This is a genomic window from Streptomyces sp. NPDC006739, from assembly GCF_042869815.1.
Classification (GTDB): Bacteria; Actinomycetota; Actinomycetes; order Streptomycetales; family Streptomycetaceae; genus Streptomyces.
The window spans coordinates 56429-112053 of record NZ_JBIAGM010000026.1 but is presented as its reverse complement, the minus strand read 5'-3'; the positions used below and the strand labels follow the sequence as shown (position 1 = coordinate 112053).

Annotated in this window: 51 protein-coding genes, 1 pseudogene and 1 riboswitch (1 of these 53 cut by a window edge); of the genes and pseudogenes, 18 read left to right on the top strand and 34 right to left on the bottom strand. The window is 70.7% G+C overall.

Annotated features, from left to right (window positions below):
- The 4 genes and pseudogenes from ACFYMM_RS35995 to ACFYMM_RS35980 form a co-directional block, all read left to right on the top strand.
- Window positions 1–138: pseudogene (locus ACFYMM_RS35995) on the top strand (2-oxoacid:ferredoxin oxidoreductase subunit beta); the annotation flags it as partial.
- A 199-nt stretch (window positions 139–337) separates the two neighbouring features.
- Window positions 338–1192, top strand: coding sequence for an SDR family oxidoreductase (locus ACFYMM_RS35990; RefSeq protein ID WP_388394755.1), 855 nt, complete (start codon window positions 338–340; stop codon window positions 1190–1192).
- 138 nt (window positions 1193–1330) lie between these two features.
- Window positions 1331–2320: an EamA family transporter RarD gene (rarD, locus tag ACFYMM_RS35985; RefSeq protein WP_388394752.1), complete on the top strand. Its 990-nt coding sequence runs from the start codon at window positions 1331–1333 to the stop codon at window positions 2318–2320.
- Between the two features lie 29 nt (window positions 2321–2349).
- Complete coding sequence (locus ACFYMM_RS35980; RefSeq protein ID WP_388394749.1) at window positions 2350–2826, top strand: VOC family protein; 477 nt, start codon at window positions 2350–2352, stop codon at window positions 2824–2826.
- Between the two features lie 18 nt (window positions 2827–2844).
- Here the strand turns inward: ACFYMM_RS35980 and ACFYMM_RS35975 are convergent, their stop codons facing one another.
- Window positions 2845–4032, bottom strand: a complete 1188-nt coding sequence (locus ACFYMM_RS35975; protein WP_388394748.1) for a tetratricopeptide repeat protein — start codon at window positions 4030–4032, stop codon at window positions 2845–2847.
- A 180-nt stretch (window positions 4033–4212) separates the two neighbouring features.
- Between ACFYMM_RS35975 and ACFYMM_RS35970 the strand changes: the two genes are divergently transcribed.
- Window positions 4213–4800 carry a flavodoxin family protein gene (locus ACFYMM_RS35970; RefSeq protein WP_388394746.1) on the top strand — a complete coding sequence of 196 codons (588 nt, stop codon included), beginning with the start codon at window positions 4213–4215 and terminating at the stop codon, window positions 4798–4800.
- An 11-nt stretch (window positions 4801–4811) separates the two neighbouring features.
- Here the strand turns inward: ACFYMM_RS35970 and ACFYMM_RS35965 are convergent, their stop codons facing one another.
- The 4 genes from ACFYMM_RS35965 to ACFYMM_RS35950 all read right to left on the bottom strand — a co-directional run bounded on the left by ACFYMM_RS35965 (window position 4812) and on the right by ACFYMM_RS35950 (window position 9279).
- Complete coding sequence (locus ACFYMM_RS35965; RefSeq protein WP_388394744.1) at window positions 4812–5720, bottom strand: ABC transporter permease; 909 nt, start codon at window positions 5718–5720, stop codon at window positions 4812–4814.
- Window positions 5707–6687 (bottom strand): ABC transporter ATP-binding protein, encoded by a 981-nt coding sequence (locus ACFYMM_RS35960; RefSeq protein WP_388394741.1) that lies wholly within the window; start codon window positions 6685–6687, stop codon window positions 5707–5709. Before ACFYMM_RS35960 ends, ACFYMM_RS35965 begins: the two co-directional genes overlap by 14 nt.
- A 64-nt stretch (window positions 6688–6751) precedes the next feature.
- Window positions 6752–7984 (bottom strand): outer membrane lipoprotein carrier protein LolA, encoded by a 1233-nt coding sequence (locus ACFYMM_RS35955; protein WP_388394738.1) that lies wholly within the window; start codon window positions 7982–7984, stop codon window positions 6752–6754.
- Between the two features lie 284 nt (window positions 7985–8268).
- Window positions 8269–9279: a polyprenyl synthetase family protein gene (locus tag ACFYMM_RS35950; protein ID WP_388394736.1), complete on the bottom strand. Its 1011-nt coding sequence runs from the start codon at window positions 9277–9279 to the stop codon at window positions 8269–8271.
- Between the two features lie 588 nt (window positions 9280–9867).
- A riboswitch (cyclic di-AMP (ydaO/yuaA leader) is annotated at window positions 9868–10048 on the top strand.
- Between the two features lie 5 nt (window positions 10049–10053).
- Between ACFYMM_RS35950 and ACFYMM_RS35945 the strand changes: the two genes are divergently transcribed.
- Window positions 10054–10542 carry a transglycosylase SLT domain-containing protein gene (locus ACFYMM_RS35945; protein WP_388394733.1) on the top strand — a complete coding sequence of 163 codons (489 nt, stop codon included), beginning with the start codon at window positions 10054–10056 and terminating at the stop codon, window positions 10540–10542.
- 8 nt (window positions 10543–10550) lie between these two features.
- On the opposite strand, the gene ACFYMM_RS35940 is transcribed toward ACFYMM_RS35945, so the two are convergent.
- The 3 genes from ACFYMM_RS35940 to ACFYMM_RS35930 all read right to left on the bottom strand — a co-directional run bounded on the left by ACFYMM_RS35940 (window position 10551) and on the right by ACFYMM_RS35930 (window position 14110).
- Window positions 10551–11381 (bottom strand): HAD family hydrolase, encoded by an 831-nt coding sequence (locus ACFYMM_RS35940; protein ID WP_388394730.1) that lies wholly within the window; start codon window positions 11379–11381, stop codon window positions 10551–10553.
- 230 nt (window positions 11382–11611) lie between these two features.
- The gene (locus ACFYMM_RS35935; protein ID WP_388394728.1) at window positions 11612–12814 is read right to left on the bottom strand and encodes an FAD-dependent oxidoreductase; all 1203 of its coding nucleotides are present in this window, start codon (window positions 12812–12814) and stop codon (window positions 11612–11614) included.
- A 45-nt stretch (window positions 12815–12859) separates the two neighbouring features.
- Window positions 12860–14110, bottom strand: coding sequence for an ATP-grasp domain-containing protein (locus tag ACFYMM_RS35930; RefSeq protein WP_388394765.1), 1251 nt, complete (start codon window positions 14108–14110; stop codon window positions 12860–12862).
- Window positions 14111–14381: 271 nt separating this feature from the next.
- Here ACFYMM_RS35930 and fahA point away from each other — a divergent pair, with 271 nt between their 5' ends.
- From fahA to ACFYMM_RS35890, 8 genes are all read left to right on the top strand, one after another.
- Window positions 14382–15602, top strand: a complete 1221-nt coding sequence (fahA, locus tag ACFYMM_RS35925; RefSeq protein ID WP_388394726.1) for a fumarylacetoacetase — start codon at window positions 14382–14384, stop codon at window positions 15600–15602.
- Window positions 15603–15818: 216 nt separating this feature from the next.
- Entirely contained in the window at window positions 15819–16757 is a 939-nt protein-coding gene (locus ACFYMM_RS35920) for a M56 family metallopeptidase (RefSeq protein WP_388394723.1), read from the top strand.
- Between the two features lie 190 nt (window positions 16758–16947).
- On the top strand, window positions 16948–17739 hold the full coding sequence (locus ACFYMM_RS35915) for a GntR family transcriptional regulator (RefSeq protein ID WP_388394721.1): 792 nt from the start codon (window positions 16948–16950) through the stop codon (window positions 17737–17739).
- A 68-nt stretch (window positions 17740–17807) separates the two neighbouring features.
- Window positions 17808–18035, top strand: coding sequence for a ferredoxin family protein (locus ACFYMM_RS35910; protein ID WP_352354375.1), 228 nt, complete (start codon window positions 17808–17810; stop codon window positions 18033–18035).
- Between the two features lie 36 nt (window positions 18036–18071).
- Entirely contained in the window at window positions 18072–19415 is a 1344-nt protein-coding gene (locus ACFYMM_RS35905; protein WP_388394718.1) for an ABC transporter substrate-binding protein, read from the top strand.
- Window positions 19412–20302: an ABC transporter permease gene (locus ACFYMM_RS35900; protein ID WP_388394715.1), complete on the top strand. Its 891-nt coding sequence runs from the start codon at window positions 19412–19414 to the stop codon at window positions 20300–20302. The genes ACFYMM_RS35905 and ACFYMM_RS35900 overlap by 4 nt, the downstream gene beginning before the upstream one ends.
- Window positions 20286–21074: an ABC transporter ATP-binding protein gene (locus ACFYMM_RS35895; RefSeq protein WP_388394712.1), complete on the top strand. Its 789-nt coding sequence runs from the start codon at window positions 20286–20288 to the stop codon at window positions 21072–21074. The genes ACFYMM_RS35900 and ACFYMM_RS35895 overlap by 17 nt, the downstream gene beginning before the upstream one ends.
- An 11-nt stretch (window positions 21075–21085) precedes the next feature.
- Window positions 21086–23860 (top strand): fumarate reductase/succinate dehydrogenase flavoprotein subunit, encoded by a 2775-nt coding sequence (locus ACFYMM_RS35890; RefSeq protein WP_388394710.1) that lies wholly within the window; start codon window positions 21086–21088, stop codon window positions 23858–23860.
- 79 nt (window positions 23861–23939) lie between these two features.
- Here ACFYMM_RS35890 and recQ read toward each other — a convergent pair whose 3' ends face one another.
- The 15 genes from recQ to ACFYMM_RS35815 form a co-directional block, all read right to left on the bottom strand.
- Complete coding sequence (recQ, locus tag ACFYMM_RS35885; RefSeq protein ID WP_388394762.1) at window positions 23940–25916, bottom strand: DNA helicase RecQ; 1977 nt, start codon at window positions 25914–25916, stop codon at window positions 23940–23942.
- Between the two features lie 186 nt (window positions 25917–26102).
- Window positions 26103–27752: an NADH-quinone oxidoreductase subunit NuoN gene (nuoN, locus tag ACFYMM_RS35880; RefSeq protein ID WP_388394707.1), complete on the bottom strand. Its 1650-nt coding sequence runs from the start codon at window positions 27750–27752 to the stop codon at window positions 26103–26105.
- Window positions 27749–29320: an NADH-quinone oxidoreductase subunit M gene (locus ACFYMM_RS35875; protein ID WP_388394704.1), complete on the bottom strand. Its 1572-nt coding sequence runs from the start codon at window positions 29318–29320 to the stop codon at window positions 27749–27751. The genes nuoN and ACFYMM_RS35875 overlap by 4 nt, the downstream gene beginning before the upstream one ends.
- Before the next feature lie 5 nt (window positions 29321–29325).
- The gene (gene nuoL, locus ACFYMM_RS35870) at window positions 29326–31272 is read right to left on the bottom strand and encodes an NADH-quinone oxidoreductase subunit L (protein WP_388394701.1); all 1947 of its coding nucleotides are present in this window, start codon (window positions 31270–31272) and stop codon (window positions 29326–29328) included.
- 15 nt (window positions 31273–31287) lie between these two features.
- Window positions 31288–31587 carry an NADH-quinone oxidoreductase subunit NuoK gene (gene nuoK / locus ACFYMM_RS35865; RefSeq protein ID WP_073901863.1) on the bottom strand — a complete coding sequence of 100 codons (300 nt, stop codon included), beginning with the start codon at window positions 31585–31587 and terminating at the stop codon, window positions 31288–31290.
- Complete coding sequence (locus ACFYMM_RS35860; RefSeq protein ID WP_388394698.1) at window positions 31584–32426, bottom strand: NADH-quinone oxidoreductase subunit J; 843 nt, start codon at window positions 32424–32426, stop codon at window positions 31584–31586. The genes nuoK and ACFYMM_RS35860 overlap by 4 nt, the downstream gene beginning before the upstream one ends.
- Window positions 32423–33073: an NADH-quinone oxidoreductase subunit NuoI gene (gene nuoI, locus ACFYMM_RS35855; RefSeq protein ID WP_388394696.1), complete on the bottom strand. Its 651-nt coding sequence runs from the start codon at window positions 33071–33073 to the stop codon at window positions 32423–32425. Before nuoI ends, ACFYMM_RS35860 begins: the two co-directional genes overlap by 4 nt.
- Window positions 33066–34430, bottom strand: coding sequence for an NADH-quinone oxidoreductase subunit NuoH (nuoH, locus tag ACFYMM_RS35850; RefSeq protein ID WP_388394694.1), 1365 nt, complete (start codon window positions 34428–34430; stop codon window positions 33066–33068). The genes nuoI and nuoH overlap by 8 nt, the downstream gene beginning before the upstream one ends.
- A complete protein-coding gene (locus ACFYMM_RS35845; protein ID WP_388394692.1) occupies window positions 34427–36931 on the bottom strand; it encodes an NADH-quinone oxidoreductase subunit G in 2505 nt (834 codons plus the stop codon). Before ACFYMM_RS35845 ends, nuoH begins: the two co-directional genes overlap by 4 nt.
- On the bottom strand, window positions 36928–38277 hold the full coding sequence (gene nuoF, locus ACFYMM_RS35840; RefSeq protein WP_388394689.1) for an NADH-quinone oxidoreductase subunit NuoF: 1350 nt from the start codon (window positions 38275–38277) through the stop codon (window positions 36928–36930). Before nuoF ends, ACFYMM_RS35845 begins: the two co-directional genes overlap by 4 nt.
- Window positions 38274–39143: an NADH-quinone oxidoreductase subunit NuoE gene (gene nuoE / locus ACFYMM_RS35835; RefSeq protein WP_388394687.1), complete on the bottom strand. Its 870-nt coding sequence runs from the start codon at window positions 39141–39143 to the stop codon at window positions 38274–38276. Before nuoE ends, nuoF begins: the two co-directional genes overlap by 4 nt.
- The gene (locus ACFYMM_RS35830; RefSeq protein ID WP_388394685.1) at window positions 39140–40480 is read right to left on the bottom strand and encodes an NADH-quinone oxidoreductase subunit D; all 1341 of its coding nucleotides are present in this window, start codon (window positions 40478–40480) and stop codon (window positions 39140–39142) included. Before ACFYMM_RS35830 ends, nuoE begins: the two co-directional genes overlap by 4 nt.
- On the bottom strand, window positions 40477–41259 hold the full coding sequence (locus tag ACFYMM_RS35825; RefSeq protein WP_388394683.1) for an NADH-quinone oxidoreductase subunit C: 783 nt from the start codon (window positions 41257–41259) through the stop codon (window positions 40477–40479). Before ACFYMM_RS35825 ends, ACFYMM_RS35830 begins: the two co-directional genes overlap by 4 nt.
- Window positions 41256–41810, bottom strand: coding sequence for a NuoB/complex I 20 kDa subunit family protein (locus tag ACFYMM_RS35820; RefSeq protein WP_388394680.1), 555 nt, complete (start codon window positions 41808–41810; stop codon window positions 41256–41258). Before ACFYMM_RS35820 ends, ACFYMM_RS35825 begins: the two co-directional genes overlap by 4 nt.
- Window positions 41811–41823: 13 nt before the next feature.
- On the bottom strand, window positions 41824–42183 hold the full coding sequence (locus tag ACFYMM_RS35815) for an NADH-quinone oxidoreductase subunit A (RefSeq protein WP_007383963.1): 360 nt from the start codon (window positions 42181–42183) through the stop codon (window positions 41824–41826).
- A gap of 731 nt (window positions 42184–42914) precedes the next feature.
- Between ACFYMM_RS35815 and ACFYMM_RS35810 the strand changes: the two genes are divergently transcribed.
- Window positions 42915–43721, top strand: a complete 807-nt coding sequence (locus ACFYMM_RS35810; RefSeq protein ID WP_388394678.1) for a C40 family peptidase — start codon at window positions 42915–42917, stop codon at window positions 43719–43721.
- Between the two features lie 127 nt (window positions 43722–43848).
- Window positions 43849–44484 carry a peptide deformylase gene (def, locus tag ACFYMM_RS35805; RefSeq protein WP_388394675.1) on the top strand — a complete coding sequence of 212 codons (636 nt, stop codon included), beginning with the start codon at window positions 43849–43851 and terminating at the stop codon, window positions 44482–44484.
- A 75-nt stretch (window positions 44485–44559) separates the two neighbouring features.
- Here def and ACFYMM_RS35800 read toward each other — a convergent pair whose 3' ends face one another.
- Complete coding sequence (locus ACFYMM_RS35800; protein ID WP_388394673.1) at window positions 44560–45843, bottom strand: geranylgeranyl reductase family protein; 1284 nt, start codon at window positions 45841–45843, stop codon at window positions 44560–44562.
- Between the two features lie 100 nt (window positions 45844–45943).
- Here ACFYMM_RS35800 and ACFYMM_RS35795 point away from each other — a divergent pair, with 100 nt between their 5' ends.
- Both ACFYMM_RS35795 and ACFYMM_RS35790 read left to right on the top strand, forming a co-directional pair.
- Window positions 45944–46480 carry a GNAT family N-acetyltransferase gene (locus ACFYMM_RS35795; RefSeq protein WP_388394670.1) on the top strand — a complete coding sequence of 179 codons (537 nt, stop codon included), beginning with the start codon at window positions 45944–45946 and terminating at the stop codon, window positions 46478–46480.
- A 157-nt stretch (window positions 46481–46637) separates the two neighbouring features.
- Window positions 46638–46955 carry a PASTA domain-containing protein gene (locus tag ACFYMM_RS35790; RefSeq protein WP_388394667.1) on the top strand — a complete coding sequence of 106 codons (318 nt, stop codon included), beginning with the start codon at window positions 46638–46640 and terminating at the stop codon, window positions 46953–46955.
- On the opposite strand, the gene ACFYMM_RS35785 is transcribed toward ACFYMM_RS35790, so the two are convergent.
- The 10 genes from ACFYMM_RS35785 to ACFYMM_RS35740 form a co-directional block, all read right to left on the bottom strand.
- Window positions 46942–47637 carry a demethylmenaquinone methyltransferase gene (locus tag ACFYMM_RS35785; protein ID WP_388394665.1) on the bottom strand — a complete coding sequence of 232 codons (696 nt, stop codon included), beginning with the start codon at window positions 47635–47637 and terminating at the stop codon, window positions 46942–46944. The two genes, ACFYMM_RS35790 and ACFYMM_RS35785, sit on opposite strands and share 14 nt — an antisense overlap.
- Window positions 47638–47697: 60 nt before the next feature.
- Complete coding sequence (locus ACFYMM_RS35780; protein ID WP_388394663.1) at window positions 47698–48303, bottom strand: hypothetical protein; 606 nt, start codon at window positions 48301–48303, stop codon at window positions 47698–47700.
- A gap of 26 nt (window positions 48304–48329) precedes the next feature.
- Complete coding sequence (gene mqnC / locus ACFYMM_RS35775; protein ID WP_388394661.1) at window positions 48330–49544, bottom strand: cyclic dehypoxanthinyl futalosine synthase; 1215 nt, start codon at window positions 49542–49544, stop codon at window positions 48330–48332.
- A gap of 72 nt (window positions 49545–49616) precedes the next feature.
- On the bottom strand, window positions 49617–50474 hold the full coding sequence (locus ACFYMM_RS35770) for a prepilin peptidase (RefSeq protein ID WP_388394659.1): 858 nt from the start codon (window positions 50472–50474) through the stop codon (window positions 49617–49619).
- The gene (locus tag ACFYMM_RS35765) at window positions 50471–53416 is read right to left on the bottom strand and encodes a BTAD domain-containing putative transcriptional regulator (RefSeq protein WP_388394657.1); all 2946 of its coding nucleotides are present in this window, start codon (window positions 53414–53416) and stop codon (window positions 50471–50473) included. The genes ACFYMM_RS35770 and ACFYMM_RS35765 overlap by 4 nt, the downstream gene beginning before the upstream one ends.
- A 111-nt stretch (window positions 53417–53527) precedes the next feature.
- Window positions 53528–54004, bottom strand: a complete 477-nt coding sequence (locus tag ACFYMM_RS35760) for a TadE/TadG family type IV pilus assembly protein (protein WP_388394655.1) — start codon at window positions 54002–54004, stop codon at window positions 53528–53530.
- Window positions 54001–54438, bottom strand: coding sequence for a TadE/TadG family type IV pilus assembly protein (locus ACFYMM_RS35755; RefSeq protein WP_388394652.1), 438 nt, complete (start codon window positions 54436–54438; stop codon window positions 54001–54003). The genes ACFYMM_RS35760 and ACFYMM_RS35755 overlap by 4 nt, the downstream gene beginning before the upstream one ends.
- Entirely contained in the window at window positions 54439–54879 is a 441-nt protein-coding gene (locus ACFYMM_RS35750; RefSeq protein ID WP_388394760.1) for a TadE family protein, read from the bottom strand.
- 46 nt (window positions 54880–54925) lie between these two features.
- A complete protein-coding gene (locus ACFYMM_RS35745; RefSeq protein ID WP_388394649.1) occupies window positions 54926–55177 on the bottom strand; it encodes a hypothetical protein in 252 nt (83 codons plus the stop codon).
- A 68-nt stretch (window positions 55178–55245) separates the two neighbouring features.
- A protein-coding gene (locus tag ACFYMM_RS35740; protein WP_388394647.1) for a type II secretion system F family protein crosses the window boundary here: on the bottom strand, window positions 55246–55625 show its 3' end. Its footprint extends 544 nt past the window's final position; the window shows 380 of its 924 coding nt (coding positions 545–924); the start codon falls outside the window, past its right edge; its stop codon occupies window positions 55246–55248.

Below are 55625 nucleotides of genomic sequence, written 5' to 3'. Positions count from 1 at the left end.
GGTGTCCTGCGCTCCGTCGACCGGCCCGTCTACGACACCCTGATGGCCGACCAGCTCGACACCGCCGTCGAACAGCGCGGCAAGGGCGACCTCGCCGCCCTCCTCGCCGGCGGGGACACCTGGACGGTCGTCGGCTGAGACCGGCTCGATGATGACGAGGCCCGGGACGGAACGTCGTCCCGGGCCTCGTCATATGTCCGGCCGGGACGTGCCCACGTGCCCACGTGCCCCCTACTTACTCCTACCTCAGTAACTTACTTAGAAGTGGGTACTTTCGTTTGGTTAGCGCTGCTCCTATGGTTAGTGGCAGACGCACCCCACAAGGAGATCCCACACCATGAGCATCGTCGTCACCGGAGCCACTGGACACCTCGGCCGCCACGTCGTGGAGCAGCTGCTGGAGAAGGTCCCCGCCGAGCAGATCACCGCCATAGTCCGCGACGAGGCCAAGGCGGCCGACTTCGCGGCCCGCGGCGTCAAGCTCGCCGTCGCGGACTACAACGCGCCCGAGACCTTCGACGGCCTGTTCGCCGCCGGGGACAAGGTGCTGCTCATCTCGGGCAACGAGTTCGACAAGGGGCGCCCCCAGCAGCACCAGGTCGTCATCGACGCGGCCAAGGCGGCGGGTGTGGCGCTGCTCGCGTACACCAGCGCCCCCGGCACCCTGAAGGCTGCCCTCGCCGACGACCACCGCACCACCGAGCAGGCGCTGCTGGCCTCCGGTCTGCCCTACGCTCTGCTGCGCAACGGCTGGTACCACGAGAACTACACGGAGAACCTCGCCCCGGTCCTGGAGCACGACGCCGTCGTCGGGGCGGCCGGTGAGGGCCGGGTCTCCTCCGCCTCCCGTGCCGACTACGCGGCCGCCGCAGTCGCGGTCCTGACCGGCGAGGGCCACGAGAACAAGACGTACGAGCTGGGCGGCGACGAGGCCTGGAGCTTCGCCGAGTACGCGGCCGAGCTGAGCAAGCAGACCGGCAAGGAGATCGCCTACAACCCCGTCTCCGCCGAGGCTTACACCGGCATCCTGACCGGCGCCGGGCTGCCCGAGCCGCTGGCCGCCATCTTCGCGGAGGTGGACTCCTCCATCGCCAAGGGCGAGCTGGTCGTCTCCACCGGTGACCTCTCCCGGCTGGCCGGCCGCCCGACCACCCCGCTCGCCGAGGCCATCACCGCCGCGCTCAAGAGCTGAATCACCCCCTTCCGGGCTTCCGGGGCACCCCACCCCCGTGTGTCATGACCGTATGCCAATACGGGTATGACACACGGCGGTGCTCGGCGTTACCTTCGTGCAGGCGCGCAGGACGCCGAGAACGAGCAGGAGGGGCCCGTGGCCAACGACTCGAAGGGTGAGCGGCGGACAGGTCTGGTGAACGGCTTCGCGGCCTACGGCATGTGGGGTCTGGTGCCGCTGTTCTGGCCCCTGCTGAAGCCCGCCGGCGCCATGGAGATCCTCGCCCACCGCATGGTGTGGTCCCTCGCCTTCGTCGCGACCGCGCTGCTCGTCGTGCGGCGCTGGGCCTGGGCCGGCGAACTGCTGCGGCAGCCCCGGCGGCTGGCGCTCGTGACGGTGGCCGCCGCCGTCATCACCGTGAACTGGGGCGTCTACATCTGGGCCGTGAACTCCGGTCACGTCGTCGAGGCCTCGCTCGGCTACTTCATCAACCCGCTGGTCACCATCGCGATGGGCGTCCTGCTCCTGAAGGAACGGCTGCGTCCCGCGCAGTGGCTGGCGGTCGGCGTCGGCTTCGCGGCCGTGGTCGTCCTCACCGTCGGCTACGGCCGTCCGCCGTGGATCTCCCTGTGCCTCGCGTTCTCCTTCGCCACCTACGGGCTGGTGAAGAAGAAGGTCAACCTCGGTGGCATCGAGTCGCTGGCCGCCGAGACCGCGATCCAGTTCCTGCCCGCGCTCGGGTATCTGCTGTGGCTGGGCGCGCACGGCGAGTCGACCTTCACGAGCGGCGGCACCGGGCACGCCGCCCTGCTCGCCTCCACCGGTATCGTCACCGCGCTCCCGCTGGTCTGCTTCGGCGCGGCGGCGATACGCGTGCCGCTGTCCACGCTGGGTCTGCTCCAGTACCTGGCGCCGGTCTTCCAGTTCCTGCTCGGCATCCTCTACTTCCACGAGGCCATGCCGCCCGAGCGCTGGGCCGGGTTCGCGCTGGTCTGGCTGGCGCTGACCCTGCTCACCTGGGACGCGCTGCGCACCGCGCGCCGGGCGGCGCGGGAACTGGCGGCGGCCAGGACCACCGCCGTCCCCGACCCGGTACGGCGGCCCGAGGACGTGGCATCGGGCACGGAGCCCGAACCCGCCTCCTGACGGCCCGCGTTCGGCTACAACTGGTCGGCATGACCGAGACGCCCGCATCGGCACCCGCCCCGCTGCACTGGAAGCTCGTCATCGACGCCGCCGACCCGCACGCCCAGGCCGACTTCTGGGCCGCGGCCCTGCACTACGAGCCCGAGGACAACAGCGCCTTCGTCGAACGGCTGCTGGAGCTGGGGGCGCTGCCGGGCGAGGCCACCGTCGAGTACCACGGCCGCGCCGCCTTCCGTGACCTGATCGCCGTACGGCACCCGGACGACCCGTACGACAAGGAGCGCGGCACCGGACTCGGGCGGCGGCTGCTGTTCCAGCGCGTGCCGGAGACGAAGACCGTCAAGAACCGGCTCCATCTCGACCTGCACCCCGGTGAGGGGCGGCGCGAGGCGGAGGTGGCCCGGCTGGAGGCACTGGGCGCGCTGGTGGTGCGACGGGTGCGGGAGCCCGCCGGGGAGTGGGTGCTGATGGCGGATCCCGAGGGGAACGAGTTCTGCGTGCAGTAGCCGGGGGCCACGGCTGACCTACGCGCCGCGCAGGGCGCGGGCGCGTTCCGTCAGCCTGCCCATGCGGGCGTGGGCCGAGTCCAGTTGCTCGATGTCCTCGGCCGCAGGGCCGTCCTCGGCGATGAGGTCCGTCCACAGCGCGATCAGGTCGTGGCCGAGGCTGAGGCCCTGCTCGGGGTCGCGCACCGCGCGCCAGGCGGTGGCCGCGCTCTGCACGTTCCCGTAGGCCGCCTCGGCGTCCCGGGCCTCACGGCGACGCCGGGCGAGGTCGATCGAGAGACGGAAGGCGCGCACCGGGTCGCCGGCCAGGTAGGCGATGTAGGCGGTCAGTTCGCGCAGGTGGAGCACCTCCGGGTGGTCGGTGCCCAGTACCGCCGACGCCTCGGCGACCGTCCGCTGCGCCAGCTCCCCCGCCGTCTCGATGCGCCCTGCCCGCACGGCCTCGTTGATCTGCGTCATCGGCTCGGTGAGCAACGCGGCACCCTCCACCGTCGCGGTCACGGGCCCGTCCCCGAGCACCTTTTCGGCAACGGCGTCGAAGCCTCGGGCGGGGGTGGGGGTCTGGGTCGGGGCGGGGGCTGGGGCCGAGGCCGGGACGGATACGGCTGCCGGGGCCGGTGGCGTGGGGGCAGGTGCGGGCGCGCGGCGCTCCGGTGCGACGGCAGGGGCCGCTACGACCACAGGGGCCGGTGCGATGACGGGGGCCGGAACGGGAGCAGGTACCGCAGCGGGCATCGGCCCGGTCGCGGCCGGAATCGGCCCGGTCGCGGCCGGAATGGATCCGGTGGCGGCCAGGGACGGTGCCTCGGTCATGACCGGGGGCGGGCCGAACACTCCCGTGGGGGCCTGCACCGTGCCCGGCGCCGCCGTTTCCTCCGGCTGTGCCGGGGGAGTCATCCGGAGCGGCTCCCCCGTGGTCAGGCTGGAGCCGTCCACATTCACCCGGAGCGGCACGACATAGCCGACGCGGGCGTCGTGGATGTTCGCGAGGACGGGGTGGCCGACGCTCAGGGCGAGGCGGTGAAGGTGGTTCAGAACCGCCTGCTGGACCTCCTGGCCGGGGCCGGGCACCACAGGCACACCCTCCACCGAGGCCTCGGTGGCGCCGGAGACGCGCACGTCGACCGGCATGCGGAGGCTCACGGGCGCCGCCGACTGCCCGGTGTACTGCTGTTGCCGCTTCTCCTCGCGGCTGAGTCGAGACATCGGCCCTCATTTCCCCCGGCGTCGCGATCCGGTCGTGCCCGTGCGTACTTCGAGTCTCTCCGCTCGGGGCGGTTCCCACGTCACTGCCGCGTCACAGACTCGCACCAGTGGACAGTTTCTTGCGCTTGCATATAATGCATAAGTCTTTATCGCTCGCACGCCGATCATCCTGGGGGACCCGTGAACCGCCGCTTCCTGTTCGTCCTGGGCAGCGCCCGCACCGACGGCAACACCGAACTGCTGGCGCGCACCGCCGCCGAACAACTGCCCGCTGACGTCGAGCAGCAGTGGATCAGTCTGGCCGAGCACCCGCTGCCCGACTTCGTCGACATGCGTCACGACAGCGACCACGTTCGACCGCCCGCCGACTCCCACACCGGAGAGCTGCTGGAGGCGACCCTCGCCGCCACGGACATCGTCATAGCCTCCCCGCTGTACTGGTACTCGGTCTCCGGTCTCACCAAGCGCTACCTGGATTACTGGTCCGGCTGGCTGCGCACCCCGGAACTGGACTTCAAGGCGACCATGGCCGGACGCACCCTCTGGGGCGTCGCCGCACTCGCGGACAGGGAGCCGTCGGTGGCCGACCCGCTCGTCGGCACGCTCAACAATTCGGCCGCCTATCTGCGGATGCGCTTCGGCGGGGTACTGCTGGGCAACGGCAGCGCGCGCGGAGACATACGCAAGGACACGGAGGCACTGGCCCGCGCGAAGACGTTCTTCGCGCACGAGGCACCGCTCGCCCGCTTGCCGTACGAAGTCTCCTGACGGTCCGCGCCCTACACCGTGATGTCCTTCGTCGTGAACCGGGCCCAGGCCGCCGAACCGAACACGGCCGCGTACAGCGCCTGCAGACCGAGGTTCTTCACCAGGTCGTCCCAGTAGACCGGGTCGCGCATCAGGTCGGCGAAGGACAGCCAGTAGTGCGAGAAGAAGTAGGGCTGCAGCGCGTGCAGTTGGGGTATCTGGTCGAGGATCTGGACGGTTATCACCAGGCCGACCGTGGTGGCCATCGCCGCGATCCCGCTGTTGGTCAGCGTCGACACGAACAGGCCGAGCGCGGCGACTCCGAGCAGGGACGCGGCGACGACCAGGGCGATCAGCAGGGCCCGGCCGAGACCGTCGGCGAAGCTTATGCGTGTGCCGGAGATGGTGGTCAGGTCGCCGAGCGGGAACAGCAGCGCGCCGACGATCAGGGCGGACACCGCGACCACCAGGGTGGCCAGCAGACAGAAGGCCATGATGGTCGTGTACTTGGTGACCAGCAGACGGGTCCGCCCGGCCGGGGCGACCAGCAGGTAGCGCAGGGTGCCCGCGTTGGCCTCGCCCGCTATCGAGTCGCCCGCGACGACACCGACCGCCATCGGCAGGAAGAACGGCAGCGTCGCCGCCAGCGCCGTGAACACCAGGAACAGGCCGTTGTTGGTGATCTGCGCGATGAACGCGGGCCCCTGGCCGCCTCCCCGGCCCCCCGACGAACCGTCTCTCGTCTCCAGCTTGACCGCGACCCCGACCAGGATCGGCACCGCGGCCAGCACCCCCAGCAACGCCAGGGTGCGCCAGCGCCGCAAGGTGGTGACCAGCTCGCTGCGCAGCAGCCCGAAGGTCCACAGGGGACTCGGCCGGCCCGGACGGCGTGCCACCGCTGTGGCATCCCCGGTCCCGGCCACCGCCTCAGCCCGCGACATCGAAGCCCTCCCCCGTCAGCGCCACGAACGCGTCCTCCAGCGAGGCCCGTTCCAGAGCGAAGCCCCGGACCCGGACACCGGCGGTGACCAGCGCCGCGTTCACCTCGGCGAGGTCCCGCTCGGGCGGCTCACCGGTCACCCGGTCGCCGGCGACGACAACGTCCCCGACACCCTGTTCCTTCAGTACCCGGGCCGCCTCGCCGGGGTCCGGGGTGACCACCACCAGCCGGCCGCGCGCCTCCGCGGCCAGATCGGCCACCGCCCCCTGGATGATCAGACGGCCCCGCGCCATCACCGCCGCATGGGTGCACACCTGCTCGATCTCGTCGAGAAGGTGCGAGGAGAGGAACACGGTGGTGCCGTCGGCGGCCAGCTCCCGGACGAGGCCGCGGATCTCCCGCATGCCCTGGGGGTCCAGTCCGTTGGTGGGCTCGTCCAGGACGAGCAGCCGGCGCGGCTGCAGCAGCGCGGCGGCGAGGCCCAGCCGCTGCTTCATGCCCAGCGAGTAGGCCTTGGCCTTCTTGGCCGCCGCGGCCGTCAGGCCCACCCGGTCCAGGGCCGCAGAGACGCGTACACGCCGGGTGCGCGGATCGGCGGTCGGGTCGGCGGCGTCGTACCGCAGAAGGTTGTCCCGGCCGGAGAGGAAGCCGTACAGGGCGGGGCCCTCGATGAGCGCGCCGACCTGAGGGAGTACGGCGCGTGTGGCGCGGGGCATGGGGTGGCCCAGGACGCGGGCGGTGCCCGAGGTCGGCTCGATCAGGCCCATCAGCATGCGGATGGTGGTGGTCTTGCCGGAGCCGTTCGGGCCGAGGAAGCCGAAGACGCTGCCCGCCGGGACGGTCAGGTCGAGACCGTCGACGGCGAGCTGTCCGCCGCGGTAGCGCTTGGTCAGACCGCGGGTGTCGATGACGCCGACCGCGTCCTTCGACTCTCCCGACTGCCGCTCCGCGGCGGACGGTTCGCCCATCGCTCCCCCGATCGCAATGCCCGTTTCCGTACCTGTACCGCCCCTGCCGCCCGGACCGCTTGGGCTACTTGGCCGCGTTCGCCGCCTTGACCAGGGCGCTCTTGTCCACCGCGCCGACGTAGACCTTGCCGTTGTCGGTGAACAGGGCGTTGACCAGGCGCGTGGAGAACACCGTGCCCTTGCCGAACTTGCCGCTCACCTGGTCGCCGAGCGAGCCGAGGAAGCCGCCCAGGTCGCCACCGCCGGATCCGGAGGCGGACGGCAGGCCGCCCTTGCTGCCGGTGTCGAAGGTGGCTATCGAGTTCCACCCCTTGCCGAGGACCTCGAAGCCACGCCCGGCCTTGTCGCCAGGCTTCGGGGCGCCCTTGCCGAAGCCCTTGTCGAAGCCCCTCGGGGAGCCCTTGCCGGCCGCCTTGGAGGGAGTCTTGTCGTCCTCGGTGACCTTCGCGCCCTTGGGCGGGGTGAAGTTGAAGGTCGAGGCGGACGGCTTGGCGAAGGAGACCTGGGTGAAGCCGGCGTCCACCACCGCCGCGCCGCCGCTGGACGGGGTGAGCGTGAACTTCAGCGGCAGGCCGGTCTTGGCGTCCACGGCGATGCTGATCGCGCCGACCGTCGTGCCGGACTGCCTGGGCTTGATGAGCAGCTTGTAGGCGTCACGGCCGGCGACCTGCACGGTGCCGTCGACGGTCACGGACGTGGTGTCGTCGACCGACTTCAGGGCCTGGTCGGCGAAGTCCTTCGGCGTGGCCGACACCTTCCGGTCCTGGCCGTGGTCGGCGGCGGTGCCGTGGTAGACCGCGTTGGACTGGCTGTCGTAGCCCCACACGTTCTTGCCGTCGTGGATGAGGCTGTACTCGGCGCCGCTCTCCAGCAGCGAGAGCTTCTGCCGGTCCGGGCCGTCGGCGGCGACGCGCAGGGTGTGCGTGCCGGCGGCCAGTTCGGTGAGCTTGGATGTGGGGTCGGCGGACGAACCGTGGCCGCCGCCCTTGGCCATACCGGACGCGAGGCTGCTCTCCAGACCGCCGAGGTTGGGCAGTCCGAGGTCCGTGTTGACCCGCACCGTGCCGGACAACTGCTGGACGTCCGACTTGGCGATCTTCTGTATGAGCTGCTCCGCGGTGATCTTCGGCAGGTCGGGGTCGCCGGAGGCGGCGAGCGCCGGGACCAGCCCGATCGTGGCCGCCGCCACCCCCACCACCGCGACCGGGACGACGTACCGGGCGGCCTTGCGCCGCCCGTCGCGCAGGTCCTCGACCTCCGCGGCGCCCGTGGTGTCGTCGGATTCGTTCGGTGCCATGTGTGCCTTACCTCCGTCGTCGGCGGCGGCTGTCCTCACACTCGTCCCACCCTTGAGCCGCCATTCTCACCCGAATCGGTGAGGAGTGGTGATTTCGCTGGTCTCCATCTCACCAAATCAGCCGTGAGGAAGCGTCAGACCCGGGAGCCAACTCCATGTACGCCTGGGGTATGACACGCCTGCTCGACGCCTCCCCCAACCCGTAGGGGTCCGGTGCCGGGGGAACCGGGGAGAACCGTGCAGAACCGGGTGGGTCCGGCGCGCGGAGGTCTCGCACCACGGGCCTAGCCCGCGCGGTGCACCACCGCGTCGCACAGTTCGACCAGCGCCGTCTTCGCGTCGCACTCCCGCAGCGGGGCCAGCGCGGAGCGGGCCTCCTCGGCGTAGCGGATCGTGTCCCGGCGGGCCTGTTCCAGGGCGGGGTGGGCGCGCAGGGCGGTGAGGGCCTCGGCGTGGCGGGCGTCGTCGGTGAGGTCCGAGTCGAGCAGTTCGCACAGGGCGATGTCCTCGGGCAACCCCAGCCGCGCCGCCCGCTCGCGCAGCCGCAGCACGGGAAGGGTGGGAACGCCCTCGCGCAGGTCCGTACCGGGGGTCTTGCCGGACTCGTGGGAGTCGGAGGCGATGTCCAGCACGTCGTCCGCCAGCTGGAAGGCGACGCCGAGTCGCTCGCCGTACTGCGTGAGCACGTCGACGACCGTCTCCTCGGCCCCGGACATCATCGCGCCGAAGCGGCACGACACCGCCACCAGCGACCCCGTCTTGCCGCCCAGCACGTCCAGGTAGTGATCGACCGGATCCCGGCCGTCCGAGGGGCCCGCGGTCTCCAGGATCTGCCCGGTGACCAGCCTCTCGAACGCGAGGGCCTGCACCCGCACGGCCTCGGGCCCGAGGTCGGCGAGGATCTGCGAGGCGCGCGCGAAAAGGAAGTCTCCGGTGAGGACCGCGACCGAGTTGCCCCAGCGGGTGTTCGCGCTGTCCACTCCCCGGCGCACGGACGCCTCGTCCATCACGTCGTCGTGGTACAGCGTGGCGAGGTGGGTCAGCTCCACGACGACGGCCGACGGGACGACCCCGGGCGCGTACGGGTCGCCGAACTGCGCCGCGAGCATCACGAGCAGCGGCCGGAACCGCTTCCCGCCGGCCCGCACGAGGTGCTGCGCGGCCTCCGTGATGAACGGGACCTCGCTCTTGGTGGCCTCGAGCAAGCCTTCCTCGACAGCCGCCAATCCGGCCTGGACATCGGCTTCCAGAGCCTGGTCCCGCACGCTCAGCCCGAACGGCCCGACGACGGTCACGAGGGGTCTCCTGTCTGCTGGTGTCTGCTGGCGCTTACACGGTTTGTCGATAGGTCGCTGCCATCACTCAAGTCAGCGTATCCGGTCAGGTTTCGATCACCGATAGCGCCCGCCCGTCCAGCCCAGGCGGTATCGGATCGCGACCGGCATATTTTCGATCGGGTGATAAGAACGGACATTTATCGACTTAACGGGATGATATGCACCTTGTCTCGAACCGGGAAGCGAGCCGTGTCGGACATCGGCCCGGCGGCGCGGCCCCACGGCGCCCCCATAGTGGCATGACCATGGTCACGGAAAGCGTTCTACCTCGAATTCCATAAATCCCCCATGTCTATTTTGGCGTACTTTGCTATTCCGTGAGTTGGGTCACGCACCCCCGCACCCCACCTGACCACCCCCTCTCCCCTTCCCGCCTTGCCACGTCAGCGAGTTGACCCTTGGCAACCGCAAAGGATCAAGTACCCCATACGACTCAGACCAAGGTCAAATAGGGCGTTGGGTGAATCCGGTACTTGTTCCGGACATGTGCTCTCGCATAGCTTCCCGGCCTGTCGGGCGGGATCGCCGAATCCTGCCGCCGCCCGGCACCACCCATCGACGAACTCATTCGTACGGCAGGAGCGGGGGACCCAGGTAAGTCGCCGGACCGGACGGCACATGTCGTACCGGAACGGCTTGGGGTGAAGACGTGCTGCCAGCGGCGGCGCGGCCGGGCACCTCCCCGCCCGAACCCGACAGCTCACCTCGCAGGCGACGGAGAGGAAAACCGCCATGTCTGCTGCCGCTCAGCCCCGCCGCACCCGCACCTCCCGGTTCGTCCGCGCCCTCGCCGTCGCCGGCACCGGCGCCGCCGTACTCGCCCTGCCCCTGATCGGCGCGACCGCCGCCTCCGCGGCCCCCACCACGGCCACGAAGGCGTCCACCACCCTCGCCGGCTACCCCAACAACCTCAACGGCTGGATCCGCGAGTCGCTCGCGATCATGCGACAGAAGGGCATCCCGGGCACGTACAACGGCATCTACCGCAACGTCATGCGGGAGTCCTCGGGCAACCCCTACGCGATCAACCTCTGGGACTCCAACGCCGCCAAGGGCACCCCGTCCAAGGGCCTGCTCCAGGTCATCGACCCGACCTTCGCCGCCTACCACGTGGCCGGCACGGCGTTCAACCCCTACGACCCGGTCGCCAACATCACCGCCGCCTGCAACTACGCGGCCAAGGTGTACGGCTCGATCGACAACGTGCACGGCGCCTACTGAGGTACCGGTCAGTCGGTAGCAAACAGTCTTTCGAGGACGACGGCGATGCCGTCGTCCTCGTTCGACAAGGTGATCTCGTCGGCCACCGCCCGTAGTTCGGGATGGGCGTTGGCCATCGCCACCCCCCGGGCGGCCCAGTCGAACATCGGGATGTCGTTGGGCATGTCCCCGAAAGCCAGCGCCTGCCGTGCGCTCAGCCCCAGGTGCCGGGCGGCCAGCGCCAGTCCGGTCGCCTTGGTGATGCCGCACGGCTGCAGCTCCACGGTTCCCGGGCCGGACATGGTGACCGTCGCCAGCGAGCCCACCACCGCGCGCGCCGTCGCCGCCAACTCGTCGTCGGAGAGCGTGTGGTGGCGCAGCAGCACCTTGCTGATCGGCTCGCACCACAGGTCGTCGCGCCGGTCGACCCGTACGGCGGGCAGGGTCGGGTGGGGCATCAGATATCCGGGTTCGATCAGCGTGAGCCCGTGCACCCCGTCCTGGTCGACGGCCGCGTAGACCTGCCCCACCTCGCCCTCGATCTTGCCGATCGCGGTCTCGGCCAGCTCCCGGTCCAGGGTGACCGACCACAGCAGGCGGTCCGCGCCGGCGTCGTACACCTGCGCGCCCTGTCCGCACACCGCGAGCCCCGTGCAGCCGAGGTCGTCGAGCAGCGGCCGTACCCGGGGCGCCGGACGGCCGGTCACCACCAGGTGCTGGGCGCCGGCCCGCGCCACCAGGGCGAGCGCGGCCAGCGACCGGTCGGAGACCGTGTCGTCGCCGCGCAGGAGCGATCCGTCCAGGTCGGTGGCGATCAGTGAATAGGCGGGCGGAAGTGAACGAGCGGGGGGAGCGGCCATGATCAGAGAATACGGACACGGCGCCCCGCCGACTCATCCCGATCTCCGGTGCTCCTCCCCGCTGTTCGGCCCCAGGCGGTGCTCGCGGGTTCCTTCGGAACGGTCGGCGAGCGCGTGATCCGCTCGGCCGGCCGAGGGACGGAGCATGCGGGCGGCCGCGTCGCGAAGCTCTTCGGTCGCCCGCATGCCCGTCGCACGGCCGAGGAGGCCTGGGCCTGCCTCAGGAATCCTCAGCCGTGGGCCGCCGCGAGGTGCTTCGCCAGGCGCGGGGAGGCGAACTCCGTGCCGCAGACGAAGCGCATCACGGGGCCGTAGGAGGCCGCCGCCGGGAGGCCGGTGAAGTACAGGCCGGGGACGGAGGACACGTATCCGGCACCGAGCTTCGGGGTGCCGCGGCTGACCGCCAGCCGGGTGCGCAGTTCGGGGCCGAGGAAGTCCATGGCCGCGATGTTCACGCGGTAGCCGGTGGCGGCGATGACGTGGTCGGCGGCGAGCTGCTGGCTGCGGCCGCCGTGGGTGCGGACGGTGAGGACGGGGCTGCCGTCGGGGGCGTCCGCGCCCGCCACCCGCTCCACCTCCTGGACCTGGACCTTGCCCTCGAAGCGGTCGCGCAGCCACCAGGCGCCGAGTGGGCCGAGGACCCGGCGGACCAGGTAGTGGCGGGCCTCGGCCGGGAGGTAGCGGTAGGGATGGGGGTAGTAGCTCAGGGCCCACAGGGACCAGGCGCGGCCGAACGGGGATTCGGGGCGCAGTCTGGGCTGCCGCCAGGGCGGGGCTCCGAAGGCGACCCGGCCGCGGCCTCGCGAGACGAGCCGGACCTGTGCGCCGGCCTCCGCCGCCAGGGCCGCCGTCTCCAGTGCGGACTGTCCGGCGCCGACGACGATCAGTTCCTGGCCGGCGAATCGGGTCAGGTCGTGGTGCTGGGAGCTGTGCGAGACCGGGCCGGTGGGCGTGGGGCCGTCCGCCGCGGCGGCGGCCAGCTCGGCCGGCAGATGGGCCAGGCCGGACAGGCCGCTGGCGACCACGACCGCGCGGGCGGTGAACAACTCCCCGGAGTCCAGCTTGAGTTCGAAGCCTCCGTTCCGGTGGCGGTCGACCGAGACCACCCGCACCCGCTCCAGGTCGGGCAGCAACCGCTGCTGGAACCACTCGCCGTAACCGATGAAGGTCTCCACCGGGATGATGTCCTCGTCGGTGACCAGCCGGCGGATGCCGGCCGCGTCGCAGTAGTCGGCGAGGGTGTGGCCGTGCTGGGGGCAGTCGATGCTGGAGGCGGCCGGGGTCGACTTCAGGAGCATGCCGGCGGGCATGTGGTCGCGCCAGCTGACCATGGGATCACCGAAGACGCGGACGGGGATGCCGCGTCCCCGTAGATGGGCGGCGGTGGACAGGCCGAACGGCCCGGCCCCGATGACTGCAACCGGTTGAATCACGAAGTCCCTCCCCAGGACGCGGTGCGCCACATCTCGTGGCCTTGCCTACTTCGTGGTGGTGCTGGTGGTGCCGCCGCGGCGGTTGGTCCGCCACAGCTGATAGAGGTGCTTCGCGCCCGGTCGCACGAAGCGGGCGAGCATCGTGAGGAACGGCAGCGGGTCGTCACCCGCGAGCCAGGCCAGCTCCGTCCCGCTCGCCTTCGCCGGGGCGTGCGGCGTCGTGTAGCCGCTGCGGCGGTAGGCGAGAAGGGCGGGCAGGTCGATGTTCTCCACGATGTACCGTCGGCCGGCGCGCTGTTCCCCCTCCGGAACGGGGCGGCCGGTCAGCTCGAGGTGCATGGCGCGGACGACGTCCACCCCCGACTCGTTCTCGAAGAGGCGGAACTGCGCGCCCATGCGGGGGTTGAAGTCGAGGAGCTTGTACTGTCCGTCGCGCCGGTCGAAGCGCAGGTCGAGGTCGATGATTCCGGTGAAGCCGATCTGTTTGATGAAACGTGCGGCGAGGTCGGCGAGTTCCGGGTTGTCGACCACGTACGCGTTGGCGGTCATGCCCGCGTGCGGAGGCCAGGAGCGGACCTTGACGCCCGTGAACATCGCGAGCGGGACCGAGTCCTGGTCGAAGCAGGCGTGCACGATCCAGTCCTCGGCCTCCTCCCTCGGCAGGTACTCCTGCAGGATCACTCCGGGTTCGTCGCCCCAGTCGCGGGCGAGGACGAGCAGGTGTTCGGGGGTGGTGATCCTCGTGGTGCCGTTCACGGCGGGCCTGGTGCGCCGTACGAACGCCTCGCGGTTCTTGGCCACCACCGGGAAGCGGGCCTTCTCGGCGAACGTGACGACGTCGTCGTAGGACTGCGGGAAGGCGGCCGTGGGACTGGGGATGCCGTGTTCCACGCACAGTTCGTGCAGCCCCTGTTTGCTGGCCAGCCGGCGCGGCAGGCCTGGTTCGACACGAGGGAAGAGGAAGCGGCCGGCGAGTGCCTCCTGGTGCTCGGCGATCAGGACGGCGGCCTCTTCGTCCGTCGGGATCAGGACAGTCGGGCGTCCGATCCGGCGGCCGATCCGCAGCAGGCCCTCGACCAGGTGGGCGGGCTCCTCCGCCCCGGTCGTGGGCCAGACGAACGCCCGTTTGAGGTAACGGGAGGAGGCCGACGGTGTGTAGCGGTCCTCGGTGATGGCGTACATGGGAACGCCCAGGCGGCCCAGGCTGCGGATCGCGCCGACACCGCCGTGATGCAGTGGGTAGTCACCGAATTTGACGATCAGACCGGGTACGTCCCGGTCCGCCCGGAAAGGCACGGCATTGCTGGCCACGGGTCCCCCCACGTGTCCCCCCTACGGACCGGACCCACCCCGTCCGCGTCCCCCAAAGGACGCTAAGCCGGAATTAGCCCTTCCGACAAGGCCTATTCGGACATTGCTAGCTCTTTAGACACTGACCAGGACACTCAGCACACCCGTAACGTCTGGCCCGCCACACCCGTAACGTGTGGCTCGACCACATGGAACGGACGGCCGCGCACGGCACAGGTGGCCAGGCACGGCACGGATGAGAGTGAGGCAGCACCCCATGCCCCCCTTCGACGTCCCCGAGGGCGACCCCTTCGGCGCGCACAACCTTCCCTATGGCGTGTTCTCCCCCTCCGGCAGCCAGGAGCGAAGGGTCGGCGTCCGGCTCGGTGACCACGTGCTCGACGCGGGCGCGGCAGCGGTCGCACTCGGCTCGCCGTACGCCCCCCTGCTCGCGCAGCCCACCCTCAACGCGCTGCTGGCCGCCGGGCGCACGGCCTGGTCGGACGTGCGCCGCGCGCTGACGGCGTGGGTGACGGTGCCCGCGCACCGCGCCACGCTCGAACCGCTCTTCCACCCGCTGTCCGAGGTGACCCTGCACCTGCCCTTCGAGGTCGCCGACTACGTCGACTTCTACGCCTCCGAGAACCACGCCCGGAACGTGGGCCGGATCTTCCGCCCGGACGCGGAGGACTCGCTGACCCCCAACTGGAAGCACCTGCCGATCGGCTATCACGGGCGCTCGGGCACGGTGGTGGTCTCGGGGACGCGGGTCCTGCGCCCGTCCGGGCAGCGGAAGGGTCCGGGCGACCCGGTACCGGTGTTCGGTCCGTCGGCCCGGCTGGACATCGAGGCCGAGGTCGGCTTCGTGGTCGGCGTGCCGACCGAGCTGGGCAGGCCGGTGCCGCTGCGCGACTTCCGCGAGCACGTCTTCGGGCTGTGCCTGCTCAACGACTGGTCGGCGCGGGACATCCAGGCCTGGGAGTACGTCCCCCTCGGCCCCTTCCTCGGCAAGTCCTTCGCCACGTCGGTGGCGGCCTGGATCACTCCGCTGGAGGCACTGGAGGCGGCGCGGGTGGCACCGCCTCGGCGGACCCACCCGCTGCTGCCGTACCTGGACGACTCCGCGCCCGACATCGAGCCGGGCGGCTACGACCTGCGGATCTCCGTCGCCATCAACGGTCATGTGGTGGCGGAGCCGCCGTTCTCCACCATGTACTGGACCGCCGCGCAGCAGCTCGCCCAGATGACCGTGAACGGCGCCTCGCTGCGCACCGGTGACCTCTACGGCTCGGGAACGGTGAGCGGCCCGACCGAGCGTGAGCGCGGCTCGCTGCTCGAGCTGACCTGGAACGGCCGGGACCCGCTCGATCTCCCCGACGGCAAGCGCACCTTCCTGGAGGACGGTGACGTCGTGACGTTCTCCGCGTGGGCTCCTGGGGAGGGCGGAGTCCGGGTGGGCCTGGGGGAGGTCACCGGGCGGGTCGCGGCGAGCGCCTGACACAGGTCCGCCCGGGCGGTCTCCTGTGCTCACCGCGGTGCCGGGGCGGTGAGCACAGGCGTGAGCGCGGGAGTGAGTGCACTGCCTGGCGCGTCTGCGGGAACCCGGTTCCCGTTGGACCGCTGACTCCCGCCGCCCGTCGGCGTCATACTGGCCGAAGCCGCACCACACCTGTCACCACCACCCCGTCTCCGACCAGGAAACGGAGCCCCCGGCATGACCGTCTGCCTGCTCCTGCTGTGCGTCGTCGCCCTCACGGCCGCCGTACCGGCACCGCGCGCGCTGACCCGGGCCGGCTGGCCCGAACGGGAACCCGTGGTCGCCCTCTGGGCGTGGCAGTGCCTCGTCGCCACGGTCCTGCTGTGCTGTCTGACCGCGCTGGTCCTTGGCGCCGCGGCCGTCTTCCACACGGTCCGCGACCGGGTGTTCGCGCCGGCGCCGCCCTCCGTCACCGCCGCGTACGACCTCTCCGTCGCCCCGGTCTGGGCCACCGCGCTCACCGTGCTGCTGGCCTGCGGAGCCGCCTGGACGACGGCGATGCTCGCCCGCGAGCTGGCCGAGGCCCGCCGACGCCGCGGCCGGACCAGGGCCCACCTGCGCGAGCGCGCCCCCGACCTGCCGGCCGGGCTGCCGACGACACGCGGGCCCATGCTGGTGCTGGAGGACGAGTACCCGGACGCCTGGTGGATGCCCGGCCACCCGCCCCAGCTGGTCGTCACCACGGGCGCCCTGCACCGCCTCACCGACCACCAGCTGGACGCCGTCCTCACCCACGAGCGCGGCCACGCCCGCGCCCACCACGACTGGCTGCTGCACCTTTCCAGCGCCCTGGCCACCGGCTTCCCGCGGGTTCCTCTCTTCGCCCACTTCTGCGACCAGACCCACCGGCTGGTCGAACTGGCCGCCGACGACACCGCGTCCCGCCGCTGCGGCCACCTGACCACGGCCCTGGCCCTGATCGAACTCAACCAGCACCGCGGCGTCCTGTCCTGCGCCTCCAGCCACCGGCTCCTGGGCGAACGCGTGGACCGTCTCCTGGAACCCCCGCCGAGACTGCTGCGCCGACAGCGTGCCCTGACGACGACGGTGGCCGCGCTGATCCCGCTGCTTCCGCTGCTGATCACGTTCGCGCCGGGGCTGACGGCCCTGGCCTGATCCGGCCCCGCGCAACGGGCCCGCACCCTTGTCCGACCAGATCAAGCCACCGTCCCGGAGCGCCCCGATGGTGGCAGATCTTTCGCACTCCTCCAGAAAACCCCAGCTCAGCCGAGAAACCGGCGGAATCGGTGGTGGCGCAACACTCCCGCAACACAGCTTTCCCCACCACATCGGTATGGTTCAAAACATGCCATCCACCGACCGCATCCGAGACCACGCCGGTCAGGGCGCAGCGACCACCGTCGCCGCCCACCGAGCGCGTCGTCGGCTGCGTGCGGACCAGGCCAGGCAGCTCGCCGATCTCCTGCGCCGGCAGATCCTCACCGGCGCCTTCCCCGGCGGCACGCTCCCGCACGAGTCCACGCTCGCCACCGACTACCGCGCCTCCCGCAACACCGTCCGCCAGGCGCTGGACCTGCTGCGCGCGGAGGGCCTCGTGGACCGGCTGCCCGGCGTGGGCACCGTGGTCGTCGCCCAGAAATACCCGCACGGGCTCGACCGCCTGATGGGCCTCGCGGAAACCCTGCGCGAACACGGCCGCGTCACCAACGAGGTCCGCACCATGGGCCCCGCACCCGCACCCGCCCCGGTCTCCGAACGCCTCGGCGTGCCGGCCGGCACCGACGTCCTCTACATCGAACGCCTGCGGCGTCTGAACGGCCTCCCCCTCTCCCTGGACCTCACCTACATCCCGCTCGACATCGGCACCGCCCTGCTCGGCGCCGATCTGGAGAACACCGATGTCTTCGGGCTCCTGGAGGGCATCACCGGCCAGCGCCTCGGCCACGCCGAGATCACCCTGGAGGCGGTGAACGCGGACGCCCACTCCGCCGCCGTGCTCCAGGCCCCCCGCGGGGCCGCCGTCCTGATGCTGGAACGTCTCACCCATCTCGCCGACGGCCGCCCGGTCGATCTGGAGTTCATCCGCTTCCGCGGCGACCGCATCACCATGAGCGGCCTGCTGCACCGCTCCCTCTGATCCCTCCGACCCGCTCCGCCCCGCACACCTCTCCCCTCTCTCCCAGCCCGACCTTCCTGGAGACAGCCATGCCTCTGGCGCCCCAGCGGACCGACGTGCCCGTGACCATCGACGAGTCGAAGTGCATCGACGGCTGCACGCTCTGTGTGGACATGTGCCCGCTGGACTCCCTCGCCATCGACGAGAGCAACGGCAAGGCGTACATGCACGTCGACGAGTGCTGGTACTGCGGCCCGTGCGCGGCCCGCTGCCCCACCGGAGCCGTCACGGTCAACATGCCCTACCTGCTCCGCTGACTCCTTCGACCCGCTCCGGTGAGAGGCCGAACCACCATGAAACGCACGGCAGTCGCCCTGTCCACCGCCGCTCTCCTCCTTCCGTTGTCCGCCTGCGGGGGCAGCGCCGAGGCGGGCAGCGGCTCCACGGTCACCGTGACCGTCGGCTACCAGTCCAAGACCATCAACACCGTCACGGCCGGGACCCTTCTGCGCTCCCTCGGTTACTTCGAGAAGGAACTCAACTCCCTCCACGACGGGCACACCTACAAGGTCGACTGGCAGGACTACGCCACCGGCGCCCCGATCACCGCCCAGATGACCGCCGGGAAGATCGACATCGGCTCGATGGGCGACTTCCCGCTGCTCCTCAACGCGGCACGCGGCAAGCAGCTCGGCCGCCCCACCCACCTCGTCTCGGTCACCGGCTACAACCTGCGCGGCGGTCTCAACACCGTCGTCACCTCCCCCGACTCCAAACTCACCACCCTGCGGGACCTGAAGGGCAAGAAGGTCTCCACCAGCATCGGCTCCGCCGCCGACGGCACTCTGGTACGCGCCCTGCAGCGCGCCGGCATCGACCCGAACAAGGGAATCTCCAAGCTCAACCAGCAGCCCGCGGTCGGCGCTTCGGCCCTCTCGGCGGGCAGTGTGGACGCGCTGTCCCAGTTCGTCGCCTGGCCGGGCCTGCTCGCCTACCAGGGCAAGGCCAAGGCCCTGTACGACGGTGCCCAGCTGAACCTCCCCACCTTCCACGGCGTCACCGCGCGGGAGGACTTCGCCAAGCGGCGCCCCACCGTCCTGGAGGCCTTCCTGAAGGCCCAGGCGGAGGCCACGGACTACCTGAACGCCCACCCCGTCACCGCCGCCGAGAAGGTCGCCGAGGCCACCGGACTGCCCGCCGAAGTCGTCTACCTCTACAACGGCGCCCACGGCATCGCCACCTTCGACCCCGCCGTCAAACCCCAGCTCGTCTCCGCGCTGAAGCAGGACGTGTCGATCCTGAAGGCGGCCCAGCTGACCGGCGACATCGACGTGAACGCCTTCGTCGACGACCACTACGTGAAGAAGGCCCTCGGCGCCTCCTACGCCCACCGGCTGACCTCCGCCCCCGCACCGGCCGCGAGCGAGGTGTGGGCCAAGGGCGCCGAGACGACGACCGCCTTCAAGTCGCCGAAGGACCTGCTGGCCTACGTCGCCCGGCACCGGGACGGCGTCCGGGCCGCCTATGTCCCGGACGCCACCACCGGCACTCTCTGGTTCGCCGACAAGGCGGTCTGGGTGGCCGACGGCGACCAGCTGCTGCCCTTCGTGGCCCCCGAGACCGCGCAGGCGTACGTGACCGCGCACGGCGGCGCCCGCGTCCTCTCGTACACCGACGCGCTGGGGCGGGCCTCGTGACCCGGCACCGGGTGGCCCGGTATGCGCTCCGGGTGGCGTCCCTGGCCGCCGCCCTCGGTCTCTGGCAGCTGCTGACCAGCCTGAAGGTCGACCTGTGGCTGCGCTTCTCGCAGTTTCCGACGGTCACCAACGTGGCCCGCGCGTTCGCCGACCGGGTCTCCGGCGCCGACTACTGGACCGACCTCGCCGACAGCCTCACCCGCATCCTGACCGGCTTCGCCCTGGCCGCCGTCCTCGGCGTGGCGACGGGCGTGCTCGTGGCCCGCTCGCGCCTCGCCGAGGACCTCCTCGGACCCGTCCTCGAGGTGATCCGCCCGATCCCGGCGATCGCCCTGGTCCCGGTGGCGATCCTGCTGTTCCCCTCCAACGAACAGGGCATCGTCTTCATCACCTGCACCGCGGCCTTCTTCCCCGTGCTGGTCTCCACCCGGCACTCGGTCCGCGCGCTGACCCCCGTCTGGGAGGAGGCGGTGCGCACCATGGGCGGCGGCCGATGGCGGATCCTCGCCTCGGTGGTCCTGCCCGGCGCCCTGCCGGGCATCTTCGGCGGCCTCTCGGTCGGCATCGGTGTCTCGTGGATCTGCGTGATCTCCGCCGAGATGATCTCCGGCCAGTACGGCGTCGGCTACCGCACCTGGCAGGACTACACCGTCGTCAACTACCCGGGCGTCTTCGTCGGCATGGTGACCATAGGCGTCCTCGGCTGGCTCACCTCCACCGCCGTGGAACTCCTCGGCCGCCGCCTGACGCGCTGGCTGCCGCGCACGTCCTACGTGCCCGGCGGCCGCATCCGGGCACCCCGCCCCGGTACCCCGGAGTCCCCCGTTCCCGGTGGCGTACCCCCGAAGACCGAGACCGAGGAGGCACGCGATGAGCACCTCGTCTGAGACCGTCGCCGGTACGGCGGTCAAGGCGCCGGAGGCCGTACGCGGCACCCGGCTCTCCCTGCGCGCGGCCTCTCTCGGCCGCCCCGGCGCACCGGTCCTGCACGACCTCGACCTGGACATCACCCCCGGCGAGATCCTCACCGTGGTCGGCCCCTCCGGCTGCGGCAAGTCGACGCTGCTGCGCACCCTCGCCGGACTGCTGCTCCCGCTGGCCGGGACCGTGGAACAGGACGGCAGCCCGGTGTCCGGCCCCTCAGCCGACCGTGCGCTCGTCTTCCAGGAGGACTCCCTCCTGCCCTGGCGCACACTGCGCGCCAACGTCGAACTCCCGCTCGCCATCCAGGGCGTGCCCCGGCCCGAACGACGCAGCCGGGCCGAGGCCTGGCTCGAGCGCGTCCAGCTGGGCGCGCAGGCGAAGCAGTTGCCGCACCGTGTCTCCGGCGGGCAGCGCCAGCGCGCCCAGCTGGCCCGCGCCCTGGCGGGCAGTCCACGCGCCGTCCTCATGGACGAGCCGTTCGGCGCACTCGACGCCCAGACCCGCGCCGGCATGCAGGACCTGCTGGTGGAGGTGCTCCACGGCACGGGTGCGACGGTCGTCTTCGTCACCCACGACGTGGACGAGGCACTGTTCCTCGGCGACCGGGTGGCCCTGCTCGGCTCCGGCCGCCCGGCCGCCGTACGCGCCGTCCCCCGTCCTCGCGAGCGGGCCGCCCACGACGACCCGGCCCGCGTGGCCCTGCGCCGCGACGTCCTCACCTCGCTCGGCACCTGAAAGGCACCCCGGTGACCACCCCCGCGAACGCCCCCGCGCAGACCCCGCTCGCCATCCCCACCCTCGCCGACGCCGAGGAGCTGACCTGCGACGTTCTCGTCATCGGCGGCGGCACGGCCGGCACCCTGGCCGCGCTGACCGCCGCCGAGCACGGCGCGAACGTGCTGCTGCTGGAGAAGGCCCACGTGCGCCACTCCGGCGCGCTCGCCATGGGCATGGACGGCGTCAACAACGCCGTCATCCCCGGCCGCGCCGAACCCGACGACTACGTCGCCGAGATCACCCGCGCCAACGACGGCATCGTCGACCAGTCCACCGTCCGCCAGACCGCCACCCGGGGCTTCTCCATGGTGCAGCGGCTGGAGTCGTACGGAGTGAAGTTCGAGAAGGACGAGCACGGCGAGTACGCGGTCCGCCAGGTCCACCGCTCCGGCTCCTACGTACTGCCGATGCCGGAGGGCAAGGACGTCAAGAAGGTCCTGTACCGGCAGCTTCGGCGGCGCGAGATGCGCGAGCGGATCCGCATCGAGAACCGGGTGATGCCGGTGCGCGTGCTGACGGCCGAGGGACGGGCCGTGGGGGCGGCGGGCTTCAACACCCGCACCGGACAGTTCGTCACCGTCCGCGCCGGCGCGGTCATCCTCGCCACCGGCGCCTGCGGCCGCCTCGGCCTGCCCGCCTCCGGCTACCTCTACGGCACGTACGAGAACCCGACCAACGCGGGCGACGGCTACGCCATGGCCTACCACGCGGGCGCCGAGCTGACCGGCATCGAGTGCTTCCAGATCAACCCGTTGATCAAGGACTACAACGGCCCTGCCTGCGCCTACGTCGCCAACCCCTTCGGCGGCTACCAGGTGAACCGGCACGGCGAACGCTTCGTCGACTCCGACTACTGGTCCGGTCAGATGATGGCCGAGTTCGCGGCGGAGGTCGCCAGCGACCGGGGGCCGGTCTACCTCAAACTGAGCCACCTCCCGGAGGAGTCGATCTCGGCGCTGGAGTCGATCCTGCACTCCACCGAACGCCCCACCCGCGGTACCTTCCACGCCGGGCGCGGCCACGACTACCGCAGTCACGACGTCGAGATGCACATCTCCGAGATCGGGCTGTGCGGCGGCCACTCGGCCTCCGGCGTCCGCGTCGACGACCACGCCCGCACGACCGTCCCCCGCCTCTACGCCGCCGGGGACCTGGCCTGCGTCCCGCACAACTACATGATCGGCGCGTTCGTCTTCGGTGACCTGGCGGGCGCGGACGCCTCCCAGTACTCGGCGTACGAAGGACAGCTTCCGGCCGACCAGTTGCGCGAGGCGCACGAGCTGATCTACCGGCCGCTGCGCCATCCCGACGGCCCGCCGCAGACCCAGGTCGAGTACAAGCTGCGCCGCTTCGTGAACGACTACGTGGCCCCGCCGAAGTCGGGTGCCCGGCTGTCGCTGGCACTGGAGGCCTTCGAACGGATGCACGCGGACATCGCCGCGATGGGCGCCCGCACCCCCCACGAGCTGATGCGCTGCGCCGAGGTCACCTTCATCCGCGACTGCGCGGAAATGGCCGCCCGGGCCTCCCTGGCCCGCACGGAGTCCCGCTGGGGCCTCTATCACGACCGCGTCGACCATCCGCGGCGTGACGACGCCTCCTGGTTCCACCACCTCGATCTGCACAAGTCCCCCTCTGGTGCGATGGAGTTCACGGCCCGTCCCGTGGCTCCCTATCTGGTCCCCGTGGAGGGCTTCACGCCCGTGGGCGGCCCCTCCCGGCAGCTCGGCGAGGTCCACGCCGAGAACGTGGCCACGGCCGGGTCGCGTGATGTGGCCCCGGTGGCCACGGGCCCCACCTCCACACCCGTCACCCAGTCCGTGGACCGCGCCCCGCACGGTGCCGCCTCGCCACGGCTCCTGGAACTGCTGGAGCTGGCCGAGGAGCAGCCGGAACTCGAGGCCATCGAGCCCTACTTGACCGACCCCGACCCCTCGGTGCGCCGGACCGCGGTCTCGGTTCTCACCGAAACGGTGCCGCCCGGCACCGGCCAGGCACTGGCCGGTGCGCTCACCGACCCGGACGCCGACGTCCGCGCGACCGCCGCGGCCTCGCTGCGCGAGCTGGTCGAGACCCTCCCGCCGGAACCGGCCCTGGGAGCCGCCCTCGCCGGCGCGCTCACCGAGGCCGACCCCGTGGTCCGCTCCGCCGCTCTCGACGTGCTGCGCGCCCTGCGGCTGGGCGACACCCGGTTGTTCGCCGCCGCTCTGGACGACCCCGACATCCCCGTCCGTATCGAGGCCGTGCGCGCACTCGTCTCGGTCGACGCCGTGGAGCCGCTGGCGGTGGCGGCGGACGACCCGTCCCGGGAGGTCCGCGTCACCGTGGCCAAGGCACTGGCCGCCGTCAACGCGGCAGCTCTGGCCGCGGAGGCGTCAGAGCGGCTGGCCGCGACCCTGGACCGGCTCACCGAGGACACCGACCCGCTGGTGCGCGGCGCCGCACTCGGTGCGCTGGCCACCGCCGGCTGCCCGGCTCCGCTCGCCGCCCGTGCCGTGGCCGCCCTGTCCGACCCTGCCTGGCAGGTCCGCTCCGGCGCCGCCACCGCCCTGTCCGTGGCACCCGCGGACACGGCCGTCCCCGCCCTCGCCAAGACCCTCGCCGATGCGAACGCCGACGTACGCAAGGCGGCGGTTCTGGCCCTGACCCGGCACAACGGCACGGCGGAGGCCCGCGCGGCCCTCGCCACGGCCACGTCGGACTCGGACGCGGACGTCAGGGCGTACGCGGCGCGAGGCGTGTGACGGTCGCCCGCTTCACCGGTGCCCGTCGGCGGAGGACTTCCGCCGACGGTCCGGCGGTCCGGCGCTCATGCCCGGTCGTTCATATCCAGTCGTCCGGTTCGGGCTCCGAGCCCGGTTCCGGCCAGTCGTCCCCGGGGCCGCCCCCGCTCGCCGGTACCGGCTCGGCCGGTGCGTCCAAGGAAGCCAGCACTTCCAGCACGCCCTCCCCGTACGTCGCCAGCTTCTTCTCGCCGACACCGCCGACCGCACCCAGCTCCCGCACCGACCCGGGCCATGTGGTGACGATCTCCCGCAGGGTGGCGTCGTGGAAGATGACGTAGGCCGGGACACCCTGCTCACGGGCCTGCTCGGCGCGCCAGGCACGCAGGGCCTCGAAGGCGGGGAGCAGCGCGTCGGGCAGCTCGGCCACCGCAGCCTTGGCCTTGCGCTCGCCCCGGCCCGTCCCGGATGCCGAACCCGACCGGGAGGTGACCGGCTTCTTCGGCTCCTTGCGCAGCGGCACCTCCCGCTCCCGTCGCAGCACCGAGCCGCTGGCCTCGGTGAGCACCAGGGTGCCGTACTCCCCCTCCACCGCGAGCAGCCCCTGGGCCAGCAGCTGCCGGATGACGCCCCGCCATTCGCCCTCGGACAGGTCCTCGCCGATACCGAAGACGGACAGCTGGTCGTGATCGAACTGGATCACCTTGCCGGTGCGTTTGCCGAGCAGGATGTCCACGATCTGCACCGCGCCGAACTTCTGCCCGCGCTCCCGCTGCAGCCGCACCACCGTCGACAGCACCTTCTGCGCGGCGACCGTCCCGTCCCAGGTCTCCGGCGGTGTCAGGCAGGTGTCACAGTTGCCGCAGCCCACCGGCTCGGGGTCCTGCCCGAAGTAGGCGAGCAGCTGGCCCCGGCGGCACTCGGCGGTCTCGCACAGCGCGAGCATGGAGTCCAGGTGGGCGGTGGCCCGGCGCCGGAACGCCTCGTCGCCCTCGCCGGACTGGATCATCTTGCGCTGCTGTATGACGTCGTTGAGGCCGTACGCCATCCAGGCCGTGGACGGGAGCCCGTCGCGGCCGGCCCGGCCCGTCTCCTGGTAGTAGCCCTCGATCGACTTGGGCAGGTCCAGGTGGGCGACGAAGCGCACGTCCGGCTTGTCGATGCCCATGCCGAAGGCGATGGTCGCCACCACGACCAGGCCGTCCTCGCGCAGGAACCGGGACTGGTGCGCGGCGCGGGTGCCCGCGTCGAGGCCCGCGTGGTACGGCACCGCCTCGATGTCGTTGCGGCTCAGGAACTCGGCCGTCTTCTCCACCGAGTTACGGGACAGGCAGTACACGATGCCCGCGTCGCCCGGGTGCTCCTCCCGCAGGAAGGCGAGCAGCTGCTTCCTGGGGTCGGCCTTGGGCACGATCCGGTACTGGATGTTGGGCCGGTCGAAGCTCGCCACGAAGTGGCGGGCCGTCGGCATGCCCAGTCGCTGTGTGATCTCCTGATGGGTCGCCCGGGTGGCCGTCGCGGTCAGCGCGATCCGCGGGACGTCCGGCCAGCGCTCGCCCAACAGGGAGAGGGAGAGGTAGTCGGGGCGGAAGTCGTGGCCCCACTGGGACACGCAGTGCGCCTCGTCGATGGCGAAGACGGAGATCTTGCCGCGGGAGAGCAGATCGAGCGTGCCGTCCAGGCGCAGCCGCTCGGGGGCCAGGTACAGCAGGTCCAGCTCGCCGGCCAGGAACTCCGCCTCGACCACGCGACGCTCGTCGAAGTCCAGCGTGGAGTTGATGAATCCGGCGCGCACGCCGAGCGCGCGCAGGGCGTCCACCTGGTCCTGCATCAGCGCGATGAGCGGGGAGACGACAACGCCCGTACCGGGTCTGACCAGGGCCGGAATCTGATAGCACAGCGACTTTCCGCCGCCGGTGGGCATGAGGACGACGGCGTCGCCGCCGGTCACCACATGCTCGATGATCGCTTCCTGCTCGCCGCGGAAGGCTTCGTATCCGAAGACTCGGTGCAGTGTGGCCAGCGTCTCGCTGTCCGTCACCCCTGGCATCTCGCTGATCCCGTCCATCCCGCCCATCGTCCTGTCCCCCGCCCGTCGTCCCTCGACCACTGCGTCCACGATAGGCGCCCGCGCCGACAGAGCCTGAAGTTATCCACAGGTGGCTGTCCGCTTGTCGTACCACATGATGTGCGACGGTCCGGGTACGCGAAGGCCCCGTTCCCGCGGACGCGGAACCGGGGCCTCCCGCATGTGCCGCACCTCTCAGCGCACGAACACTCCCGCCTGGCTCGCAAGGTCCAGGAAGTACTGCGGCGCCACACCGAGCACCAGCGTCACCGCGACGCCCACACCGATCGCCACCATGGTCAGCGGTGACGGAACGGCGACGGTCGGGCCCTCCGGCCTGGGCTCACTGAAGAACATCAGCACGATCACCCGGATGTAGAAGAACGCCGCGATCGCCGAGGAGATCACACCGATCACGACCAGCGGGGCCGCCCCGCCTTCCGCCGCTGCCTTGAACACCGCGAACTTCCCCGCGAACCCGGAGGTCAGCGGAATGCCCGCGAAGGCCAGCAGGAATACCGCGAACACGGCCGCCACCAGCGGCGAGCGACGGCCGAGACCGGCCCACTTGGACAGATGGGTGGCCTCGCCGCCCGCGTCCCGTACCAGCGTGACCACCGCGAAGGCGCCGATCGTCACGAAGGAGTACGCGGCCAGATAGAAGAGGACCGAGGACACACCGTTCTTCGAGGTGGCGATGACACCCGCGAGGATGAATCCGGCGTGCGCGATCGACGAGTAGGCCAGCAGCCGCTTGATGTCGGTCTGTGTGATGGCGACGATCGCACCACCCAGCATGGTGACGATCGCGACGGCCCACATGACCGGCCGCCAGTCCCAGCGCAGGCCCGGCAGGACCACGTACAGCAGCCGGAGCAGCGCGCCGAACGCCGCCACCTTCGTGGCCGCCGCCATGAAGCCGGTCACCGGGGTCGGCGCGCCCTGGTAGACATCGGGCGTCCACATGTGGAACGGGACCGCGCCGACCTTGAACAGCAGGCCCATCACGATCATCGCGCCGCCGATCAGCAGCAGCGCGTCGTTGCCCATGGTGTTGGCCAGGGCCGGGTCGACGTTGGTGACCGTGCCGTCGACGACGTGGGCGATCGACGCGTACGACACCGAGCCCGCGTAGCCGTACAGCAGAGCGATGCCGAACAGCGTGAACGCGGAGGCGAACGCGCCGAGCAGGAAGTACTTGACCGCCGCCTCCTGCGACATCAGCCGCTTGCGGCGGGCCAACGCGCACAGCAGGTACAGCGGCAGGGAGAAGACCTCCAGGGCCACGAACAGCGTCAGCAGGTCGTTGGCCGAGGGGAACACCAGCATGCCGGCGACCGCGAAGAGCAGCAGCGGGAAGACCTCGGTGGTGGTGAACCCGGCCTTCACCGCGGCCTTTTCGCTGTCGCTGCCGGGCACGGACGCGGCCTGCGCCGCGAAGGAGTCCACCCGGTTGCCGTGCGCCTCCGGATCCAGCCGCCGTTCGGCGAAGGTGAACAGGCCCACCAGACCGGCCAGCAGGATCGTGCCCTGAAGGAACAGGGACGGTCCGTCGACCGCGATCGCGCCCATGGCCGCGATGTGCGCCTTGGTCGTGCCGTACCCGTCGGCCGCCAGCCCGACGACCGCGGCGAAGGCGGCACAGAGGGCCACGGCGGACACGAACACCTGCGCGTAGTAGCGGGATCTGCGCGGCACGAAGGCCTCGACCAGCACCCCGACGAGCGCCGCACCGACCACGATCAGGGTCGGCGAGAGCTGTGCGTATTCGATCTTCGGCGCGTCGATCTTCGAGATCGGGTCGGCCGCTGTTGTCCACAGGCTGTGGACGGCTGCTGCGCTCACTTGGCCGCCTCCACCTCGGGCTTGGGGTCCTTCTTGTGTACGTCAGACATGGTCTGCTTGACCGCCGGGTTGACGATGTCCGTGACCGGCTTCGGATACACACCCAGGAAGATCAACAGCACGATCAGCGGGGCGACGACCACCAGCTCGCGCACGCGCAGGTCGGGCATCGCGGAGACCTCCGGCTTCACCGGGCCCGTCATCGTCCGCTGGTAGAGGACGAGGGTGTAGAGCGCGGCGAGGACGATGCCGAGGGTGGCGATGATCCCGACCACCGGGTACCGCGTGAAGGTGCCGACCAGCACCAGGAACTCACTCACGAACGGCGCGAGCCCCGGCAGGGACAGTGTCGCCAGGCCGCCGATCAGGAACGTGCCGGCGAGCACCGGGGCGACCTTCTGCACCCCGCCGTAGTCGGCGATGAGCCGCGAGCCGCGCCGGGAGATCAGGAAGCCCGCGACCAGCATCAACGCGGCGGTGGAGATGCCGTGGTTGACCATGTAGAGGGTCGCGCCGGACTGTCCCTGGCTGGTCATCGCGAAGATGCCCAGGATGATGAAGCCGAAGTGCGAGATCGACGCGTACGCCACCAGCCGTTTGATGTCCCGCTGGCCGACGGCGAGCAGCGCCCCGTAGATGATGCTGATCAGCGCCAGTACGAGGATGACGGGCGTCGCCCACTTGCTCGCCTCCGGGAACAGTTGGAGACAGAAGCGGAGCATCGCGAAGGTGCCGACCTTGTCGACGACCGCGGTGATGAGGACGGCGACCGGGGCGGTGGCCTCCCCCATGGCGTTGGGCAGCCAGGTGTGCAGCGGCCACAGCGGCGCCTTCACCGCGAAGGCGAAGAAGAAGCCCAGGAACAGCCAGCGTTCGGTGCTGGTCGCCATGTGCAGCGAGCCGTTGGCCCGGGCCTGCACGATCTCCGGGAGGGAGAAGTTCCCGGCGACCACGTAGAGACCGATCACCGCGGCCAGCATGATCAGACCGCCGACCAGGTTGTAGAGCAGGAACTTCACCGCCGCGTACGACCGCTGCGTCGAGGCCGCCGCCTCGCCGTGCTCGTGGGCGCGGTCCCCGAAACCGCCGATGAGGAAGTACATCGGGATCAGCATGGCTTCGAAGAAGATGTAGAAGACGAAGACGTCGGTGGCCTCGAAGGAGATGATCACCATCGCCTCGACGGCCAGGATCAGGGCGAAGAAGCCCTGGGTGGGACGCCAGCGGCGGCTTCCGGTCTCCAGCGGGTCGGCATCGTGCCAGCCCGCGAGGATCACGAACGGCATCAGCAGCGCGGTCAGCGCGACGAGGGCCACCCCGATACCGTCCACGCCCAGCTCGTACCTGACCCCGAAGTCCCTGATCCAGGCGTGGGACTCGGTCATCTGGTAGCGGGCACCGCCCGGGTCGAAGCGGACCAGGATGACGATCGCCAGGGCGAGCGTGGCGAGCGCGACCAGCAGAGCCAGCCACTTGGCGGCGGTGCGCCGCGCGGCCGGTACGGCGGCCGTGGCGATCGCCCCGACGGCCGGGAGGGCCGCCGTCGCTGTCAGCAGAGGAAAGGACATCGGTATCAGACCGCCCTCATCAGCAGGGTCGCGGCGACCAGGAGGGCCGCACCGCCGAACATCGAGACCGCGTAGGAGCGTGCGAAGCCGTTCTGGAGCCGGCGCAGCCGTCCGGACAGGCCTCCGAAGCCGGCCGCGGTGCCGTTGACGACACCGTCGACCAGGGTGTGGTCGACGTACACCAGGGAGCGGGTGAGGTGCTCGCCGCCGCGTACCAGGACGACATGGTTGAAGTCGTCCTGGAGCAGGTCGCGCCGGGCGGCCCGGGTGAGCAGCGACCCGCGCGGGGCGACGGCGGGGACGGGCTTGCGGCCGTACTGCGCGTACGCGATGCCTACGCCGATGACCAGGCACACCATGGTCGCGCCGGTGACCGTCCAGGCACTGACGGGCGAGTTCCCCTCGCTGTGTCCGGTGACCGGCTCCAGCCAGTGCAGGAAGCGGTCGCCGATGCTGAAGAAACCGCCGCCGAAGACCGACCCGACGGCCAGCACGATCATCGGGATCGTCATGACCTTGGGGGACTCGTGCGGGTGGGGCTCAGCGTGCTCGCCGCGGTGCTCGGCCGCGGGCTCCGCGCTCGGCGCCTGCGGAGAACGAGTGGGTTGGTTCTTCCAACGCTCCTCTCCGAAGAACGTCATCAGCATCACCCGCGTCATGTAGAACGCCGTGATGGCCGCGCCCAGCAGGGCCGCGCCGCCGAGGATCCAGCCCTCGGTACCGCCCTTGGCGAAGGCCGCCTCGATGATCTTGTCCTTGGAGAAGAAGCCGGACAGGCCCGGGAAACCGATGATGGCGAGGTAGCCGAGGCCGAAGGTGACGAAGGTGACCGGCATGTACTTGCGCAGACCGCCGTAGCGGCGCATGTCCACCTCGTCGTTCATGCCGTGCATGACCGAACCGGCACCGAGGAACAGGCCGGCCTTGAAGAATCCGTGCGTCACCAGATGCATGATCGCGAAGACGTAGCCGATCGGGCCGAGGCCCGCCGCCAGCACCATGTAGCCGATCTGCGACATGGTCGAGCCGGCCAGCGCCTTCTTGATGTCGTCCTTCGCGCAACCGACGATCGCACCGAACAGGAGTGTGACCGCGCCGACCACGGTGACGGCGAGCTGCGCGTCGGGCGCGGCGTTGAAGATCGTCCCGGACCGGACGATCAGATAGACACCGGCGGTGACCATCGTCGCGGCGTGGATCAGGGCCGAGACCGGGGTCGGGCCCTCCATCGCGTCCCCGAGCCAGGACTGGAGCGGCACCTGGGCGGATTTGCCGCACGCGGCGAGCAGCAGCATCAGGCCGATGGCGGTGAGCCTGCCCTGGCTCGCGTCACCGGCGTGGCTGAGGACCGGCCCGAAGGCGAAGGTCCCGAACGTGGTGAACATCAGCATGATGGCGATCGACAGGCCCATGTCGCCGACGCGGTTGACCAGGAAGGCCTTCTTAGCGGCCGTCGCGGCGCTGGGCTTGTGCTGCCAGAAGCCGATCAGCAGGTACGAGGCGAGACCGACACCCTCCCAGCCGACGTAGAGCAGCAGGTAGTTGTCGGCGAGGACGAGCAGCAGCATCGCCGCGAGGAACAGGTTCAGGTAGCCGAAGAAGCGGCGGCGCCGCTCGTCGTGCTCCATGTACCCGACCGAGTACAGGTGGATCAGCGAGCCGACACCGGTGATCAGCAGCACGAACGTCATCGACAACTGGTCGAGGCGGAAGGTGACGTCCGCCTGGAAGCCGGCCACGGGGACCCAGCTGAACAAGTGCTGGATCAGGGTGCGGTGTGCGGCGTTCTTGCCCAGCAGGTCGGCGAAGAGGATCAGACCGAACACGAAGGAGGCGGTCGACAGGAGCGTGCCGATCCAGTGGCCGACGGCGTCCAGGCGCCGACCGCCGACCAGCAGGACGGCCGCTCCGAGCAGGGGCGCCGCGATGAGCAGCGCGATCAGGTTCTCCACGATTCTTCCGACCCCTTACAGCTTCATCAGGCTGGCGTCGTCGACCGAGGCCGAGTGGCGGGTACGGAACAGCGACACGATGATCGCGAGGCCCACCACCACCTCCGCGGCGGCGACGACCATCGTGAAGAAGGCGATGATCTGGCCGTCGAGGTTGCCGTGCATCCGGGAGAAGACGACGAACGCGAGGTTGCAGGCGTTGAGCATCAGCTCGATGCACATGAACACGACGATCGCGTTGCGCCTGATCAGCACCCCGGTCGCGCCGATGGTGAACAACAGTGCGGCGAGGTAGAGGTAGTTGACGGGGTTCACTTCGACGCCTCCTCGGCCCGCTTGAAGTTCGCCGGCTCGATCTCCGTGCGCTCCAGCCGCTCCTGGGAGCGCTGTTCCAGCGCCCGCAGGTCGTTGAGCGCCTCCGCCGACACGTCACGGATCTGGCCGCGCTCGCGCAGCGTCTTGTTGACCGTCAGCTCGGACGGGGTGCCGTCGGGCAGCAGGCCCGCGATGTCCACGGCGTTGTGCCGGGCGTAGACCCCCGGCGCCGGAAGCGGCGGAAGGTGCTTGCCCTCCCGGACGCGTTGCTCGGCCAGCTCGCGCTGGGTCTTGGGGCGCTCGGTGCGCTCGCGGTGGGTGAGCACCATGGCGCCGACGGCGGCCGTGATCAACAGGGCGCCGGTGAGTTCGAAGGCGAAGACGTACTTGGTGAAGATGAGAGCCGCCAACCCCTCCACGTTGCCGTTCGCGTTCGCCTGGCCGATGCCGTCGAACTCCTTCAGGGAGGCGTTGCCGAGTCCCGCGAGCAGCAGGACACCGAAGCCGACCCCGCACAGAAGGGCCAGCCAGCGCTGGCCCTTGATGGTCTCCTTCAGCGAGTCCGCGGCCGTCACGCCGACGAGCATCACCACGAACAGGAACAGCATCATGATCGCGCCCGTGTAGACGACGATCTGCACGATGCCCAGGAAGTAGGCGCCGTTGGCGAGGTAGAACACCGCCAGGACGATCATGGTTCCGGCGAGGCAGAGGGCGCTGTGCACGGCCTTCTTCATGAAGACGGTGCACAGCGCGCCGATCACGGCGACGGTGCCGAGGACCCAGAACTGGAAGGCCTCTCCGGTGGAGGTGGAGTAGGCGGCGAGTTGCGCGCTCATCGGCCGATCACCTTCTCCGACGCCGATTCTTCCTCGCCGAAGGTCGAGGTGGCCTCCTGCGGGACCTCGCCCTTGGAGAGGGCCACCTGCCGTACGGTGCCGGGCGCGGCCTCCGTCACCAGGCCCCGGTAGTAGTCCTGCTCGTCCGTGCCCGGGAAGATCGCGTGCGGTGTGTCGACCATCCCCTCCTCCAGGCCGGCCAGCAGCTGCTCCTTGGTGTAGATGAGGTTGGCGCGACTGGAGTCCGCCAGTTCGAACTCGTTGGTCATCGTCAGCGCGCGCGTGGGGCAGGCCTCGATGCACAGGCCGCACAGGATGCAGCGGGCGTAGTTGATCTGGTAGACGCGGCCGTACCGTTCGCCCGGCGAGTAGCGCTCCTCGTCCGTGTTGTCGGCGCCCTCCACGTAGATGGCGTCGGCGGGGCAGGCCCAGGCGCACAGCTCGCAGCCGACGCACTTCTCCAGGCCGTCCGGATGGCGGTTGAGCTGGTGCCGTCCGTGGAACCGCGGAGCCGTGGTCTTCTGTTGCTCCGGGTACTGCTCGGTCAGCCGCTTCTTGAACATGGCCTTGAAGGTCACGCCGAAGCCGGCCACGGGATTCTGGAAGCCGGGCTTGGTCCGCCCGGCGTCCTTTGGCTCCTCAGCCATCGGACGCCTCCTTTCCATCCGAAGTTCCGTCACTGACAGTGTCGGGCCCACCACTGACAATCAGCTCCCGCTCGCGGTGCGAGCGCCGCCTGGGCACCGGCGGCAACTCCTGTCCGGGCAGTGGCGGTACGGGGAATCCGCCGGCCAGCGGGTCGAACCCGCCCTGCTGCGCCGCGGGCTCCCCGGCCGTCTTCGCCTTGTCGCGGAAGATGTCGACGATGAAGGACAGCAGGAGCAGGGTCAGGACGCCGCCGCCGACGTAGAGGGCGATGTCGGCGAAGTCGTAGTGCTCGTTGCGCAGGGTCCGTACGGTCGCGACGAGCATCAGCCAGGTCACGGAGACCGGGATGAGGACCTTCCAGCCGAGCTTCATCAGCTGGTCGTAGCGGACCCGTGGGAGCGTGCCGCGCAGCCAGATGAAGAAGAACAGCAGCAACTGGACCTTGATGACGAACCAGAGCAGGGGCCACCAGCCGTGGTTCGCGCCCTCCCAGAAGGAGCTGATCGGCCACGGGGCCCGCCAGCCGCCGAGGAAGAGCGTGGTCGACACGGCCGAGACGGTCACCATGTTGACGTACTCGGCGAGCATGAACATCGCGAACTTGATCGACGAGTACTCGGTGTTGAAGCCGCCGACCAGGTCGCCCTCGGACTCCGGCATGTCGAAGGGGGCGCGGTTGGTCTCGCCGACCATCGTGACGATGTAGAGGACGAAGGAGACCGGCAGCAGCAGGATGTACCAGCGGTCGTGCTGCTGCTGGACGATCGTCGACGTCGACATCGACCCCGAGTAGAGGAACACCGAGGCGAAGGAGGCGCCCATGGCGATCTCGTACGAGATCATCTGCGCGCAGGAGCGCAGGCCGCCCAGCAGCGGATAGGTGGATCCAGAACTCCAACCCGCCAGCACGATGCCGTAGATGCCGACCGAGGCGACCGCGAGGATGTACAGCATCGCGATCGGCAGGTCGGTGAGCTGCATCGCGGTGCGGTGGCCGAAGATCGAGATCTCGTTGCCGGCGGGTCCGAAGGGGATCACCGCGATCGCCATGAAGGCCGGGATGGCCGCGACGATCGGCGCGAGGACGTACACCACCTTGTCCGCGCGTTTGACGATGACGTCTTCCTTCAGCATCAGCTTGATGCCGTCGGCGAGCGACTGGAGCATGCCCCAGGGGCCGTGCCGGTTGGGGCCGATGCGCAGCTGCATCCAGGCGACGACCTTGCGCTCCCAGACGATGGAGAACAGCACCGTCACCATCAGGAAGGCGAAGCAGAACACCGCCTTGACGACGACCAGCCACCAGGGGTCGCGGCCGAACATCGAGAGGTCTTCAGCGGCGAGGTACGGGCTCATGCCTCCACCTCCTTGGGGGCGTCGGCGGCGGCCGTCGCCGGTCCGATACGGACGAGGGAGCCGGGCGTGGCCCCGGTGTCGGAGGCGACGCCGCCACCGACGGAGTTCAGCGGAAGCCAGACCACCCGGTCGGGCATCTCGGTGATCTGGAGCGGGAGTTCCACCGCGCCGGAGGGCCCGGTCACGGAGAGCGGATCGCCGTCATCGACGCCCGCTTCGGCGGCCGTAGCGGCCGACACGCGCGCGTGTGCCGCGTGCCGGGTCCCGGCGAGCGCCTCGTCGCCCTGCTGGAGGACACCCCGGTCGAGCAGCAGCCGGTGCCCGGCGAGCACCGCCTCGCCGACGGCGGGACGCGGCAGCGAGCCCGCCGTCTCCAGCGGTTCGGAGGCCCGCGGACCGTCCCAGCCGCCGAGCCGGTCGATCTCCGCGCGCGTGGTGCGCAGATCCGGCAGTCCGAGGTGGACGTCCATGGCCTCGGCCAGCATCTGCAGCACGCGCGTGTCGGCCGGCGCCAGGCGGCGCGTCATCTGGTCGGGCTTGAGCGCTGCCTCGAAGAAGCGCACCCGTCCCTCCCAGTTGAGGAAGGTGCCCGGCTTCTCGGCCACGGCCGCGACCGGAAGTACGACGTCGGCGTGGTCGGTGACCTCGCTGGGCCGAAGCTCCAGCGAGACCAGGAAGCCGACCGCGGCCAGCGCCTCACGCGCGCGTGCCGGGTCGGGCAGGTCGGCGACCTCCACCCCGGCGACCAGCAGGGCGGACAGCTCGCCGGTGGCGGCGGCCTCGATGATCTGGCCGGTGTCACGTCCGTACCGTGACGGGAGTTCGGCGAGCCCCCAGGCGGCGGCGACCTCGTCACGCGCGCGTGGGTCGGTCGCCGGGCGGCCGCCCGGCAGCAGCGACGGCAGCGCGCCCGCCTCGATCGCGCCGCGCTCCCCGGCCCTGCGCGGAATCCACACCAGCCGCGCGCCGGTCGCCGAGGCGGCCCGTACGGCGGCGGTGAGGCCACCGGCGACCGCGGCCAGCCGCTCGCCGACGACGATGACCGCGCCCTCGGTACGCAGTGCCTCGGCGGCCAGCGTGCCGGGCTCCTCCAGGCCGGCGCCGCTCGCGAGCGCGTCCAGCCACTTGGTCTCGGTGCCGGGAGCGGCCGGCAGCAGGGTGCCGCCCGCCTTCTGGAGCCCGCGCGTGGCGTGCGTGGCCAGCGCGAACACCGTCTGCTTGTGCCGTCGCCAGGCCTTGCGCAGCCGCAGGAAGACGCCGGGTGCCTCCTCCTCGGACTCGAACCCGACCAGCAGGACGGCGGGCGCCTTCTCCAGGGAGGCGTACGTGACGCCCGCGCCGTCGAGGTCACGGCCGTGACCCGCCACCCGGGCGGCCAGGAAGTCGGCCTCCTCGCTGCTGTGCACACGCGCGCGGAAGTCGATGTCGTTGGTGTCGAGGGCCACGCGCGCGAACTTGCTGTAGGCGTAGGCGTCCTCGACGGTCAGCCGGCCGCCGGTGAGGACGCCGGCCCGGGAACGGGCCGCGGCGAGTCCGCGCGCGGCCGCCTCCAGCGCTTCCGGCCAGGAGGCGGGCTCCAGAACGCCGTCGGTGTTTCGTACCAGCGGGGTGTCGAGGCGGTCCCGCTGCTGCGCGTACCGGAACGCGAAGCGTCCCTTGTCGCAGATCCACTCCTCGTTGACCTCGGGGTCGTTGGCGGCGAGCCGCCGCATGACCTTGCCGCGCCGGTGGTCCGTGCGGGTGGCGCAACCGCCGGCGCAGTGCTCGCACACGGACGGCGAGGAGATGAGGTCGAAGGGGCGGGAGCGGAAGCGGTACGCCGCCGAGGTGAGCGCGCCGACCGGGCAGATCTGGATGGTGTTGCCGGAGAAGTACGACTCGAACGGGTCGCCCTCACCGGTGCCCACCTGTTGCAGCGCGCCCCGCTCCACCAGCTCGATCATCGGGTCGCCCGCGATCTGGTTGGAGAAGCGGGTGCAGCGGGCGCACAGCACGCACCGCTCCCGGTCGAGCAGCACCTGCGTGGAGATCGGCACGGGCTTCTCGTAGGTCCGCTTCTTTCCGTCGAAGCGGGACTCGGCGTTGCCGTGCGACATGGCCTGGTTCTGCAGCGGGCACTCGCCGCCCTTGTCGCAGACGGGGCAGTCCAGCGGGTGGTTGATGAGCAGCAGCTCCATCACACCGTGCTGGGCCTTCTCGGCGACCGGCGAGGTGAGGTGGGTCTTCACCACCATCCCGTCGGTGCAGGTGATCGTGCAGGACGCCATGGGCTTGCGCTGGCCCTCGACCTCGACGATGCACTGGCGGCAGGCGCCGGCCGGGTCGAGGAGAGGGTGGTCGCAGAAGCGGGGGATCTCGATGCCGAGCTGCTCGGCGGCCCGGATGACCAGGGTGCCCTTGGGCACGCTGATCTCGATGCCGTCGATCGTCAGCGTGACGAGGTCTTCCGGCGGGACCGCCGTCTCTCCCCCTCCGGAGGGAGCGCTGGTGGTCACGGTCATGCGTTCACCTCCGGGCGGTCGGCCCAGGCCGTGGACTTCGCCGGGTCGAAGGGGCAGCCCCGGCCGGTGATGTGCTGCTCGTACTCCTCGCGGAAGTACTTGAGCGAGGAGAAGATCGGTGAGGCGGCACCGTCACCGAGGGCGCAGAAGGACTTGCCGTTGATGTTGTCGGCGATGTCGTTCAGCTTGTCGAGGTCGGACATGACGCCCTTGCCGGCCTCGATGTCCCGCAGCAACTGCACCAGCCAGTACGTTCCTTCGCGGCAGGGCGTGCACTTGCCGCAGGACTCGTGGGCGTAGAACTCGGTCCAGCGGGTGACGGCCCGCACCACGCAGGTCGTCTCGTCGAAGCACTGCAGGGCTTTCGTACCGAGCATGGAACCCGCGGCACCCACTCCTTCGTAATCCAGAGGGACGTCGAGGTGCTCGTCGGTGAACATCGGCGTCGAGGAGCCGCCCGGTGTCCAGAACTTCAGCCGGTGACCGGGGCGCATCCCGCCGCTCATGTCGAGGAGCTGACGCAGGGTGATACCGAGCGGCGCCTCGTACTGGCCGGGGCTCGCGACGTGTCCGCTGAGCGAGTAGAGCGTGAAGCCGGGAGACTTCTCGCTCCCCATCGCCCGGAACCATTCCTTGCCGTTTTTCAGGATGGCGGGAACTGACGCGATCGACTCGACGTTATTCACCACAGTCGGACAGGCGTAGAGGCCTTCCACCGCAGGGAAGGGGGGACGCAGCCGCGGTTGACCACGGCGGCCTTCGAGCGAGTCGAGCAGTGCGGTCTCCTCACCGCAGATGTACGCGCCCGCACCGGCGTGCACGGTGAGTTCGAGGTCGAGTCCGCTGCCCAGGATGTTCTCGCCGAGGTAGCCCGCCGCGTAGGCCTCGCGCACGGCCTCGTGCAACCGCCGCAGAACGGGGACCACTTCACCACGCAGATAGATGAAGGCATGCGAAGACCTGATGGCATAGCACGCGATCACGATGCCCTCGATGAGGCTGTGCGGGTTCGCGAAGAGGAGCGGGATGTCCTTGCAGGTTCCGGGCTCCGATTCGTCGGCGTTGACAACTAGATAGTGCGGTTTTCCATCACCCTGGGGAATGAACTGCCACTTCATCCCCGTCGGGAATCCCGCGCCGCCCCGCCCGCGCAGACCTGACTCCTTCACGTACGCGATCAGGTCGTCCGGTGACATGGCGAGCGCCCTGCGGAGTCCCTCGTACCCTTCGTGCCTCCGGTAGACGTCCAGAGTCCAGGACCGGTCCTCGTCCCAGAAGGCCGACAGCACGGGTGCGAGCAGCTTCTCGGGGCTCGTGTCCTTGAGTTCGGGTGCCACGGTCATCACTCCCCCTCCTCGGCGGTAGGCCCTGCCGGGTGGGCCGGGTCGGAGGCCGATGTGTCCTGCGGCGCGTCATGAGAACTGAGGTGCTCGGCCGGCGACGGCTCGTGCACCCGGTCCTGCGGTTCGTCCTGCGGACCGCCGTCGCGCGGATGGACCACGCGCGCGGGTGCGGCCTCTCCCCTTGCCAGGCGAAGGCCCACCAGCGACGCGGGTCCCGCACTGCCGCTCTCCTCGACGGCCCCTGGCCGCTCGTCGGGGAAGCCGGCCAGAATCCGCGCGGTCTCCTTGAAGGTGCACAGGCGCGCCCCGCGCGTGGGCTCGACCGGCCGGCCCGCGCGGAGGTCGTCGACCAGGCGCTTGGCGCTGCCCGGTGTCTGGTTGTCGAAGAACTCCCAGTTCACCATCACGACGGGCGCGAAGTCGCAGGCCGCGTTGCACTCGATGTGCTCCAGGGTGACCTTGCCGTCGTCGGTGGTCCCACCGTTTCCGACGCCCAGGTGTTCCTGGAGGGTCTCGAAGATCGCGTCGCCGCCCATCACCGCGCACAGCGTGTTGGTGCACACGCCGACCTGGTAGTCACCGGACGGCTTGCGCCGGTACATGGTGTAGAAGGTGGCGACCGCGGTGACCTCGGCCGTGGTCAGGTCCAGCATGTCGGCGCAGAACCGCATACCGGTGCGCGTGACATGGCCCTCCTCCGACTGCACGAGATGCAGCAACGGCAGCAGGGCGGACCGGGAGTCGGGGTAGCGCGCGATCACCTCGCGCGCGTCCGCCTCCAGCCGGGCCCGGACGTCGTCCGGGTACGCGGGCGCGGGCAGTTCGGGCATGCCCAGGCTGACGCCCCGCTCCGAGGAACTGGTGGTCACCGGTCGACGCCTCCCATCACGGGGTCGATGGACGCGACGGCGACGATGACGTCGGCGACCTGGCCGCCTTCGCACATCGCCGCCATGGCCTGCAGGTTGGTGAAGGACGGGTCACGGAAGTGGACCCGGTAGGGGCGGGTGCCTCCGTCGGAAACGGCGTGCACCCCGAGTTCGCCCTTGGGTGACTCGACCGCCGCGTACGCCTGTCCCGGCGGGACGCGGAAGCCCTCGGTGACCAGCTTGAAGTGGTGGATCAGGGCCTCCATGGAGGTGCCCATGATCTTCTTGATGTGGTCGAGGGAGTTGCCGAGGCCGTCCGGTCCCAGGGCGAGCTGGGCGGGCCAGGCGATCTTCTTGTCGGCGACCATGACCGGCCCGGGCTGGAGCCGGTCCAGGCACTGCTCGACGATCCTGAGCGACTGGCGCATCTCCTCCAGGCGGATCAGGAAGCGGCCGTAGGAGTCACAGGAGTCGGCGGTCGGGACGTCGAAGTCGTACGTCTCGTAGTCGCAGTACGGCTGCGTCTTGCGCAGGTCGTGCGGCAGGCCGGTGGAGCGGAGGATCGGGCCGGTGGCACCGAGGGCCATGCAGCCGGCCAGGTCGAGGTAGCCGACGTCCTGCATGCGGGCCTTGAAGATGGGGTTCCCGGTGGCGAGCTTGTCGTACTCCGGGAGGTTCTTCTTCATCTTCTTCACGAACTCGCGGATGTGGTCCACCGCGCCGGGCGGCAGGTCCTGTGCGAGTCCGCCCGGGCGGATGTACGCGTGGTTCATCCTGAGGCCCGTGATCAGCTCGTAGATGTCGAGAATCATTTCACGATCACGGAATCCGTAGATCATGATCGTGGTGGCGCCCAGTTCCATGCCTCCGGTGGCGATGCACACCAGATGGGAGGACATCCGGTTCAGCTCCATCAGGAGCACCCGGATGATCTTGGCTCGCTCGGTGATCTGCTCTTCCAGGCCGAGGAGCTTCTCGACGGCGAGACAGTAGGCGGTCTCGTTGAAGAAGGACGTCAGGTAGTCCATGCGCGTCACGAACGTGGTGCCCTGCGTCCAGGTCCGGTACTCGAGGTTCTTCTCGATGCCGGTGTGGAGGTAGCCGATGCCGCAGCGGGCCTCGGTGACCGTCTCGCCCTCGATCTCCAGGATCAGGCGAAGCACCCCATGGGTGGACGGATGCTGGGGACCCATGTTGACGACGATGCGTTCGTCGTCGGCGCGGGCCGCGGACTGGACGACCTCGTCCCAGTCGCCACCGGTGACCGTATATACGGTGCCCTCGGTGGTCTCGCGGGCCGAGGCGGCGGAGGCCGCGGATGCTGACTGCGTGCTCACGAGTACGACCTCCGCTGGTCCGGAGCCGGGATCTGGGCGCCCTTGTACTCGACGGGGATGCCGCCGAGGGGGTAGTCCTTGCGCTGCGGGTGGCCCTGCCAGTCGTCGGGCATCATGATCCGTGTCAGGGCCGGGTGACCGTCGAAGACGATTCCGAAGAAGTCGTAGGTCTCGCGCTCGTGCCAGTCGTTGGTCGGATAGACCGGGACCAGGGACGGGATGTGCGGGTCGCCGTCCGGGGCGCTGACCTCCAGCCGGATCAGCCGGTTGTGGGTGATCGAGCGCAGGTGGTAGACGGCGTGCAGCTCGCGGCCCTTGTCGTGCGGGTAGTGGACCCCGCTGACGCCGGTGCACAGCTCGAAGCGCAGGGCCGGGTCGTCGCGCAGGGTGCGGGCGACGCGGACCAGGTGCTCGCGTTCGATGCGGAAGGTGAGTTCGCCGCGGTCGACGACCGTCCTCTCGATGGCGTTGCCGGGGAGCAGGCCCTGCTCCTCCAGCGCGCCCTCGAGTTCGTCGGCGACCTCGTCGAACCAGCCTCCGTAGGGGCGGGCCGCCGGTCCCGGGAGGCGGACCGAGCGGACCAGGCCGCCGTAGCCGGAGGTGTCCCCGCCGTTGTCGGCGCCGAACATGCCGCGCTGGACGCGGATCTCCTCGCCGCCACCGCCGCGCCGGCCGGGCAGGTTGTCGGCCGCGAGGTCCTTGTCGGGGTTGACCCCGTTCGCGGAGCCGCCCGCGCCATGGGTGCCGTTCGCACCGTGGGTGCCGTTCGCGTCGCTCACCGCAGCAGCCCCTTCATCTCGATCGTCGGCAGGGCCTTGAGCGCCGCTTTCTCCGCCTCCCGGGCCGCTTCCTCGGCGTTCACGCCGAGCTTGGAGGACTGGATCTTCTGGTGGAGCTTGAGGATCGCGTCCATCAGCATCTCGGGGCGGGGCGGGCAGCCGGGGAGGTAGATGTCGACCGGGACGATGTGGTCGACGCCCTGGACGATGGCGTAGTTGTTGAACATGCCGCCCGAGGAGGCGCAGACGCCCATGGAGATCACCCATTTCGGGTTGGGCATCTGGTCGTAGACCTGCCGCAGCACCGGCGCCATCTTCTGGCTGACCCGGCCGGCCACGATCATCAGGTCCGCCTGGCGCGGTGAGCCGCGGAAGACCTCCATGCCGAACCGCGCCAGGTCGTAGCGGCCGGCGCCGGTGGTCATCATCTCGATGGCACAGCACGCGAGGCCGAAGGTGGCGGGGAAGACGGACGCCTTGCGCACCCAGCCCGCGGCCTGCTCGACGGTGGTCAGCAGGAATCCGCTCGGCAGTTTTTCTTCGAGTCCCATGTCTTAAGGCCCCTCAGTCCCATTCCAGGCCGCCGCGCCGCCATACGTACGCGTACGCGACGAAGACGGTGAGCACGAAGAGCAGCATCTCCACGAGCCCGAAAACACCCAGGGCGTCGAAGGTGACGGCCCACGGGTAGAGGAAGACGATCTCGATGTCGAAGACGATGAAGAGCATCGCCGTCAGGTAGTACTTGATGGGGAAGCGCCCGCCGCCGGCCGGCGTGGGGGTCGGCTCGATACCGCACTCATAGGCCTCGAGCTTGGCGCGGTTGTACCGCTTCGGACCGATCAGCGTGGCCATGACCACGGAGAAGATCGCAAAGCCTGCCCCGAGGGCTCCCAGTACGAGGATGGGCGCATAAGCGTTCACCGCTCCTCGCTCCTCTCAGTCGGCGCTGACTGCTGGCGGTTGCATCGGGCTCGTCCGCCACACCGGTCCCACGAGCCCCGCTCGTCCCGGGCGAAGATCGAGAACATGTGAAGCAGGTCACAAGCCCAACTGCCTCGCATCTTATGCCCGACGCTCTGTGATCTGCGACACGGGGTATTGCCCAAGCTTTGTGATCTCCACCACCTGACGAAGGATCATGAAGTCGGATGATCGGTGATCTTCGCACGCCAAGCGTTCAGATGATCACCAGAAGTGACATTTTCACTCGTCACCGCAGGCCGGAGGGCGCGTCTCAATATCAAGAGAGTGCCCTTGCATGCAAATTGGTGCTGGACCGCGCGTCCTGGTAGAGCGCCGCGTTCACACATCAGAGGGAGGCGCGAGCCGGGTGTGGACGCGTGCATGCGTTCACGAGCTGCCGCGCGCGATGGACGCATCAGTTCCGGTAACCGTTCCGTGACCTCCACCACACCCGGAAAGGGCCCCCAGGAACCGGGCTTGGCCAATCACCCCAACCGATGGTAAGCGGGGGGCAATTCGGGCTTAATTGCGATAACCCGTGATCATGGCCGTGATCACTCGCGTCCGCAATGTCCGTTACGGCGTCAATAAGGAATGACATCGCAGGGATTCGGGGTCTCGATTGAGCAACTGTGGCGCAGCACACGTTTCTTGTAGATATGAAGGAGCCCCTGATACCGGTTGTTCCCATGTCCCACACCGCTCACATACGCAGCCACCGGAAGCCCCGCCGCAGCGCGTCGAAAATCGCGATGCGGGCCGGAGTTGCCGGTGGCGTTCTCGGCAGCCTGGCAGTGGCCGGTGCGTCCGGCGCGGCCAACGCGGCCGAGCCGGTGACGCAGACGCTCGAACTGCCCACCCTGACGGCCGACGTGGCCACCCAGGTCGCCCAGTCCGCGGACGCCACGCAGCAGGCTGCCGCGAACTACCAGCTGCAGGCCGAGCGCGACGCGGCCGCCGCAAAGGCCGCGAAGCAGGCCAAGGCGGACCTCGCCGACGCCCAGCAGAAGGCCGAGGCGAAGAAGAAGGCCGACCAGGACGCCCGCAGGGCCGCCGCCGACCGCGCCAACCGCAGCGCCGAGCGGACCACGCTCTCCGCCACGGTGGCCGCCAGCACCTCCACGAGCACGTCCACGGCCACCGGTTCGGCAGCGGCCGTCGTGGCCTTCGTGAAGGCACAGATCGGCAAGGCGTACGTCTCCGGTGCCACCGGTTCGGCCGCCTACGACTGCTCCGGTCTGGTGCAGACGGCCTTCAAGCAGGTGGGCATCAGCCTGCCGCGCGTCTCCCAGGACCAGTCGACGGCCGGCACCCAGGTGTCGCTCGGCAACCTGCAGCCGGGCGACATCCTCTACTGGGGCAGTGCGGGCAGCGCGTACCACGTCGCGGTGTACGTGGGCGACGGCATGTTCGTGGGCGCGCAGAACCCCTCCAGCGGCGTGGGAGAGCACCCGCTGTCCTACGACCCGCCGACCGGCGCCGTGCGGGTGCTCTGACAGCACCCCACCCATCGCGCGTCAGGGGCCGCAGCCGCTCGGGGGCAGCGGCCCTTGCGTGTGTCCTGGCATGCTCGGCACGGGCCGTCGGCCGACGGTCCGTGCGTCCGAGCGAGGAGACAGCGCGATGCCACGCGTGTTCGTCCAGGGAAACCCCGTCGACTACTACCCCCGGCTCGCCCCCGAGGCCCGGCGCGGGTCGGTGCGCCGTATCACCGAGGTCGGTGAGGAGGTCCTGCACAAGCCGTGCCGGGACGTCACCGAGTTCGGGCCCGACCTGGCCGCGCTCATCGACGACATGTTCCTCACCATGTACGTCGCCGACGGGGCGGGACTGGCGGCGAATCAGGTCGGCGTCGATCTGCGGCTGTTCGTGTACGACTGCCCCGATGACGACGGAATCCGACATGTCGGACACATTGTCAATCCGGTGCTGGAACCGCTCGGCGCGGGCGGCCGGCGGCTGCTCGACGAGGGTGAGGGATGCCTGTCGGTGCCGGGCGCCCGGATGGACGTACCGCGCCCGGACCGGGCCGTCGTGAGGGGGCAGGACAAGGACGGCCGTCCGCTCGTCGTCGAGGGCACCGGGTACTTCGCGCGCTGCCTGGCCCACGAGACCGACCACACCCACGGGTACGTGTACCTGGACCGGCTCTCCAAGCGGGAGCGAAGGCAGGCCCTGCGGCAGACGGCGGACCGGCGGGAAGAGGTCTTCGCCCGCCGGGCCGCCAAGGCGGCGGCTCTCACCGCCCAGGAGCACTGACCCGAGCCGCCCGGGTCACGCCTTTGGACTCACGCCTGCGGATTCTTCGGAGTCACGCCCGCGGAATCTTCGGAGTCACGCCTTCGGGGCCACCTTGCTCAGGCCGTTGATGATGCGGTCCATCGCGTCGCCGCCGGTCGGGTCGGTGAGGTTGGCGAGGAGCTTCAGGGCGAACTTCATCAGCACCGGGTGGGTCAGGCCGCGCTGGGTGGCGATCTGCATGACCTTCGGGTTGCCGATGAGCTTCACGAAGGCGCGGCCCAGCGAGTAGTAGCCGCCGTAGGTGTCCTTGAGGACGCGCGGGTAGCGCTGGAGGGCGAGTTCCCGGCCGCTGGGCGTGGCCCGCGCGTGGGCCTGGACGATGACGTCGGCGGCGATCTGGCCGGACTCCATGGCGTAGGCGATGCCCTCGCCGTTGAAGGGGTTCACCAGGCCGCCGGCGTCGCCGACGAGCAGCAGGCCCTTGGTGTAGTGGGGCTGGCGGTTGAAGGCCATGGGGAGGGCGGCGCCGCGGATCGGGCCCGTCATGTTCTCCGGTGTGTAACCCCAGTCCTCCGGCATGGAGGCGCACCAGGCCTTGAGGACCTCGCGCCAGTCCAGTTCCTTGAAGGAGTCGGAGGTGTTCAGGACGCCCAGGCCGACGTTCGAGGTGCCGTCGCCCATGCCGAAGATCCAGCCGTAGCCGGGCAGCAGGCGGTCCTGCGGGCCGCGGCGGTCCCACAGCTCCAGCCAGGACTCCAGGTAGTCGTCGTCATGGCGCGGGGAGGTGAAGTACGTACGGACGGCGACGCCCATCGGGCGGTCCTCGCGGCGGTGCAGGCCCATCGCGAGGGAGAGTCGGGTGGAGTTGCCGTCGGCGGCGACGACGAGCGGCGCGTGGAAGGTGACCTCGCGCTTGTCCTCACCGAGCCTGGCGGTCACCCCGGTGATGCGGCCGGTGCGGTCGTCGACGACGGGGCCGGAGACGTTGCAGCGCTCGTAGAGGCGGGCGCCCGCCTTCTGGGCCTGGCGGGCGAGCTGCTCGTCGAAGTCGTCGCGCTTGCGGACGAGTCCGTAGTCGGGGAAGGAGGCGAGATCCGGCCAGTCCAGCTGCAGCCGGGAGCCGCCGCCGATGATGCGCAGGCCCTTGTTGCGCAGCCAGCCCGCCTCCTCGGAGATGTCGATGCCCATGGCGACGAGTTGCTTGACGGCGCGCGGGGTGAGCCCGTCGCCGCAGACCTTCTCGCGCGGGAACTCGGTCTTTTCCAGCAGGAGTACGTCGAGTCCGGACCTGGCGAGGTGGTAGGCGGTGGTGGAGCCGGCTGGCCCCGCGCCCACGACGATCACGTCGGCGGTGTTGTCGGAGAGGGGCTCGGTCACGGCGGGATCTCCCCCAAGGTTCGAAATCTGCGTGCCGACCGGCACTGGACATGGGCAGTCTATTCAGCAGAATTGATCACCCGGCTGAAGGGCTGCCCCCGTGAACCGACCCCTCCCCGCAGTACGGCTGCGCGTCCCCACCCACGAGGACGCGTTCGCCTGGCACCGGGTCTTCGACGACCCCGAGGTCATGGAGTTCCACGGTGGCAGGCCGGCGGCGCTGTCGGTCTACGAGGAGCTGACCGCCCGCCAGCGCCGGCACGACGCCGAGCGGGGTTTCTGCCTCTGGTCGATGCTCGACGAGGCGGGCGAGGTCATCGGGTTCACGGGCGCCCAGCCGTGGCCGCAGGAGTGGGGGCCGAGCGGTGAGACGGAGATCGGGTGGCGGCTCGGGCGGGCGTACTGGGGGCAGGGGTACGCCACCGCCGCGGCGCGCGAGACCCTGGAGCGGGTGCGCGCGGCCGGCGTGCACGACGTGGTGGCCATGATCCGGCCCGGCAACGCGCGTTCCATCGCGGTGGCACGGCGCCTCGGCATGGAACCGGCCGAGACCTATACGCACCCGAGACTGAACGAGCCCGCCCTGTGTTTCCGGCTCACCGTGCGCTCCGGCGACGAAGACTCCGTCGCTCGGTAGTCAAGCAACCGGCATACAAGCAACCGACATTGAAGTAACGGAAAGTAGTCGACTGTCACAGAAAGACACCTGGAGCTTCCGGGCGGCGCATGCCGGAGTTACCCTGCCAGTACCGCTGGGGGTGACATCTGTGCGCATAACACCCAATACATCCGAAGTGCGCGTGCCGCGGCTGGTCGGTCTGATGGCCGTGGACGCGCGCGAGACGGCCCGGGCGCGGGGCCTGTTCCTGAACGCGCCGGACCGGCCGGACTTCCACCGCGCGGTCGTCGACTACGTCGTACGCCAGTACCCGCAGCCCGGGGCGGAGATCCCGCCGGACTCCATGGTGTACGTGTGGTTCGACTTCGGCGAGGGAGAGGGCGGCGGAGGCGTGCGCGAGCCACGCATCCCCAGGCCGCCCACGGGCGGGTTGCGACGCGAGCTGGACGAACCGGGCGACCCGTACGCCGTCGTCGGCTTCAGCTCTCCTTGAAGCCCCGGTGGAGGGCGACCACACCACCGGTGAGATTGCGCCAGGCCACCTTCGACCAGCCCGCCTTGCGCAGCCGCTCGGCCAGCGCGGGCTGGTCGGGCCAGGCGCGGATGGACTCGGCGAGGTAGACGTAGGCGTCCGGGCTGGAGGAGACGGCCCGCGCGACCGGCGGCAGGGCGCGCATCAGGTACTCGGTGTAGACGGTCCGGAAGGGCGCCCAGGTCGGGTGCGAGAACTCGCAGATCACCACCCGGCCGCCGGGGCGGGTCACCCGGTACATCTCCCGCAGGGCCGCGTCCGTGTCCTGCACGTTGCGCAGCCCGAAGGAGATCGTCACGGCGTCGAAGGTGTCGTCCTTGAACGGCAGCCTCGTCGCGTCGCCGGCCGTGAACGGCAGCCAGGTGGTGCGCTTCTTGCCGACCTGGAGCATCCCGAGGGAGAAGTCGCAGGGGACGACGTACGCGCCCGTGCGGGCGAAGGGCAGCGAGGAGGTGCCCGTGCCGGCGGCGAGATCCAGGACCTTCTGCGCGGGGCGCGCGTCGACCGCCCTCGCGACCTCCTTGCGCCAGCGGCGGTCCTGGCCGAGCGACAGGACGTCGTTCGTCAGGTCGTACCGTTCCGCCACGTCGTCGAACATCGAGGCGACTTCGTGCGGCTGCTTGTTCAGGGAAGCGCGGGTCACCGGGCCATTCTTACAGGCCGCGCGCGGGGAAGGACCCGGGGCTTCCCGTTCGCCGCCCCGTCAGCGGCGGCGGTACACCAGGCGGCCCGCGACCACCGTGGCCACACAGGTCCCGGCCCCGCGTTCGGCCAGCTCCGTCTCGTCGCGTACGTCGAACACGGCGAACCTGGCGGCGGATCCGCGCGCGCGCTCGCTCGGGAACATCAGCGGCAGCCCGCAGGCGTACGGATCGAGGGACGGTGTTCCCCCGGGCTCCCCGATACGGCCCATGACGCCCAGTCCGGTGCGCCGCACGGCGTCCTGCACCGCACGGTTGCGCAGGGGAGCGCAGGCCGCCGTGACCGTGCCGTGCGCCAGCATGCGCTGCACCCCGCGCCGGGCGCTCGCGCCCCAGCGGGCGTCGTCGAGGGCGAGCGCCGCGAGCGCGTCCCCGGTCAGCGGCTCGGTGCCCAGTTCGTCGGCCTCGCGCGGATCGGGGTGGTACGCCTGCTCCAGCAGTTCCGTGCCGTGCAGGTTGACCAGCCCGGACGTGAGGATGCCGGGCCAGGTGCGCACGCGCGCGTGCGGGTGCGCCGCGAGGAGTCCCTCCAGGGGCCCGGCGTCCGCGATCCAGGCACCCTGGACGGCGAGGGCGTGGCCCCTGGAGTCCGCGTGGATCGTCAGCACCGGCGGGTCGCTTCGGTCGGCACGGCTCAGTTGGACGTCAGCAGCTTCAGCTCGGGATGCGCCGTGCCGCCCGCGATCGCCGTGGAGGAGATGTGGGAGACCACACGGTCGTCGACGGGGTCGTTCGCCGGGTCGTCGTGGACGACGAGGTGCTCGTAGGTCGTCGCGCGCTGCGCCGGGACGCGTCCCGCCTTGCGGATCAGGTCGATGATCTCCAGGCGGTTGGAGCGGTGCTTGGCGCCGGCGGAGGAGACGACGTTCTCCTCCAGCATGATCGAACCGAGGTCGTCGGCGCCGTAGTGCAGGGACAGCTGGCCGACCTCCTTGCCGGTGGTCAGCCAGGAACCCTGGATGTGCTGGACGTTGTCCAGGAAGAGGCGGGCGATCGCGATCATCCGCAGGTACTCGAACAGGGTCGCCTGGGTGCGGCCCTTCAGATGGTTGTTCTCGGGCTGGTAGGTGTACGGGATGAACGCGCGGAATCCGCCCGTGCGGTCCTGTACGTCCCGGATCATGCGCAGGTGTTCGATCCGCTCGGCGTTGGTCTCGCCGGTACCCATCAGCATGGTGGAGGTGGACTCGACGCCCAGCCGGTGCGCGGTCTCCATGATCTCCAGCCAGCGCTCGCCGCTCTCCTTCAGCGGGGCGATGGCCTTGCGCGGCCGCTCCGGCAGCAGTTCGGCGCCGGCGCCGGCGAAGGAGTCCAGACCCGCCCGGTGGATGCGGGTGATGGCCTCCTCCACCGAGACGCCGCTGATCCGGGCCATGTGCTCGACCTCGGAGGCGCCCAGCGAGTGGATCACCAGCTGGGGGAAGGCGTCCTTGATGGCGCGGAAGTGCTCCTCGTAGTACTCGACGCCGTAGTCCGGGTGGTGACCGCCCTGGAACATGATCTGGGTGCCGCCCAGTTCGACGGTCTCGGCGCAGCGCCGCAGGATGTCGTCGAGGTCGCGGGTCCAGCCCTTGGCGGTGTCCTTGGGGGCGGCGTAGAACGCGCAGAACTTGCACGCCGTGACGCACACGTTCGTGTAGTTGATGTTGCGCTCGATGATGTACGTGGCGATGTGCTCGACACCGGCGTACTTGCGGCGGCGCACGGCGTCGGCGGCGGCGCCCAGCGCGTGCAGCGGCGCGTCGCGGTAGAGGACGAGCGCCTCTTCCGGGGTGATCCGTCCACCGGCGGCGGCACGGTCGAGCACGGCTGTGACATCAAAAGACGTGAGGTCGGCCTTCTCGGGCACCGGTGCGTCCCTTTCGTCAAGGGGTGTGGACGGACCGAACCAGCCTACGCCAGGCCCTTCACCGTCCGGACCTCAGGCCGCGTACGCCCCGATCAGAAGTCCCGCGAAGGCGCCCGCGAGGAGGAACGGCCCGAACGGGATCGCCGTCTTGCGCCCCGCCCGGCGCACGACGACCAGCGCGCCGCCGTACAGCGCCCCGAACAGGAAGCCGGCGAAGGTGCCGAGCATCAGGGTCGGCCAGCCGTACCAGCCCAGTACGGCTCCCATGCCGAGCGCCAGCTTCACGTCGCCGAAGCCCATGCCGGCCGGGTTGACGAGGAACAGCACGAAGTAGCCGCCGCCGAGCGCGAGGGCGCCGTAGAGGGCGGTGGGCCAGCCGCCGGCGTGCTCGGGCAGCAGCGCGGCCAGGCCGAGGAGGGCGAGGGCGGCGGCGGCGAGCGGGAGCGTCAGCGGGTCGGGCAGCCGCCGCACCCGGAAGTCCACCACCGCAAGCAGCACGCCGAGCGGTGCCAGCAGCAGCCAGACGCCCAGTTCGGGCCGGGTACCGGTGGCGGCGGCGAGGGCGGCGCAGACGAGGGCGGTGGCGACGGCGAGGAGGGGCAGGGAAGGACCGTACGACGAACCACCCGAAGCGCCGTACGACGAACCACCCGAGGCGCCGTGCGACGCGTCACCGGAGCCGGCGTCCGGCCAGTCGCCGGAGCCACCGTCCGGCGCGTCACCCGGGCCGCCGGGCGCCGCTGACAGGGCCTGTGCGCACCGCGCGCATCGCCCCCGTCCCAGCCATCCCCGCACCGGGTGCCCGCCGGGGCACAGTTCCCGCCAGGGCTCCCCCGCCGGGGCGCAGAAGCGGTAGGCGGCGCGGGGCAGGAGGGCGCCCGCCGCCGCGCCCCAGAGGGCGGCGGCGGCCACCAGCGGCAGATCGCTCATCCGGCCGCTGCGGCGCCGTCGCGCCAGGTCGGCAGCAGTTCGTCGAGCAGCGCTTCGGTGCGCGGCGGCAGGCCGCGGGCCCCGCTGCGGCCGACGAGGTCGGCGGCGACGGTGCGCAGCTGGGCCGGGTCGCCGGTGGCGTGCGTGGCGCGCAGCAGCTCGTTCCACAGACGCTCGTCGTCCGGTGCGGAGTTCAGGGCGGCGCCCAGCGCCTCGATGGCCCGCTCCGCCCGGTCCTTCTCCAGGTGGAACGCGGACAGCGCGAGGCCGATGTCGGCGACGAGCAACGGGAGTTGCGCGTCGATGATCTCGTGGGTGAGCCAGCGGTAGCGGCCCTCGGGCCGGTCGGCGAGCAACGGTCCGCGCACCAGGACCAGCGCGTCGGTGAGCAGCCGTCCGCGCACGGCGCGGCTGTCGACGCCCTTGCCCTGGGTGGCCTCGTGGTAGAGGGAGCGCAGCACGTCCAGATCGGAGACGACGGACTTGGCCAGCGTGAGCCGCCCGGTCTCGTCGGTGCCCAGCCGGGCCCCGCCGTCCGGGTCGGTGCCGAGCCAGACGCGCAGCCGCTCCACCAGCGCGTCCCGTACGTCCTCGGTGACGCCGCGCGGCCACAGCGCGGAGGCCAGCACGCGCGGGTGCACACCCTCGCGGTGCAGGAGCAGCAGGGCGAGCGCCTCGTGGAGCAGGGCGCTGCGTTCGCCGTCCGGGGTGTCGAGGCCGATGATCTCGTACGGCCCCACCAGGCGCGCGTAGACGGCGGGCCGCCCCTGTTCGCTGATGTCGACGAGGAACGGCGGGCTGGTGGCCGGCCCGTCCGGGTCGTGCTCGGGGTCGGCCGCCGCGAACAGTTCGACGACCGCGCGCTGCTGGGCGGCCGGCAGCAGCTGGGCGTCGAGTTCGAGTCCGAGGAGCGGGGCGAGCAGCCTGCCCTGGCCGGTGATCTCCATCTCCCAGGCGGCGCCGGGCAGCTCCCCGGTCTCGGTGCCGACGAGGTAGCCGATGCCGAGCCGGCCGGCGTCGGCGGCGAGTTCGGCGAGCTTGACGGCGTCCTGCGCGTTGGGCTGGGCGGCGAGCAGGACGAGGTGCGGGGCCCAGCGGGTGTGCTGGGCCGGGCCGGTGCGTCCGGTGAGGACCGAGTCGTGGCCCGCCGCGCCCAGCGCGCCCCGGCGCTGCCGCGTCTCGGCCTCCATGGTCTCGATGAGCGCCTCGATGCCGTCCAGGTGGCGCAGCCGGTTGGGGGCGAGGGCGGTGAGGTCCTCGCCGAAGCCGACGAGGGTGATGGTCATACGGTCGGACCAGCCGTTGGTGGCGAGTTCGGCGGCGACGGAGGCGAACACGGCGGCCCGGTCGGCCTCGCGACCGCTGAGCGAGACGATACCGGGGACGGCCTCCAGGTTGAGCAGGAGCCGTGAGTCGTCCATGGTGCCGAGGCTGACGAGGCCGGGGTAGGGGGCGGCGGTGTCGACGTCCTCGTACTTCCCGGCGTCGGTACGGGCCAGGGTCCAGAACGTCTGGTCCTGCCCGAGCCGCCAGGGCGCCGGCGGCTTCCCGGACGGCTGGGCGAGCTGGAGGTGCAGGTCGCCGTGGGTGAGCCAGGCCGCGTAGACGACGGGCAGCGCACGGGACTCGGCGGTGAGCGAGGCGGCCAGGCCCCGCAGGGAGCGGTCGAGCAGTCGTACGGCCTCGGGGTCGGCGCCGACGAGCAGCGCGTCCTGAACGTCCTGGGCGTCCCCGGTCGGCGTGGGCGGCTCCATGCCGTGCCGTCCGCCGACCGCGCCGAGCGCGGACTGCCACAGCGCCTGGCGCCGGCGGCGGCCGAGGGCGCCGAGGAGGCCGGCGGCGAGGAGGGGAGCGCCGACGAGGGCGTCGGGCAGGCCGAAGGAGTGTCCGGCGGAGTGCGCCGGGGCCGGGTCGGCGTGCTGCGGCTGTCCCTCGTGTCCGCCGGTGCCGTCGGAGGCGGGGTGCTGCTGGGGCGGGGCGACGTGGGAGGCGCCGCCGCCGTGGTGCTGGGCGTGGTGGCCGGACTTGGCGTAGTCGTGGATCTGGTGCTGGACGTGCGGGGAGACATGGGCGTCGGGCATCTCGACCAGCTCGCCGCCGTGCGCGTCGGCCGGCATTTCCATGATCCAGCCGGGCCGGATGAGGCTGGCCTCGGAGAGCCGGGAGCCGTCGGGCTGGATCCGGTCCTTGTTGAGCTGGTAGATCTCCTTGTACCGGCGGCCGTCGCCGAGGTGCCGTTGGGCTATCTCCCAGAGGGAGTCGTGGTGGCGGCCCTCGGGCGGCTGGATGCGGTAGTACTTCGTGCCGCCCTCCTCGGCATGGTGAGCGGCCCCGGCCTGGGCGGCGGCGTGGGAGGCCTGTTGGGCGAGGGCGGCGGCGGTGTCGGCGGCCTTCTCCTGCTGCTGGACCAGGATGCCGGGGGTCTGCTGGGCCGCGGCGACGGTGCCCTTCTGATTGCCCTCCATGCCGTGCCCGAGCTGCGACAGGCCCGGGGTGAAGCTCGCGGCCGTGGCGCCGACCAGCAGCAACGCGGCGACGAGCTGCCGGGCGAGCAACTGGCTGGGGCCGGCGCCGGGCACCCGGCCGGGCAGGCCGACGCCGGAGAGCGCGGCCTTCACCTCCACCAGCACGCAGGCGGTGAACTGGGCCCAGGCGAGCCAGACGATCACCGTGAGCACGTGCAGGAAGGTCTGCACCGTGATCTCGGACTGCAGCCAGTCCAGTTTCGGCACGCCGTGCGGCAGCGGCCAGCCGACCTCCACGGCGAGCGCGCCGGGCACGCCGACGACCAGGACGAGCAGCGCGACGAACGCGAGGAACGCCTTGACGAGGTCGCCGAAGGTGCGCCGCCGTACGCGCACCGGCTGCGGTGTCCGATTCCGCGGGCTCGTCGGGCCCGCCGAGGGGCTTCCCGTCGAGCCTGATGTGCTGCGTCGCGCCATGGCGGGTTTCCTGGGTCGTAGGTGGGAGGGGCGGCCCGGTGTGGGCCGGACTGCAGAGATCCTATTGAGTCGCGTTCCGGGAGGGCCGAGTCGCGTTCCGGGAGGGCCGCCTCAGCCGACCTCGTTCTCGGCGACCGCCCGCCCGTGCACGACCACGTCGCCGCTGTAGAACATGCCCGTGAGGACCGGCTGGTACGTCAACTGCACGTCCACCTCGACCTGTTGGGCGTCGGCGGAGACGCAGTGCGTCGCGGCGATGTCCGTGGTGCTCATCTTCATCTCGGTGGCGAAGGCCTTCACCCGGGCGTCGCAGTCCTGGGAGTTGATCGGGGCCGCGCCGCCCTGGTTGTCGTAGAGCGCCTCCTTGTCGATGTCCTGGGCGGCGTAACGGGCGGCCTGTTCCGCGATGTCGGCGGCCCGCTCGCGCTTGGAGATGGACAGACCGCCGTCGATCACGAACGCCGAGAGGGTCAGGAACACCAGCGCGAAGATGATCACCGCGCCGGCTCCGGAACCCCGGTCGTCGAGCTGCCCGGCCCGCACGGCCCACCAGGCCCGTACGACACGTTTCACACCCGTCCCGCTCACGCCGACCTCCGGAACGGGTCCAGCGGCGAGGAGAAGCTCGCCGACAGGTGCGTCGGGATGTTGAGGCCCAGCATGGCCAGGCCGCGTACCTGGCAGCTCACCTCGACCGTGAAGAGGGTGTCGGGCGCGAAGCCCTGGCTGGTCTGGACGACGGACACCGGACCGGAGCAGACGTCCGAGAGGTCCGCCTGAGCGGCCCTGCGGGCCTCCGACATGGCCGTGGCGTGGTCCTTCTGGATCGAACCGGCTCGGGCCGCGTCCCGCGCCGCGCCGTCGAGCGCGCCCCGGCCGTCGACGAGTTGGCCGAAGGCGACCAGCACCAGGATGAACAGGATCATCACCGGGGCCAGGATGACGACCTCGATGGTCGACAGCCCCTGGTCCCGGGCCGCCACCGGGACCCGGGCGGTCACCCGCTCCTGGACGGAGAGCATCTAGTTGCCCTCCTTCACGAACCGCTCCACCGGCCCCGACGACTGCGCGTGCACCGTCAGGTCGAGCCCGGGGAACACCGTAGGCACCCGCGCCGAGATCTCCACGCCCACCGTGTTCCGCTCCGGCTGGAGCATCCGCACGTCCGGCGACAGCACCAGCTGCGGGCCGAGCTGGCGGATGTAGGAGTCGACCACGTCCCGTGCCTCGCCGCGCCACGCGCCGGGCTGCGCGTCGGCCGTGGCGCGCGCCTTGCGGGCACCCGCCTGGGCCGCCGCCTGGGCCACGTGGTCGGCGAAGAAGTACAGCGCGAACTGGACCGTCGCGAAGATCATGAAGAAGAGGACGGGGGTGAGCAGCACGAACTCGATCGCGGTCATGCCGGAGTCACCGCGCGCGGCCTCCGCCCGACGGCGCGCCCATCTGCCCACGCCCACACACATCCCCGTCATCCCCGTTGTCGTGGCTGAACCAGCTCTGGTACGGCGGTCAGCAGGTCTTGTCCGCGCTGGCGCCCTTGATGCAGTCGCCGACGTGGGTCGCGCCGCTCTTCAGCGCCGTGTTGATGATCGCGGCCACCACCCCGACGATCGCCACGACGACCGCCGAGATGATGACCCACTCCACGGCGGAGGCGCCGCGGTCGAGTTCGCCGGAGCGGGCCCGCCGCACCCGGCCCTGCAGGTAGGTCACCAGGAAGTCCACGGCCGGGATCCCGGTGCCGACGTTCCGTCCGTTCATGATGGGTTGTCCCCTCAGTCCTCTTCAGTCCTGTCGATACAGCAGTTGGCGAAGGTTCTCGAATCAGCTCACACCTGGAACACCCGCATCGCCGCCGGGAAGATCAGGAACACCAGGAAGCCGGCGCACAGCAGCAGCTGGGCCACCAGCATCGACTGGGACTTCTCGCCCGCGCTGCCCTCGATCTCGGAGAGTTCGCGGTGCCGCATGGTCTCGGCGCGGGAGGCCAGTGACTCGCGCACCTTGGCGCCGTCGTCGGCGACCAGCGCCAGCGAGGCCGACAGGTCCTTCAGCTCCTCGACGCCCAGTTCCTCGCCCAGCGCGCCGAGCGCCTGCCACTGGCTGTGGCCGGTGATCCGGGCGTCGGCGAGGGCGTTGCGGATGCGCTGGTTGGCCCAGCCGTCGGAGATCTCGGCCGCCGCCATCAGCGCCTCGGGCAGACCGCGGC

Bases quoted from the DNA above. Each gene is read 5' to 3' on its own strand.
- ACFYMM_RS35990 (WP_388394755.1), top strand. From the start codon at position 338: ATGAGCATCGTCGTCACCGGAGCCACTGGACACCTCGGCCGCCACGTC.
- ACFYMM_RS35980 (WP_388394749.1), top strand. From the start codon at position 2,350: ATGACCGAGACGCCCGCATCGGCACCCGCCCCGCTGCACTGGAAGCTC.
- ACFYMM_RS35975 (WP_388394748.1), bottom strand. From the start codon at position 4,032: ATGTCTCGACTCAGCCGCGAGGAGAAGCGGCAACAGCAGTACACCGGG.
- ACFYMM_RS35965 (WP_388394744.1), bottom strand. From the start codon at position 5,720: ATGTCGCGGGCTGAGGCGGTGGCCGGGACCGGGGATGCCACAGCGGTG.
- ACFYMM_RS35960 (WP_388394741.1), bottom strand. From the start codon at position 6,687: ATGGGCGAACCGTCCGCCGCGGAGCGGCAGTCGGGAGAGTCGAAGGAC.
- ACFYMM_RS35955 (WP_388394738.1), bottom strand. From the start codon at position 7,984: ATGGCACCGAACGAATCCGACGACACCACGGGCGCCGCGGAGGTCGAG.
- ACFYMM_RS35945 (WP_388394733.1), top strand. From the start codon at position 10,054: ATGTCTGCTGCCGCTCAGCCCCGCCGCACCCGCACCTCCCGGTTCGTC.
- ACFYMM_RS35940 (WP_388394730.1), bottom strand. From the start codon at position 11,381: ATGGCCGCTCCCCCCGCTCGTTCACTTCCGCCCGCCTATTCACTGATC.
- fahA (WP_388394726.1), top strand. From the start codon at position 14,382: ATGCCCCCCTTCGACGTCCCCGAGGGCGACCCCTTCGGCGCGCACAAC.
- ACFYMM_RS35920 (WP_388394723.1), top strand. From the start codon at position 15,819: ATGACCGTCTGCCTGCTCCTGCTGTGCGTCGTCGCCCTCACGGCCGCC.
- ACFYMM_RS35915 (WP_388394721.1), top strand. From the start codon at position 16,948: ATGCCATCCACCGACCGCATCCGAGACCACGCCGGTCAGGGCGCAGCG.
- ACFYMM_RS35910 (WP_352354375.1), top strand. From the start codon at position 17,808: ATGCCTCTGGCGCCCCAGCGGACCGACGTGCCCGTGACCATCGACGAG.
- ACFYMM_RS35905 (WP_388394718.1), top strand. From the start codon at position 18,072: ATGAAACGCACGGCAGTCGCCCTGTCCACCGCCGCTCTCCTCCTTCCG.
- ACFYMM_RS35895 (WP_388394712.1), top strand. From the start codon at position 20,286: ATGAGCACCTCGTCTGAGACCGTCGCCGGTACGGCGGTCAAGGCGCCG.
- recQ (WP_388394762.1), bottom strand. From the start codon at position 25,916: ATGGGCGGGATGGACGGGATCAGCGAGATGCCAGGGGTGACGGACAGC.
- ACFYMM_RS35875 (WP_388394704.1), bottom strand. From the start codon at position 29,320: ATGTCCTTTCCTCTGCTGACAGCGACGGCGGCCCTCCCGGCCGTCGGG.
- ACFYMM_RS35860 (WP_388394698.1), bottom strand. From the start codon at position 32,426: ATGAGCGCGCAACTCGCCGCCTACTCCACCTCCACCGGAGAGGCCTTC.
- nuoI (WP_388394696.1), bottom strand. From the start codon at position 33,073: ATGGCTGAGGAGCCAAAGGACGCCGGGCGGACCAAGCCCGGCTTCCAG.
- nuoH (WP_388394694.1), bottom strand. From the start codon at position 34,430: ATGAGCCCGTACCTCGCCGCTGAAGACCTCTCGATGTTCGGCCGCGAC.
- ACFYMM_RS35845 (WP_388394692.1), bottom strand. From the start codon at position 36,931: ATGACCGTGACCACCAGCGCTCCCTCCGGAGGGGGAGAGACGGCGGTC.
- ACFYMM_RS35820 (WP_388394680.1), bottom strand. From the start codon at position 41,810: ATGGGACTCGAAGAAAAACTGCCGAGCGGATTCCTGCTGACCACCGTC.
- ACFYMM_RS35810 (WP_388394678.1), top strand. From the start codon at position 42,915: ATGTCCCACACCGCTCACATACGCAGCCACCGGAAGCCCCGCCGCAGC.
- def (WP_388394675.1), top strand. From the start codon at position 43,849: ATGCCACGCGTGTTCGTCCAGGGAAACCCCGTCGACTACTACCCCCGG.
- ACFYMM_RS35770 (WP_388394659.1), bottom strand. From the start codon at position 50,474: ATGAGCGATCTGCCGCTGGTGGCCGCCGCCGCCCTCTGGGGCGCGGCG.
- ACFYMM_RS35765 (WP_388394657.1), bottom strand. From the start codon at position 53,416: ATGGCGCGACGCAGCACATCAGGCTCGACGGGAAGCCCCTCGGCGGGC.
- ACFYMM_RS35755 (WP_388394652.1), bottom strand. From the start codon at position 54,438: ATGCTCTCCGTCCAGGAGCGGGTGACCGCCCGGGTCCCGGTGGCGGCC.
- ACFYMM_RS35750 (WP_388394760.1), bottom strand. From the start codon at position 54,879: ATGTGTGTGGGCGTGGGCAGATGGGCGCGCCGTCGGGCGGAGGCCGCG.
- ACFYMM_RS35745 (WP_388394649.1), bottom strand. From the start codon at position 55,177: ATGAACGGACGGAACGTCGGCACCGGGATCCCGGCCGTGGACTTCCTG.